This window comes from Acidovorax sp. PRC11, from assembly GCF_031844105.1.
In the GTDB taxonomy this organism is placed as follows: Bacteria; Pseudomonadota; Gammaproteobacteria; order Burkholderiales; family Burkholderiaceae_C; genus Paracidovorax.
Window position 1 is genome coordinate 1 of record NZ_JAUZUQ010000024.1, and the last position, 54,391, is coordinate 54,391.

Here is a 54,391-nt window from a genome sequence, read left to right on the forward strand (position 1 = left end):
CTCCGCTCGCGCCGGCCCCTACCCCGGCACCGGCCCAGGCACCCGCGGCCGGCCGCAGCGCCGGCAACGACGAGTGGGAAAGTTTCTGAGCACCAGCGCTGCACAGCAGGGCGGCGGGCCGTTACCATCGCGAGACATCCGCCACCCCACCGCACCCTGCACCATGGACGCCCTGCTGTTCGCTCCCGTGGCCGTCGCGATTTCGCTCACGCCCGGCCCCAACAATTTCTGCGGCCTGAACAACGGCATCCGCGCCGGCGTGGGGGCGGCGATGGTGGCCACCATCGGCCGCGCCGCGGCGTTCGCGATCTTCCTCACGGTGTCCGCCGTGGGCCTGGGGGCGATGCTGCTGGCATCCGAGGCGGCGTTCACCGCCGTGAAATGGGTGGGCGCGGCCTACCTGTTCTGGCTGGGCTGGCGTGCATGGAACAGCCGGGAGTTCGGCGGGCTGGACCTGGTGGAAGGCGGCGAGGGCGCCGCGACGCCGGCCGTCCGCACGGCACCGCCGGCCCTGCGGTCGCTCGTCGCGCAGGAATTCCTGCTCGGCATCACCAATCCGAAGGCCATCATCCTGTTCGCGGCCGTCTTTCCGCAGTTCATCGATCCGGCGCAGCCGGCCGCGCGGCAGTTCCTGGTGCTGGGCTCCGTCTACCTGCTGGCCGAGTTCGTCTCCACCGCCGTGTACGCGAGCTGCGGCCGGCAGATCCGCCGGGTGATCCGCTCGCAGCGCGGCGTGGTCCGGCTCAACAAGGCCACGGGCGGCTTCTTCATGGGCGCGGGCGGGCTGCTGCTGGCCGCCAACCGCTGAAACCGGGGGGCCTGCGCCGGGCGCTGCGCGCGGCGAGGCGGCGCGCGCGCGCCGTCACATGGGCTTGAAGCGGTGCGCGTGCAGCCGGCTCACCGGCAGGCGCTCGGAGCGCTCGCGCAGGTGCAGGTGCAGCCGTCCGGCCTCGTCCCGCTCCACTGAGGCGATGGCCGTCGCGCGCACCAGGGTGCCGCGGTGGACCTGCCAGAAATCATGGGGCTCCAGCTGCGCCGCGAGTTCCTTGAGCGGCGTGCGGATGAGGTATTCCTGCTGCGCCGTGAGCACGCGCACGTACTTGTCGGCGGCCTCGAACACCAGCACGTCGGCCACGGGCACGAAGTGGATGCGCGAACCGCTGCCGGCCTGGATGACGGCGAGAGGCCCGGCCTCCGCCGGCCGGCGGGGCTGCGGCCGGTCCGCCACGCCGGACGGCGAGGCCCCGCCCGGCACCAGGCCGCGCAGCTGTTCCAGCAGCGCCTGCAGGCCCGCCTCGGCCCGGAGAGTTGCCTGCGGCCCTTCCCCGGCGGCGTCCGTGGGCCGGGCGGCGCGGCCGGCCAGCGCCGCCTGGATCTTCTGCACCGTCTTGAGCAGCCGCGGGCCCTGCACGGGCTTGAGCAGGTAGTCCAACGCCTGCGCCTCAAAGGCCTGCACGGCGTACTGGTCGTAGGCGGTCACGAAGACCAGCGCGGGAAAGGGCGCGATGTCGAGCGGCCAGGCATCGGCCAGTTCCAGCGCGGCTTCCAGGCCGCCCAGGCCGGGCATGCGGATGTCGAACCAGAGCACGTCCGGGCGCAGCGCCAGCGCCTGGCGCACGGCGCTGTGGCCGTCGCCCACGGTGGCCACGATCTCGAGCGCGGGCCAGGCCCGGGCGAGTTCCAGCCGCAGGGCCTCCGCCAGCAGGGGTTCGTCTTCGGCGATCAGGGCGCGGGCGGATGGCATGGCGGCGGGGTGTGCGGGGAGAGAGAGGACGTCGGGGCGGCCGGGGCCGGGGCCGGCACCGTCAGCGGAAGGACGATGCGCACCCGCATGCCGCGGCCCGCATCGCCCGGGCCCAGTTCCAGCACGGCGGCAGGCCCCTGCAGCGTGGCGAGGCGTTCCCGCACCTGGGCGAGGCCGAAGCGGCTGCCGGCCTGCGCGGGGTGCCGGCCCAGGCCGGCACCGGTGTCGAGCACGGTCAATTCCAGCTGGCCCGGCGTGCCGGCCAACGTGCGCGCGGCCACCGCGATGCGCCCGCCCTCCACCTGGGGCTCCAGCCCGTGGCGGATCGCGTTCTCCACCAGCGGCTGCAGCAGCAGGGGCGGCACGGGCACGGCGCGCAACGGCTCGGGCAGATCGAGGGTGTAGGCGAGCCGCGCTCCCATGCGCACGGCCATGAGCTCCAGGTAGTCGCGCAGCAGCTCGAATTCATCGGCCAGCGGGTGCGCCGTCGTGCGCGAGGCCCCCAGGGTGGCGCGCAGGTAGGCGATGAAGTGGTCCAGCATGGCCTGGGCGCGCGCCGGGTCGACCGCGATGAGCATGCGCAGGTTGGCCAGCGTGTTGAACATCATGTGCGGCTCCAGCTGCGTCTGCAGCAGCCGCAGGCGCGCTTCGGCCGCGTCCCGCTGCGCCTCGGCGATCCGGCCCTCCAGGTAGCGCGCCTTGCCCTGCATGTAGAAGAACAGCGAGATCGCCACGCAGGCGAGCACCGTGGTGAGAACCGCGGAGCCCGGAACGCCCGGCGGCGGGGCGGTCTGCTGCGCCAGGCCGATTGCGCGGCCGTAGGCGTCGCCGATGGCCGAACCGATCTGGAAGCCGATCGTGCCGCCCACGGCCACCAGCGCCCAGCCGCGCCAGCCCGCCGGCCAGGGGATGGGGCTGCGGCGCGTGAGCCAGAAACGGCCCGCCTCGATGAGCAGCCAGCTGCAGAGGCCGATCGAGAGCGAATACACCGCCTGCGCGTGCCAGGGGCCCCGGCCGTAGCCGACCTGGATGGCGGCGATGGCGCAGCAGAAGGCGACCACGAGCAGGCCGTGGCGCACGATGTGGCGCGACCCGGCGGCGGGCACCGGAAAGGGCGGGGAGGGCGCGGAGGACGGATGCGGCATGGGCACTGCGCCGCGATTGTGCGCTCCGGCCGCGGGGCCGGTCACGCCTGGCGGCCGCGCAGCGCGGTGCGTTCGCGTTCCAGCAGGCGGCGGTAGAGGCCTTCGCCCGGGTGGGACAGGGCCACGGCGGCGCCGTGCGCGAGCAGGCCCACGCCCCAGCCGAGGGCGGGGAAGACCGCCCAATGCCGTCCCTGCCACGCGGAAAGCGCGGCCAGGCCGAGGTTCACGCACAGGTAGACGCCGGCATGGATGAGCCAGCCCAGCTTGGCGCCCGCGCGGCGCCGGGCGAGGCGCTCGGCATCGCCGGGCAGTCGGCCGCCGGTGGGCGGAGCGGTGTCGTGGGCGGAGCGGGAAGAGCGGGAGGAGGGCGTAGGGGTGGATGGCATGGAGACTCCTGGAGCGTGGCGGGCGGTGGGGGCCGGGCCTCGCCGCCCCGAGGCAGGGGCCGCGGATCTGCCCGGGACATGGCTGCACTGTGGCCCCCTGCGCTCCCCGGGGCCAGCGCGGTGCGACGAAGCGCCCGCCGGGCGGCGCGGAATGCGCCGGCGCGGCGCGGGCTGCAGGCCGCGGCGCCGCCGGGGCCCGCCGCGGCGGCCGGCCGGTGTAGGGGATTTACGTTTCTTCGCATGCCGGCGGAAAAAACGCCACGTTGAGCTTCTACGATCGGGGGCGCCGGGCACCGCGTCCGCCGGACCGGCCGGCCGTTCCGCGGCCGCCTGCCTTCCGTTCGTCTTGCCACCGCTTCCCACGCCATGAGTCCCAACGATCCCCACGCCGCTCCTCCCGCTGATCCCGTGCCCGGCCCCGGCAGAGGGGCTCCGCGGCCTCCGGGGCGGCGCGCGCGCTGGCTCGGCACCGGCGTGGCCCTGCTGGCGGTGGCGCTGCTCTGCGGCGGTGCATGGTGGCTGGTGCAGCGCTCCAAGGCGCCCGAGGGCGGGGCGGGGTTCCCCGCGGCGGGCGGCCCCGGCGGGCCGGCACGGCCCGCAGGCCCCGGCGCGGGCGCCGGAGGCGGGCGCGCGATGGTGACGGTGGGCGACGCCACGGTCCGCACCCTGCGCCTGCCGGTGGCCATCGAGGCGCTCGGCACGGTGACGCCGGTGACCACGGTCACCCTGCGACCGCAGGTCTCGGGGATGCTCACCCAGGTGCTGTTCACCGAAGGGCAGATGGTGCGCAAGGGCCAGGTGCTGGCGCAGATCGATCCCCGGCCCTTCGAGCAGGCGCTGATGCAGGCCGAAGGCACGCGGCGGCGCGACGAAGCGCAGCTGGAGAACGCGCGCATCACGCTCGAGCGCTACCGCACGCTGCTGTCGCAGGACTCCATCGCCCGGCAGGACGTCGACACCCAGGCCGCGCTCGTCAAACAGCTGGAGGGCACCGTGATGACCGACCGTGCGCAGGAGCGCACCGCCCGGCTCAACCTCGGCTACACCCAGGTGACGGCACCGGCCGCGGGCCGCATCGGCCTGCGCGCGGTGGACGCGGGCAACTACGTCACCACGGGCGACACCGCCGGCATCGCCACCATCACCCAGACCGCACCGATCGACGTGGAATTCACCGTCACCCAGGACCGCGTGGCCGACGTGCAGACCGCGGCCGCCGAGGCCGGCGCGGCCGGCCTGGCGGTGGTGGCGAAGGACCGCACCCGCGCCCAGGAGCTGGGCCGCGGCCGCTTCTCCACGCTGGACAACCTGGTGGACACCGCCACCGGCACGGTGAAGGCCAAGGCGCGCTTCAGCAATGCCGACGGCCGCATGTTCCCCAACCAATTCGTGAACGTGCGGCTGGAGCTGCGCGAGCTGGAATCGCTGGTGGTGCCGGTGACGGCGGTGCGCACGGGGGCCAACGGCGACTTCGTGTACGTGATCAACCAGGACCGCACCGTGACGCTGCGCAAGGTGCGACGCGGCCAGTCCACGGTGGAGTGGGCGGCGATCGCCGAAGGCCTGCAGGCCGGCGAGCGCGTGGTGACCGAAGGCGGCGACCGCCTGCGCGACGGCGCGCGCGTGCAGCTGCAGGGCGACGGCGCTCCGGGCGCGCAGCAGGGCGCTTCCGGGCGGCGCGCGCGGGCCTCCGGTGCGTCCGGGCCCACGGGCGGGGCGGGTGCCCGCGGGGTCGAGGGCGGCGGACACCGTCCCCACGGGCCGCGTGCTAGCGCCGAAGGCGCTTCCGCGCCGGCGGCCCCGGCGTCCGCGGCTTCGTCCGCCCGGCCCTGATCCGACGCGCCGCCGCAGCCCATGAGCCCGTCGCGTCCCTTCATCGAGCGGCCCGTCGCCACCGCGCTCCTCATGCTGGCCATCGTGCTGGCGGGGCTGGTGGGTTTCCGCTTCCTGCCCCTGTCGGCACTGCCGCAGGTGGACTACCCGACCATCCAGGTGCAGACGCTCTACCCCGGCGCCAGCCCGGAGGTCATGAGCCGCAACGTCACCGCGCCGCTGGAGCGGCAGTTCGGGCAGATGCCCGGGCTGGCCCGCATGGCCTCGACCAGCGCGGCGGGCGTCTCCATCGTCACGCTGCAGTTCGACCTGGGCCTGGCGATCGACGTGGCCGAGCAGGAGGTGCAGGCGGCCATCAACGCCGGCTCCTCGCTGCTGCCCACCGACCTGCCGGCCCCCCCGGTCTACGCCAAGGTGAACCCGGCCGACGCGCCGGTGCTCACGCTGGCGATCAGCTCCGATACCTTGCCGCTCACCGAGGTGCAGAACCTGGTCAACACGCGCCTCGCGCAGAAGATCAGCCAAGTGCCGGGCGTGGGGCTGGTGACGCTCGCGGGCGGCCAGCGGCCCGCCGTGCGCATCCAGGCCGACACCAAGGCCCTGGCCTCCCACGGGATCGGCCTGGACACGCTGCGCAGCGCGATTTCCGCGGCCAACGCCAACAGCGCCAAGGGCAGCTTCGACGGGCCCCAGCGCGCCTACACCATCAACGCCAACGACCAGCTGCTCACGGCGGAGGACTACAAGCGCCTCATCGTGTCGTGGAAGAACGGCGCGCCGGTGCGGATGGTGGACGTGGCCCGGGTGGTCGACGGCGCCGAGAACGACCGGCTGCGGGCGTGGGCTGGTGAGCGGCCGGCGATCATCCTCAACGTGCAGCGCCAGCCCGGCGCGAACGTGATCTCCACGGTGGACAGCATCCAGCGCCAGCTGCCCGATCTCCAGGCCGGGCTGCCTGCCAGCCTCGACGTGCAGGTGCTCGCCGACCGCACCACCGGCATCCGCGCCTCGGTGCACCACGTCGAGATGGAGCTGGTGCTCGCCGTGCTGATGGTGGTGCTGGTGATCTTCTTCTTCCTGCACAGCCTGCGCGCCACGGTGATCGCCAGCCTCGCGGTGCCGATCTCGCTCATCGGCACCTGCGGCGTGATGTACCTGCTGGGCTACAGCCTGAACAACCTGAGCCTGATGGCGCTCACCATCGCCACCGGCTTCGTGGTGGACGACGCGATCGTGATGATCGAGAACATCGCGCGCTACATCGAGGAGGGCGAACCGCCGTTCCAGGCCGCGCTCAAGGGCGCCACGCAGATCGGCTTCACCATCATCTCGCTCACCGTGTCGCTGATCGCGGTGCTGATCCCGCTGCTGTTCATGAGCGACGTGGTGGGGCGGCTGTTCCGCGAGTTCGCGGTGACGCTGGCGCTCACCATCCTGATCTCGGCGGTGGTCTCGCTCACGCTGGTGCCGATGATGTCCGCGCGCTGGCTGCGGGCCCTGCCCGACACCCCGCCGCGCGGCGTGGGCGGCGCGATCCAGCGCGGCTTCGACCGGGTGATCGTGCGCTACGACGGCTGGCTGCAGTGGGTGCTGCGCCACCAGGGCGCCACGCTGCTGGTGGCGCTGCTCACGCTCGCGCTCACCGTGGTGCTGTACGTGTTCATCCCCAAGGGGCTCTTCCCCACGCAGGACACGGGCCAGCTGCAGGGGCGGCTGGTGGCCTCGCAGGACGTGTCGTTCGAGCGCATGAGCACCCTGCAGCAGGCCGCCGCGCGCGAGATCCTGCAGGACCCGGATGTGGCCTCGCTCAGCTCCTTCGTCGGCGTGGACGGCGCCAACAACACCATGCTGAATACCGGCCGCATGCTCATCAACCTGAAGCCCGGCCGCGATGCCCAGGGCACGGTGATGCAGCGGCTGCGCGACCGGGCGGCGTCGGTAGCGGGCGTCACGCTCTACCTGCAGCCCACGCAGGACCTGTCGATCGACGCCGAGACGGGCCCCACCGAATACCGCGCCACCCTCGGCGGCGTGGATTCCGCCGAGGTGAATGCCTGGGCGAACAAACTGGTGGAGCGCCTGCGCACGGTGCCCCAGGTGCGCAACGCCACCACCGACGCGGGCGCGCAGGGCCTGTCGGCCTTCGTGGACATCGACCGCGCGACGGCCGCGCGCCTCTCGGTCACGGCCAGCGCGGTGGACGACACGCTCTACAGCGCCTTCGGCCAGCGCATCGTCTCCACCATCTTCACCGAGACCAACCAGTACCGCGTGATCCTGGAGGCCCAGCAGGAGGGCCTCTCCAGCCCCGAGGGCCTGGGCACCCTGCAACTGCGCACGGGCGGCGGCGCGCCGACGCCGCTGTCGGCCGTGGCGACGATCCGCGAGCAGCCCGCGCCGCTGCAGATCACGCGCGTGGCGCAGTACCCGGCGGCCACGCTCGGTTTCGACAAGGCCGAGGGCGTGTCGCTGGGCGAATCGGTGGACGCGATCCGCGCCGCGGCGCGGGAGATCGGCATGCCCGCGGGCCTGTCGCTGCAGTTCCAGGGCGCGGCCGGCGCCTACGAGAAATCGCTCACCAGCCAGCTCTGGCTGATCCTGGCCGCCATGGTCTGCGTCTACATCGTGCTGGGCGTGCTCTATGAGAGCTACGTGCACCCGCTGACCATCCTCTCGACGCTGCCCTCGGCCGGCGTGGGCGCGCTGCTCGCGCTCATGGTCACGGGCAACGACCTCGGGGTGATCGGCATCATCGGCATCATCCTGCTGATCGGCATCGTCAAGAAGAACGCGATCATGATGATCGACTTCGCCATCGACGCCGAGCGCGGCCAGGGCCTGCCGCCGCAGGAGGCGATCCACCAGGCGGCGCTGCTGCGCTTCCGCCCCATCCTGATGACCACGCTGGCCGCGCTGTTCGCCGCACTGCCGCTGATGCTGGGCTGGGGCGAGGGCGCCGAGCTGCGCCGGCCGCTGGGCCTGGCGATCTTCGGCGGGCTGGTGCTGAGCCAGCTGCTCACGCTGTTCACCACGCCGGTGATCTACCTCGCCTTCGACCGGCTGGGCCGCCGCTGGACGGGCCGGGGCACGGCCGCGGCGCCCGAGGTGCCCGCTGCACCACCCGCAGCGGAGGGCCGGCCGTGAACCTCTCGCGCCCCTTCGTGGAGCGGCCCGTCGCCACCGTGCTGCTCACCATCGGCATGGCGCTCGCGGGCATCGCGGCCTTCTTCCTGCTGCCGGTGGCGCCGCTGCCGCAGGTGGACTATCCGGCGATCTCCGTCTCGGCCAGCCTGCCCGGCGCCAGCCCCGAGACCATGGCCACCAGCGTGGCGACCCCGCTGGAGCGGCGCCTGGGCGTGATCGCGGGCGTGAACGAGATGACGTCCTCCAGCTCCAGCGGCTCGGCACGCGTCAGCCTGCAGTTCGACCTGAACCGCAAGATCGACAGCGCCGCGCGCGAGGTGCAGGCGGCCATCAACGCCTCCCGCGCCGACCTGCCGGCCACGCTGCGCAGCAACCCCACCTACCGCAAGATCAACCCGGCCGATTCGCCGGTCATCATCCTCGCGCTCACCTCGAAGTCGCGCACGCCGGGCGAGATCTACGACGCCGTCTCCAACGTGGTCAGCCAGCGCATCTCGCAGGTGGACGGCGTGGGCGACGTGGAAATCGGCGGCGGCTCGCTGCCCGCCGTGCGCGTGGAGCTGCTGCCGTTCCCGCTCAACCGCTACGGCATCGGCACGGAGGACGTGCGCGCCGCGATCCAGGCGGCGAACGCCAACCGCCCCAAGGGCGCGATCGAGAGCGACGGGCGGCGCCTGCAGATCTACACGCCGTCGCCCTCGCGGCGCGCGGCCGACTATGCCGATCTCGTCATCGCCTGGCGCGACGGCGCGCCGGTGCGCCTGGGCGACGTCGCGCGGGTCGTGGACGGCGTGGAGAACACCCGCACCCTGGGCCTCTTCAACGGCGAGCCGGCCATCATCGTGCTCATCACGCGGCAGCCCGGCGCCAACATCATCGAGACGGTGGACGGCGTGCGGGCGCTGCTGCCGGCGCTGCAGGCGCAGCTGCCGCAGGACATCCGCATCGCGGTGGCATCCGACAGCACCAATTCCATCCGCGCGTCGCTGCGCGAGATCGAGGTCACGCTGATGGTCTCGATCGCGCTGGTGGTGCTGGTGGTGGGCCTTTTCCTGCGCAAGGCGCGCGCCACCGTGATTCCGGCCGTGGCCACGGTGGTGTCGCTGCTGGGCACCTTCGGCGTCATGTACCTGCTGGGTTTCAGCCTGAACAACCTGAGCCTGATGGCGCTCACGGTGGCCACCGGGTTCGTGGTGGACGACGCCATCGTCGTGCTGGAGAACACCGCCCGCCACATCGAGGCCGGCATGGACCGCATGGCCGCGGCGCTGCAGGGCGCGCGCGAGGTCGGCTTCACGGTGCTGTCGATCAGCCTCTCGCTGGTGGCGGTGTTCATCCCGCTGCTCTTCATGGATGGCCAGGTCGGGCGGCTGTTCCGCGAGTTCGCCGTGACGCTCTCGGTGGCGGTGGCGATCTCGCTGGTGATCTCGCTCACCACCACGCCCATGATGTGCGCCTGGCTGCTGCGCTCGGAGGCCGAAGAGGCGCGCCGCCGCGGCGGGCCGGCGAAGCCCCCGGGCCGGTTCTCGCGCGCTGCGGCACGGGCGCAGGACGCGGTGCTGCGCGGCTACGGCCATGCGCTGGACTGGGCGCTGGCGAGCAAGGCGCTCGTCATCGCCATCCTGCTGGCCGTGATCGGACTCAACGTCTACCTGTTCAGCCACATCCCCAAGGGATTTTTCCCGCAGCAGGACAACGGCCAGCTGGTGGCGGGCCTGCGCGCGGACCAGAGCATTTCGTCCGGGGCGCTGGCGGACAAGCTGCGGCAGGCCGTGGACATCATCCGCAAGGACCCGGCCGTGGACACCGTGGTGGGGTTCTCCGGGGGCGGGCGGGCGGGCGGCGGCTTCATGTTCGTCAACCTCAAGCCCGTGTCCGAGCGCAGCGAGCCCAGCATGGCCGTGATCGACCGGCTGCGGCCGCAGCTCGCGGTGCTCACCGGCCTGCGGGTGTTCCTCTCGCCCGTGCAGGACCTGCGCATGGGGGGGCGCTCCAGCAATTCGACCTACCAGTACACGCTCAAGAGCGACAACCTCGCCGACATGCGCGTCTGGGCGACCCGGTTGGCCGAGCGCCTGAAGCAGGAGACGCTGCTCACCGACGTGGACACCGACCAGGCCGACAACGGCTCGGAAACCTTCGTCGAGGTGGACCGCGACAGCGCCGCGCGCCTGGGCGTGAGCGCCTCGGCCGTCGACGCGGCGCTCTACAACGCCTTCGGCCAGCGGTCGGTCGCCACCATCTACGGCGAGCTGAACCAGTATTCCGTCATCATGGAATGGGCACCGGAATACACGCGCGGCCCGCCCGCGCTGAAGGACATCTTCGTGCCCGCCAACCTCTCGGGCACCACCGGCTCCCCGGCCAACCCGGGGCAGCGCGGCGCCTCCACGGGGCAGGTGCTGGCCACCGCCACGCAGACCATGGTGCCGCTCTCGGCCATCGCGAAGGTGGTGGAGCGCTCCGCGCCCACTTCCATCAGCCACCAGGACGGCGAGCTGGCCACCACCATCTCCTTCAACCTGGACGGCAACACCTCGCTCAGCCAGGCGCGGCAGATCGTCGAGCAGGCCGAGGCCGACATCGCCATGCCCACCAACGTGCGCGGCAGCTTCGAGGGCACGGCGCGCAGCTTCCAGGAGACCCAGGGCCAGCAGCTCTTCCTGATCCTGGCGGCCATCGTGGTGATCTACATCGTGCTGGGCGTGCTCTACGAGAGCCTGATCCATCCCGTGACGGTGCTCACCACGCTGCCCTCGGCGGGCGTGGGCGCGGTGCTGGCGCTGCTGCTCTTCAACATGCAGTTCACCATCATCGCGCTGATCGGCGTGTTCCTGCTGATCGGCATCGTAAAGAAGAACGCCATCCTGATCATCGATTTCGCGCTGGAGGCCGAGCGCGCGCGCGGCCTCTCCTCCACCGAAGCGGTGCGCGAGGCCTGCATGCTGCGCCTGCGCCCGATCCTGATGACCACGCTGGCCGCCGCCCTGGGCGCGCTGCCCCTGGCGATCGGCTTCGGCCAGGGATCGGAGCTGCGCCAGCCCCTGGGCGTCGCCATCATCGGCGGCCTCGTCGCCAGCCAGCTGCTCACGCTGCTGACCACGCCCGTGGTCTATGTGCTGCTGGACCGGCTCCGCCGCCCCTCCGGCAACGAACGCCACCTCTCCCGCGCCGCCGACGCCGCGCCGGCCGCGCCCGCGCAACCATCATGACCCTCTCCGCTTCTTCCGCCGCCGTGTCCGCTGCTGTGCCTGCTGCTTTGCCCCTGCGATCCCCGGGCCGTGCGTTCCACCCACCGCGACCGCGCACATCGCTGCTGGCGCGCGCCTGCGCCGCCGTGCTGCTGCCCGCCTGGCTGGCCGGCTGCTCCGTCGCGCCGCCCTACGAGCCCCCCGCGCTCGCCACGCCCATGCCCACCGCCTTCAAGGAGGCCGGCGCCCTCTGGCAGCCCGCCGCCCCGGCCGACGCGATCGACCGCGGGGCGTGGTGGACGCTGTTCGGCGATCCGGACCTGGACCGCCTCGCCGCCCAGGTGCAGGTGTCGAACCAGAACATCGCCGCGGCCGTGGCCGCCTACGCCCAGGCGCAGGCGCTGGTGCGCGAGCAGCGCGCCGGGCTGCTGCCGGGCGTGAGCCTGTCGGCCAGCGAAACGCGCTCGGGCGGCGTGGGCTCCGCGCGCCGCGGCACCACCGCGCAGGCGGCGCTGGGGGCGAGCTGGGCGCCGGACGTCTGGGGCCGCCTGGGCAGCACGGTGGACAGTGCCCGCGCCAGCGCCCAGGCCAGCGAGGCGGACCTGGCCGCGGCGCGGCTCTCGGCCGTGGGCTCGCTGGTCACTGCCTACTTCCAGCTGCGCGAGGCCGATGCCGAAACCGACCTGCTGCGCGCCACCGTGGACGCTTACGAGCGCAGCCTGCGCATCGCCCAGAACCGCTACGACGCCGGCGTGGCGGCCCAGTCCGACGTGCTGCAGGCCCGCACCCAGCTCGCGAACGCGCGCGCAGATCTGGCCACCGTGCAGCGCAACCGCGCCGGCTACGAACACGCCATCGCGGTGCTGGCGGGCCAGCCGCCAGCCGCCTTCGCGCTGCCGCCCGGCACCTGGGTGGCCCGCGTGCCCGAGGTGCCGGCGGCGCTGCCGTCCACGCTGCTGGAGCGGCGGCCCGACATCGCCGCCGCCGAGCGCGCCGTGGCCGCCGCCAACGCGCAGATCGGCGTGCAGCGCTCCGCCTACTTCCCGAGCTTCAGCCTGACGGCCTCCCTGGGGCGCAGCGGCGCCGGCCTGGGTGATCTGTTCAGCGCCTCGGGCGCGCTCTGGTCGCTGGGCCTGTCGGCCGCGCAGACGGTATTCGACGGCGGCGCCATCGCCGCGCGCGTGGAACAGGCGCGTGCCGCCCGCGAGGCGCGCATCGCCAACTACCGCCAGACGGTGCTGGGCGCGTTCCAGACCGTGGAGGACCAGCTCACCGCCGTGCGCACGCTGCAGGCGCAGGAGCCGCTGCGGCAGGAGGCCGTCTCGGCCGCGCAGCGCACCGAGGAGCAGCTCCTCAACCGCTACCGCGCGGGCCAGGTGGGCTACACCGAGGTCGTCACCGCCCAGGTGGCGGCCCTCTCGGCGCGGCGCGCGCTGCTGCAACTGCAGGTGAACCGGCAGCTCGCCGCGGCCTCGCTGGTGCAGGCGCTCGGCGGCGGCTGGCAGGCGCCCTGGAGCGGCACGGGCGCCGCCGCGGCCATGGCCGGGCAGGGGGCCTCCGTGCCCCGATAATCCGCGGCTGCCGTCCGTTTGCCGTCGTGCGTTCGTCCGTTTGATTGATTGATTGAAGGATTTCCGTGGATTCCATCCTGCTGGCCAAGGCCGCCATCATGGGCGTGGTCGAGGGCCTGACCGAGTTCCTCCCCATCTCCTCCACCGGCCACCTGATCCTGGCCGGCGCGCTCCTCGGCTTCGACGACGAGAAGGCCAAGGTCTTCGACATCGCGATCCAGACCGGCGCCATCTTCGCGGTGATCCTGGTGTACTGGCAGAAGATCCGCGAGACGCTGGTGGCGCTGCCCACGCAGCCGCAGGCGCAGCGCTTCGCGCTCAACGTCCTCATCGGCTTCCTGCCGGCCGTGGTGCTGGCGCTGATTTTCGGCAAGGCGATCAAGGCGCACCTGTTCACGCCCACGGTGGTCGCCACCACGTTCATCCTCGGCGGATTCGTCATCCTCTGGGCCGAACGGCGCGCGCCCGGCGCGGTGCGCGTGCACTCCGTGGACGACATGACCCCGCTCGACGCGCTCAAGGTCGGCCTGGTGCAGTGCCTCGCCATGGTGCCCGGCACCAGCCGCAGCGGCTCCACCATCATCGGCGGCATGCTGCTGGGCCTCTCGCGCAAGGCCGCCACCGATTTCTCGTTCTTCCTCGCGATCCCGACGCTGATCGGCGCGGGCGTGTACAGCCTCTACAAGGAGCGGCACCTGCTCTCGATGGCCGACCTGCCGCTCTTCGGGGTGGGGCTGCTGTTCTCGTTCGTGAGCGCCTGGCTCTGCGTGCGCTGGCTGCTGCGCTACATCAGCACCCACAGTTTCGTTCCGTTCGCCTACTACCGCATCGCCTTCGGCATCGTGGTGCTGATTACCGCCTGGGGGGGCTTCGTGACCTGGGCGGACTGAGCGGCCTGCGTCAACCGGCAAGGTACGCGATCCCGCCAGGTGGGACGGCTCATATCATTCCATAGCACGCACTGCTATGAAAAAGATGAAAGTGATAAGCTGCCGCCACATTTGAGTTGAAGACCCCGGACCGTGCGTCACCGCCGCGAGGGGGATGGAGCAGGCTGTTGCCGGGCCTGCCGGTGCCCCCGCATGCGGGAGCCGGCCGGCCACGCGTACGAGGAAACCCGTGGCCATGACGCCGATCGAATTGCCGTTGGAGGGCACGCTTTCCGCCGCCGGGCCGTTCCCCGGCCTGCCGGATTCCGAGGTGCTGCAGGTGCTCACGCGCAATGTGGGCGCGACGGTGGCCGTGGTCAGCCGCGCCCTGCGCGTCGTCTACGTGAACGACGAGTACGCGCGCTGGTTCCGCGCCGCGCCCGAGGACATCGTCGGCAAGACCCTGATCGAACTCTATGGCGAATACAACTATTCGCGCTTCATGCCCTATGTGCGGCGGGTGCTGGCCGGCGAGCGGGTGAGCTACCAGCGGCTGGTGCTCGACCCGGAGGGGCGCGAATCCTGGCGCACCATCTGCGTTTCGCCCTGGCGCGATGCGCGCGGCGGCATCGCCGGCTTCGTCACCGCGGCGCTCGATGTGGACGAGCTCCAGGTCGCCATGAACGCCCTGAGCGCGGCCAACCAGCGCCTCGCTTCCCACATGGACAACAGCCCGCTGGCCGTGCTGGAGATGGACGACCAGCTGCGCGTGCTGCGCTGCTCGCGCCGCGCGATCGAACTCATGGGCTGGCAGGATCTGGTGCAGGTCGAGTGCCGCCGCCTGCACGAGCTGCCGGGCACGGCCGCGATGGAGCAGCATCTCTCGCAGGCGTTCTCGGACCTGCGTTCGGGCCGCACCACGCGCAACCGGGTGGAGTCCTGCGTGCGCCGGGCCGACGGCTCGGAGGTGCACTGCGAGTGGTTCAATTCCGCGCTGACCGACGCCGGCGGCCGCGTGACGTCGATCATGTCGCTCGTGCAGGACATCTCCTCCAAGATCGAGATCGCGCGCCAGCAGCACTACCTGGCCAACCACGATTCGCTCACCGGCCTGCAGAACCGCTCGGCCTTCCACAGCCGCTTCGAGCACTCCCTCTCGCGGGTGCGCTCGCGCGGGGGCGCCGTGGCGCTGCTGTTCATCGACCTGGACGGCTTCAAGAAGGTCAACGATGGGCATGGCCACAAGGTGGGCGACGAAGTGCTGCGCTGCGTCGCGCACCGGCTGGCCCATACGGTGCGCGGCAGCGATACAGTGGCGCGCCTGGGTGGCGACGAATTCCTCGTGATGCTCGACACCGACGTGGAAGCGGACCTGGTGGGCCAGATCGGCGCGCGCATCGTCTCGGCGCTGGCCGAACCCATGGAGGTCGACGGCCTGGCGCTGCAGGTGGGCGCGAGCATCGGCGTGGCCATGCACCCGCCGCTGGAGGGCGACATCGAACTCCTCATGACCCAGGCCGACCAGGCCATGTACGCCGCCAAGCGCACCGGCCGCGGCTGCGTGCGTTACGCCGGACAGGCCTGAGGCGCCGCCGGGCGCCAGTGTGCGGTGCGTTGGGCTGCAGTGCGCCGCGCCCGTGCAAGGCGCACGGCGCGGGCCCACCGGGTCAGGGCAGCTTCACGCTCTGCGCGAAACGGAAGAAGTTGCCCGGGTCGTACGCCTGCTTGACCTGCTGCAGGCGCGCGTAGGTGCCGGTGCCCCAGTAGGCCTGCGGATAGTCCACGAGCGAGCCGTCCGGATAGTTCTGGTACACCGCGCCGGTCAGGAAGGGACGCATCAGGTCCATGAAGCCCGCGAGCCATGCCTCCATGCGTTCGCGTTCGGCGGCATCCGTCCAGAACACGTCCGCGACGAGGTCCGCGTCCACGTTCCGGTGGACGAATGCGCTGTCCGTGGCCGGGTAGCGCTGGATCGCGCCGCCGTACGGCTCCAGGTAGAACATCGAATAGGTGTTGGGCGAGGTCACGAAGTAGTCGATCGCCGCCTGCCACTGCGCTTTGGTGAGCGTGCGGCCGATGTAGCCGCTGGACTTGCTCTCGCACACGTGATCGGGCAGATCCTGGGGAAGCTCGTAGGGGTGGTCCTCCAGCCAGTGGTTCATCTCCGGGTACGTGCCCGACTTGTCCACCAGCAGCCGCGCGCTCGGCACCGCGAGCAGGGGGGCGATGGCGGCCCGGCCGGCGTCGGCCGTGCCGCAGTACATGCCCTGGATCATGAACACCGGTTTCCCGTCGCGGAAGCCCAGGTTCATCATGTAGCCCAGCGCATCGGGCGCGCCGGTGCGCATGAAGTCCTTCTGCAGCAGCACCAGCACGTCGGCCGCGTCGGCCGCGTCCCAGCCGATCGACCAGGCCCACACGCTCGGCAGCGGCTCCATGCGGTAGGTCACCTGCAGCAGCACGCCGAAGTTGCCGCCCGTGCCGCCGCGCAGGGCCCAGTAGAGGTCCGCATGCTCGGCGGCACTGGCCGTCACGATGGTCTCGCCGTCGGCCAGGAGCACGCGCATCGATTCGACCATGTCGCTCTGGATGCCGAACCGGCGCGAGGTGTAGCCGTAGCCGCCGCCCTGCACGAAGCCGCCCACGCAGACGTTGCCGCAGGCACCCGTCGGCACATGCCAGCCGGTGGCGCCCATGGCGCTGTTGAAGTGGTCGAAGTCCGTGCCCGGCAGCACATGCACGCGCTGCGCCCGGGTGTCGAGGGTCACGCCGCTCAGGCCCTTGAGGTCGATCACCATGCCGCCGGTGTTGACCGAATAGCCCGCCGTGCTGTGGCCGCCGCAGCGCACGGCCACCCAGAGCTTCCAGGTCTGCGCGAACTGCACGCACAGCTTCGCGTCGTTCTCGCTCTCGCAATAGGCGATCAGCAGCGGGAAGGCCTGGAAGGCCGGATTGGATTCCTGGCGGTCTTTCGCATAGTCGGCATCGGTGGGCAGCACGACATGGCCGGCCATGGCCTTCTCGAGCGCGGCCAGCGCCTCCCAGGGCCAGGGGGAATCGGTCGGCGTGTTCGCGGCGGCCCGTTGCAGCAGGCAGGCGATGCGCCCGTCCTTGGCGCGGCGGGCAGGACTCTTGCGTTGGGCCATGGTGTTTTTTCCCCTCGGTGGTTGGGCTTGATGGACAGCTCTCGGTCTTGGCGGGCGGGCAGGAGCCCGGCTGCAGAGGGCCCGCGCCGCCATGTATGTGTCTACATGTAACTCGCCGACGGGGCAGTGTAGGGGATGGCTGTGAAAAGCGCGCAGCGAAGGGTCCTGCGGGCGTTCCATGCCGCGGAAGCTGGGGTAGACCCTGGCGCCACCCCCGGGCGTGCAGCGCAGGAAGCCGGGCAGCGGATCGGACCGACAGCGGCGCACCATCCTCCGGGGAGGACGGACGCGTGCGCTTCAGGCCGTGGCGCCGGCCAGGTTCAGCACCGCGGCTTCGATCGCCGCCGCCGTCGCGCGCGGCTGCTCCATGGGGAAGAGGTGGCTGCCGTCCAGCATGGTGATGCGGCCCTGCGTGACGCGGCGCGTGAGGTCCATGCCGACCTGGCGCAGTTCCTGGGACGCCAGGCCCCCGATGAACGCGGCCGGGCAGCGCAGCGGATGGGTGGCGAGCAGCCGGCCCAGGTTGTGCGGGAGGGTGTTGTAGATGGCGGTCTCCACCTCGCGCTCGAAATGCAGCGCCAGCCCGCCCTCCGCATGCGGACGCAGCCCTTCGGCCACGTAGTCGCGCAGCACCGCCTCGTCCCATTGCGCGAACGCCTTCTTGCGCCGGAAGTGCTCCAGCGCTTCTTCGGCACTCTCCCAGCGGTGCCGGCGCGCGCGGCTGATCTTGCCCGGCGACACCGCGCCCACGACCTGCGTGCGCTTGGCCATGCCGAGCGCGCCCGCGCGCCAGCCGCCGATGAGCGGCGAATCCACCATCACCACGCCGCGGGCCAGCTCCGGATGCCGCGCCGCGGCCATCACGCTCAGGAACCCGCCCAGCGAATGCCCCACCAGGAACACCGGCCCGCCCGCGCGCTCGGCCTGCTCGCGCGCATAGTCGGCGAGCTGCTGCACCAGGGACGGCCAGTTGCTCGTGACCGGGTAGCGCTCGTCGTGGCCGAAGCGGTCCACCGCGTTCACCTCGAAGCCGCGCTCGCGCAGATGGCCGAAGAGCACGCGGTAGGTGCCGGCCGGAAAACTGTTGGCGTGGGAGAAGACCAGCGGCAGGGGACGCATCGAGGAGTGTCCGGCAGGACGGTGGGGAAGGTCGGGTGAAGGACCGGGCCGTGGCGCCCGGGGGTCAGATGAGCCGGTCGTCCGGGGTGACGATCTTGCGCAGCGGACGGCTGCGCGCCGGCTCCGCCAGGATCGGCACCTCGGTCGCGCCGCCGTCCCAGGCCGGGTCTTCGATGCTGTCGAACACCTGGCGCAGCCGCTCGCCCCAGCTGCTGCGCAGTGCCCGGAAATACGGGTTCTCCTCGTCGATGCAGACGATCTTGTCGGTGGCGAGGCGCCCGGCCTCGTACACCACCAGGTCCAGCGGCAGGCCGACCGAGAGGTTCGACTTCAGCGTGCTGTCCATCGACACCAGCGCGCACTTGGCGGCCTCGTCCAGCGGCGTGTCGGGCGTGAGCACGCGGTCCAGCACCGGCTTGCCGTACTTGGACTCGCCCACCTGGAAGTAGGGCGTCTCGGTCGTCGCTTCGATGAAATTGCCGGCCGAGTACACCTGGAAGAGACGCATCCCCTCGCCCTGGATCTGGCCGCCGAACACCAGCGACACGTTGAAATCCACGCCCGAGCGCTTGAGCGCCGCGCCGTCGCGCTCGTGCACGTGCCGCACGGCCGAGCCCAGCACCCGCGCCGCGTCGAACATGCTCTTGGCGTTCCAGATCGTGATCGGCTCGGTGGCGTCGCGGTCGAAGAGCTGCTCGGTCTGCAGGATCTCGCGCACCGACTGCGAAATGCTCAGGTTGCCGGCCGACAGCAGCACCATGAACCGGTCGCCCGGCCGCTCGTAGATCATCATCTTGCGGAAGGAGCTGATCTGGTCGAGGCCGGCGTTCGTGCGGGAATCGGACAGGAAGACCAGTCCGGCATTGAGCTTGATGGCGACGCAATACGTCATTGGGGATGATCGGGGAAAGGAAGGCGAAGGGGGGAGTGTAGTGGGGTGGGGGCGGGGCTGCAGGCGCTTTGCGGACACGGCCCATGGCGCGGTCGGGAACCCGGCGCCGGATGCGGAGGGCCGGCGACGTCAGAGAGCGGAGGTGTCGGACATGCCAGGGCTGGCTGAAAACCGCGTGCCGCCGGTTGCCTCGCGTGCCGCCCCGCGCAGCGCCTCCACATCCGTCCCGCACAGGTCCGCCTTTTCCGCCCGCTCCAGCGCATATGCAGACAGCCTCTCGCTCGGCTCGCGCAGCGCAGGGTGCAGCGTGCCCACCGACCGCAGTGCGCGCTGCAGCGCGATGCCGACTTCTACGGCACCGGCCGCATAGCGGGCCAGGGGCTCGAACACGTCTTCCACCATGCCGGCCTCCCGCAGGGCTGGAGCCGTCACCCGGTCGCAGGGCGGCGGCGGGGACGAGGGGGCGGAAGCTGCGGAGGCGGAGGCGGACGCGGACGGTGAGGCCGCCTCCTGCTGCCGTGCCGCCCAGTGCGCCAGCGTGCGCACGCCCGCGCCGATCACCTCCAGCGCGGTGCCCGGGTCGTTGATGGACGCCGACATGGCGCGCGCGGCGATTTCTCCCATGACGACGAAGCCGTAGCGCGGGTCGTGGTCGAAGGTGCGGCCGTTGCCGATGAGCACGGCCTGGCGGATGGCGTCGCGGGCCGCGTCGTCCAGGGGGCGGTCGCTGCTGGCCAGCACCGCGCCGGGGGCGACGAAGGCGCCGGGCAGCACGTGCAGGTGGATCTGGCCGTCCAGTGCCTGGGCACGGGCCTGCAATTGGTCCATGGCGACGTGCTGTACGAAGCCGGTGGCGTCGCTGCGCACCTCATGGCTTCCGCGTTCGCCGGATTGCTGGCGGCGTCCGCCCAGGTAGGGTTTGTCGATGCGCTGGTCGATGGCCTTGCAGGTGGCCTCCTCCAGCCGGCGGATGGTCTCGCCGAGCCGGCCCAGCACCGAGAGGTAGTCGATCCAGCGCAGCAGCACCACGACCACGCCGAGCAGGATGAGCAGCGTGAAGCCGAAGAGCACCAGCCGGCCGCCGTCGCCGTACACGTGGGCATGCAGGCCGACCAGGGAGATCACGCCGTAGATGAAGGCGCCGATGAAGACCGCGAGCGTGTTCTGCACGGTGGAGTCTTCGATGAGCAATTGCGAGGCGCGCGGCGTGGCGCTGTTGGCCACGGCCGAGAACGCGGACACCATGGTGCTGGCCGAGAAGATCGACACCGTGAGCATGCTGGAGGCCAGGATGTTGAGCAGGCTGTCCAGCGCTTCGGAGCCGAGGTTGATCGCGGTGCCGTCCGGGATATAGGGGCCTGCCCAGGTGGCGAGCATGACGGCCGCGCAGGCCAGCAGGGCGAAGAGGGCGCAGCGCAGCCAGGTCTTGCGCACCAGCCGCTGCAGGAAGAAAACCAGCTTTTCCGACATGGGGCCACTATCGCCACGCGCTGGCCGGCGCGCGCTGCCCATGGTCGCGTTCCGCTGTAGGCGGGCGCCTTCAAGTGTCTTCCGGACCATCCATAACCGGCCCCGGCCCGCGCCCTGGTCCCCGCGCGGGAGCGGGTGGGCCGCCTGCCCACGCTCCGGCCCGTCGCCCTGCGCTCAGCGCATCACCAGCCCGCCGTCCACGTACAGCACCTGCCCGGTCATGAAGCCGCTCCATTCCGAGGCGAGGAACAGCACCGGGCCGGCCACGTCCTCGGGCCGGGCGATGCGCCGCAGCGGCGTGGCGGCGGTGATCGATTCGCGCAGCGCCTCGGGGGTGGCCTGGCTGGCCTGCGTGGGGTAGACGAGCCCGGGCGCCACGCAGTTCACGCGGATGCCCTGCGGCCCGACTTCGGCCGCGAGGTTGCGGCTGAAGGCGATGAGCGCCGCCTTGGCGGTGGTGTAGTCGTGGTAGGGCACGACGGGGTGCTCCACCAGATTGGTGGCGATGTTCACGATGCTGCCGCGCGCGCGCTGGCGCAGGTGCGGCAGCACCGCGCGGCAGACGTGGAAAGCGCTGCCGGCCGCGCCGTCGAACTGCGCCTGGTAGTCGCTCCACTGCAGGTGGTCGAACAGCGCGCGGCGGCGCGGGTCGAACGCGTAGGGGCGAAAGGCGTTGTTCACGACCACGTCGATGCGGCCGGCCTCGCGCAGCACGCCATCCACCATCGCCTGCGCGGCCGCGGCATCGCCCACGTCGGCGCGCGCGGCCCAGGCGTCGCCGCCCGCGGCCCGGCAGGCCGCGACCGTCTCGGCCGCCGCCGCGTCGTTCGACAGGTGGTTGACGGCCACGGTGGCGCCCTGCTGCGCGAACGCCCGCGCGATCGCGGCGCCGATGCCCCGGCCCGCGCCCGTCACCAGCACGACCTGGCCCTTGAACTGCATGGTCATCCTTCGTTCTTCGCTTCGTTGCGTGCCGTTCCGCTCAGGCGGACGGCAGCAGGCGGGTGTCGACCACGTCGGCCACGCGGATGGGGCGCTGCACCAGGCCGAGTGCGCGGTAGGCATCGGCGGCCTGCTGCAGCGATTCGAGGTTGAACGCGCCCAGCGGCTGGCCCGGCAGCGAGGGCTGCGCGGCGGCGTTGCGCAGGCGGATCACCTCCAGGTTCACGTCCGGCTGCGTGCCGTCGATCGCGTGCTTTACGGCGAGGGCCGCGGCCTCGTCGGGTTGGGCGATCATCCAGGCCGCGCTGTCGCGGTAGGCTTTCAGGAAGGCCTGCAGCAGCGCCTTCTTCTGCGGCAGCACCTCCTGGCGGACCACGTACAGGTCGCTGGAGACGTTGAGGTAATCGCGCACCTGCATGACGTTCACCGCACCGATGCCGCGGCGCCGGCCGACGGCGAGACCCGTGTCGGTGGCGGCCGTGGCATCCACCTGCCCCTGCAGCAGCGGCGCGAAATTGAGCAGGCCGGTGACCACGATGGTCACGTCCGATTCCTTCAGCCCGGCCTGGTGCAGCAGCACCAGCAGGTTCTGCCGCGTGCCGCTGGAGAGGCTGTAGACGCCGATGCGCTTGCCCTTCAGGTCGGCCGGCGTGCGGATGCCGGAGGACTGCAGCGACACCACGTTGAACACGTTCTGCGGGTAGATGTCGTAGATGGCGGTGAGGCGCTCGCCCTTGTCCAGCGCCATGAAGAATGAGCCCGGATCGGTGAAGGCCACGTCGGCCTGGCCGCTGAGCGTGTTGCGCAGCGCGTCGCCGCCGCCGGCACCGGGCAGGTAGGCGAGCTCCAGCCCCTGGGCGCGGAAGAAGCCCTTGTCGGGCTCGGCCAGCAGGTTGGTGATCTCGCTGATCGGCTTGCTCCAGCCGGCCACGGTGACCTTGCCGCGCACCGGCGGCTGCGTGGAGGGCTGGGCCAGCGCCATGCCGGCCCACGGCGCGGCGGCGAGGCCGGCGGAAGCGGCGAGCAGGGCGCGGCGGGAGAGGTGGCGGGAGGTGGACATGTGCGTTGTTCCTGGGGTCGGAGAAGGAAGGTCAGTCGGTGCCCGCATGGGCGCGCAGCAGCCACCGCTCGAACAGCAAAGTGGCCTGGTAGAGCAGCAGCCCGATCGCGGCGATGAGCGCCAGCGCGGCGAACATCAGGGTGGTGTCCATCATTCCCTGCGAGGCGATGATCACCGCGCCCAGGCCGCGGCTCGCGCCGATGAACTCGCCCACCACGGCGCCGACCAGCGCCAGCACCACGGCCATGCGCAGCCCCGCGAGGATGGCCGGCAGCGCGATCGGCAGCTTCAGCCGCAGCAGGGTCTGCCAGCGCGTGGCGCCCAGCATCCGGAAGAGCTGCAGCCGCTGCGGATCGGCCTGCCGCAGCCCGGTGAGCGTGTTCTCCATCAGTGGGAAGAAGCAGATCAGCCCGGTGATGAGCGCCGTGGAGGCGATGCCGAAGCCGAACCACAGCACGAAGAGCGGCGCGAGCGCCAGCTTGGGCACCACCTGGCTTACCACCACGTAGGGCCGCAGCACGCGCTCCAGCAGCGGCGATTCGGCCAGCGCGGCGCCAGTCAGCAGGCCCGCCGCGCCGCCGCCGGCCAGGCCCAGGCCGAGCGCCTGCAGGGTGGCGCCCAGGTGGGGCAGGAAGTAGCCGGAGCGCAGCCCCGTCCACAGCGCTGCCGCCACGGCCGAGGGCGCGGGCAGCACCAGGGCGGAGAGGCCCGCGTGCCGCGCCGTCCATTCCCAGGCGGCCAGCAGCGCCAGCAGAAGTGCGGCGCCCAGGGCGCGGTGCCGCCAGGGGGCGGCGGCCGTAGGGGAGGAGGCGGCCTTCATGCGGCGGCTCCCGTGCCGTCCACGCCGTCCATGGCGGCCCGCACGCGTGCGCACAGGTGGTTGAACGGCGCCTCGTGGCGCATCGCCTGGGTGCGCGGCGCGGGCAGATCGACCCCGATGTCGGCCACCACGCGCCCGGCGTGCAGCACGGCGATGCGGTCGCCCAGGTAAACGGCCTCGGTGATGTCGTGCGTGACGAAGAGCACGGTGGTGCCGTGCCGGCGGCAGGTGCGCAGCAGGTCGTCCTGCAGGTCCGCGCGGGTGATCGCGTCCAGCGCGGCGAAGGGTTCGTCGAGCAGCAGCAGTGCGGGCTCCAGCACCAGCGCGCGCGCCAGCGCGACCCGGCTCTGCTGCCCGCCCGAGAGCTGGCGCGGATGGCGCTGCGCGTGCCCGGCCAGCCCCAGTTGCTCCAGCAGGGCGCCCGCGCGTTCCACGTCGCGCGGCTGCGGACTGCGCTGCAGCGACACCGGCAGCAGCACGTTGTCGATCACGCTGCGCCAGTCGAGCAGCGTGGGCGCCTGGAACATGTAGCCGAGCCACGGCCCCGGTGCCGGGACCGGCCCGCCCTGCAGGCGCACCGCGCCCGACTGCGGCCGCAGCAGCCCGGCGGCGAGCTGCAGCAGCGTGGTCTTGCCGCAGCCGCTGCGGCCGACGAGGCAGTGCAATTCCCCCGCGCCCACGCGCCAGCGCACGCCGTCCACGGCCGGCGGACGGCCCGGGTAGGCGAACGAGGCCGCCTCGATCTCCAGGAAGGGGAGGGAGGAGGGCGCGGCATCCGCCCGTGCGTGCACCGGCGAGTGCATCGGCACCTGCATCTGCGCCTGCGGTTCAGTCGGCATAGGGTGCGAAGGGCTCTGCGGCGGCTTCGGCGGAGGGTTCGATCTCCACCATGCGCACGAGGTCGAGCAGGTTGAAGCGCCCGTCGTGGTGCCAGCCGGCCTCGGGCGTGCTCATCGCGCCGATGGCGCAGACGCGGCTCACGCCCGCGTCGCCCAACAGCGCAGCCAGGCGGTAGAGCGCTTCGGGCGGGGCGGCCACACCGGCGGTCTGCAGGTAATCCTTCTGCGCGGCGACGGCGGCGACCGCGTCCTCCAGCGCATCGACGGCCACCACCTGCACCGTGCGCTGCAGCGCCGTGGGCGCGAGGGCCCGCGGCCCGTCGGCGAAGGCCACGCTCCAGGCATCGTCCGGCGTACCGATGAGCTGTTCGGCGGCCTCGCCGGAAGCGCCGGGGAGCGAGCGCCATTCCACGCCCTGGCGCCAGTGGGCGAGGGCGGCGGCGTCCTCCACCACGAGTGCCCGGCGCGGGAAGCGCCGCTGCAGCTGGGCGAGCTCGCCCGCCAGCCGTCCGGCGAAGTCGCGCGGCGCGACGGCACCGCCGCGCTGCACGTAGAACACATGTGGCGAATAGCAGCCCTGCTGGTCATAGCGCATCACGTCCCAGGCAGCCCGGCGCGCGAGCGCGGGGCCTTCGAGCGCATCGAGCGCCGCGGCGGCCACCAGGCCGAAACCCAGTTTGTGCCCGTGCGGCAGGAAGCGAGTGGTCACGGGCAGGCGCCGCCGGATCGCATCCAGGGATTCGTTGCCGCCGTAGGCGAGCACCGTGTCGGCCCGGGCATAGAGGGCGGATGCGTCTTCCGCGCCCGCGCCGCGCCACCACACCACGGCCAGGCAGTCGGCGAGCGGCGGATGCACTTCGGCGAGCAACTGCGCGAACCAGCCCGCGAACAGTGGCTCGGCGCTCGGCACCTTGCCGATGTTGCCGGCCTTGACCAGCAGGCCGCACACCAGGCTCCAGAGCGGCAGCGCCGGCACGTTGCCGGCCCAGCTGTGCACCAGCAGGCCGGGCCCGAGGGCCCGCACCGCGCCGCCCTTCGGGGCGGGCTGGAAGCCGTCGAGCACCAGCGGGTTCGCGAAATCCTCCGCCACGAAGCGCCGCAGCTGCGGCGCGCGGAAAGTCTTGAAGAAGCCCGTCAGCCCCAGGCGCACCATCTCGGCGTCGTAGCCGCTCACCACGGGCAGGAGCGCCTCGGCCTGCCGGCGGAACGGATCGGAGCGGTCGAGCAGGCGGGCGATGGCGCGGTCGATCACTTCGATGATCTGCGCCACGGTCATCGTCTTCAGGTGCCGGGCGGCCGCCCGCTGCACGCGGTCGGCCAGCGCTTCCATCTGCGCCGCGGTAAGCACCGGCACGGCCACCTCCACGCGGGCGCCGCCCTGCACGAACGGCAGCACCTCCCAGGCGACCTCGTCCGGGCCGATGCCCGGCAGGTAGCCGGCCCGGATCGGCGGAAGCCCTGGCGGCCGCGGAACCGTCATGCCGCGGTGGCCCGCATGAATTCATCCACCGCCAGCGAGCAGCCCTTGGCCTGCGCGCCCTCGGCGCGGCCGAGCAGCAGGAAGCCGCCGTCGGCCCACAGCCCCACGTCTTCCGTGAGGATCGTGGTCACGGAGTTGACGTTGGCGAGATCGCAGTGCACGAGGATGCCGCGCTCGCCGGCCGGCACGTCGCGGCCCGTGACCGGGTCCACCAGCCGCGAGCGGATCCAGTGCGGCCCCGATTTGACCGAGGGCACCGAGGCATTGCCGTCGTCGTAGAACTGCGTGCTGAGTTCGGTCATGCCGTACATGTTGACGCAGTGCTCGCGCGGCACGCCCAGGGCCTGCGACAGCTCGGCGTAGAACGCCTCCAGCGGCAGTTCGCGCGATTGGCCCTTGTAGCCGCCGGTATCGAGCAGGCGGCTGCCCGGCGGCAGGCGGAAGGCGCGGCCCTGCGGGCGCAGCGCATCCATCAGGTGCACGAAGCTGTAGCTCGCGCCCAGCAGCGCATACGGCGTGCCGGTGCGCTCGGCGGCCTCCAGCACCTGCCACAGCCCGCTCCAGTCGGTGCCCTGCGGGCCCACGAAATGCCGGCTGCCGGGCGCACCGAAGGTGGATTTCGCGAGGGCCAGGTAGTGGGCGAGCGACGAATTCGGCATCGCGTCCTCGTCCGGGAACAGGATGCCCATCGGCATGCGCTGCTGCCCGCGCATGAAGCGTTCTGCGAAATTCCGCTCCATCGACCGGTCGTACACCGCGAGCCGCGGGTGGAAATGCCGGCCGCGCGTGTCGCCGCGCGTGGTGCCGCTGGTCATGAAGACGCGCTCGCCGGTCGCGGCGGGTTCGCAGCGCAGTGCCTGGGCCTTGAAGGCGTCGATGGGCACGGCCGGGATGTCGCTCCAGGCCTTCACGCTGCGCGGCGTGGCGCCCCGGCCCTGGCAGAAGGCGCGGTAGGGGGCGTTGGCGGCGTACTGGTGGGCGAACAGCCGCAGCGCGAGTTCGTCGAACCGGGCATCGGTGCAGCCGTCCTGCGCGATGAATGAGAGCACTTCCGCGTCCAGCGGAGCGAACGATGGCATGGGATTCCTTCAGGACCTGTGGCAGGGGGCTCCGAAGGTGTCCCGCGCCCGCGCCGGGCCGCTGGCGGCCGCATCGGGACGGTGGCTCTTCTTCCGCCGGAATGACCCGGTTCAAGTTCGCGGGTGTGGATCTCAGCACAGGTGTGCACCCCGGAGCGCGGGCGGATCTTAACCCGGGGGAGATTTCCCCGCAGGGGGCGGGGCGCGATGCCCGCCAGGCCGCACGCCGGTGGCGGACGGACCGCGGGACCGCCGCGGCGACGCTCAGCCCGGCTGCGCCAGCCGCTTGAGCTGGTAGAGCGCGTCCAGCGCCTCGCGCGGGCTCAGGGCGTCGGGGTGGATGTCCTGCAGGGCGGCCTCCACCGGGCTCGTGCCCGGCGCCTCGGATTCCGGCGGCGGGGCGAACAGGTCCACCTGCGTCTCGCCTTCGTTGGCCCGCTCCTCCAGCGCCGAGAGCGCATGCCGCGCGTGGTTCAGCACCGGCGCGGGCACGCCCGCGAGCCGCGCGACGTGGATGCCGTAGCTGCGGCTGGCCGGGCCGGGCTGGATCTCGTGCAGGAACACGATGTCCGAACCGGATTCGGTGGCGCCCACGTGCACGTTCACGGCGTGCGCATGGCGCGCGGCCAGTTCCGTCAGCTCGAAATAGTGCGTGGCGAACAGCGTGAAGGCGCGCGTGCGGTCGTGCAGGTGCGTGGCGATGCCGCTCGCCAGCGCCAGGCCGTCGAAGGTGCTGGTGCCGCGGCCGATCTCGTCCATCAGCACCAGCGAATGCGGCGTGGCGGCATGCAGGATCTGCGCGGCCTCGGTCATCTCCATCATGAAGGTGGACTGGGCGTTGGCGAGGTCGTCCGCCGCGCCGATGCGGGTGTGGATCGCATCGATCGGGCCCAGCCGGCAGCGCGCGGCGGGCACGTGGCTGCCCATGCTCGCCAGCAGCACGATCAGCGCCACCTGCCGCATGTAGGTGGATTTGCCGCCCATGTTCGGGCCGGTGATGATCTGCATGCGCGTGTTGGCGTTCAGGCGCGTGTGGTTGGGGATGAAGGCGCCGGCCGAGGTTTCCGCCAGGCGCGCTTCCACCACCGGGTGGCGGCCGCCCTCGATCTCGATGCAGGGCTCGGCCGCGAACTGCGGCGCGCACCAGTCCAGCGTGAGCGAGCGCTCGGCGAGCGCGCAGAGCGCATCGAGCGTGGCGATGGCCTGCGCGGCGCGGATGAGCGCCGGCACGTGCGGCTGCAACTGGTCGAGCACCTGTTCGTACAGCCACTTCTCGCGCGCCAGCGCGCGCTCCTGCGCCGACAGGGCCTTGTCCTCGAAGGCTTTCAGTTCGGGCGTGATGAAGCGCTCGGCGTTCTTCAGCGTCTGGCGGCGGCGGTAGTCGTCGGGAATGCGGTCGAGGTAGCTGCTCGTTACCTCGATGTAGAAGCCGTGCACCTTGTTGAACTGCACGCGCAGGTTGGGGATCAGCGTGCGGGCCTTCTCGCGCGTCTCCAGCGCCAGCAGGAAATCGTCGCAGTGGTTCTGGATGCCGCGCAGTTCGTCGAGCTCGGCGTCGAAGCCGTCGGCGATCACGCCGCCGTCGCGCACCAGGGCCGAAGGCTCCTCCAGGATCGCGCCGGCCAGCAGCGCACCGCAGGCCGGCGGCGCATGCAGGTCGCCGGCGATGCCGGCCAGCAGCGGATCGTGCCAGCGGTGCTCCGCGGCGATCTGTTCGGCCTTGTGGAGCGTCTTGCAGAGGGCCACCAGTTCGCGCGGGCGCACCTGCCGCAGTGCGATGCGCGCGGTGATGCGCTCCACGTCGCTCACGCCGCGCAGCGCGCCGCGCAGGGCCTGCCAGCTGCCGGTGCCGCCGTGCCCGCCATCGCCGCCGTCCCCACGCAGTTCCGCGGTGGCCGCCAGCCGCGCGCGGGCTTCGGCGCGGTCGCGGCGCGGCTCCAGCAGCCAGGTCCTGAGCAGGCGGCTGCCCATGCCGGTCATGCAGGTGTCCAGCAGCGAGAAGAGGGTGGGCGCATCCTCGCCGCGCAGCGTGCGCGTGAGTTCCAGGTTGCGGCGCGTGGCGGGGGGCAGGGCGATCAGCGCGTCGTTCTTCTGCACGCGCACCGCGTGGATGTGCGTGAGCGCGCGGCCCTGCGTGTGTTCGGCATACGAGAGCAGGGCGGCGCCGGCGGCGTGCGCGTGGGCGAGGTCCTGCGCGTCCCAGGCGTTGAGGCTGGCCGCGCCGAGATGCTCCAGCAGCTTGCGCGCGCCCAGGGCGCCGTCGAACTGCCAGTCCGGCCGCAGGCTCAGGGGGCAGGAGAGCACGCCGCCCTGGCGCAGCGCCTGCAATTGCTGCTCGAAACGCTCGGTCACGCCGGCGCTGTAGAGCACCTCGCTCGGGCCGATGCGCGCGATCCAGGTTCCGACCTCGTCGTGCGTGCATTCGGCCAGATGCACCACGCCCTGCGTGACGCTCAGCCAGGCCAGGCCGCAGCGCGCGCGGGGCGCCTGGTGCACGGCCAGCAGCATCGCCTCGGCCTTGTCAGGCAGCAGCTCGCTGTCGGTGAGCGTGCCGGGCGTGACCACGCGCACCACCTTGCGCTCCACCGGCCCCTTGGAGGCCCCCACTTCGCCCACCTGCTCGCAGATCGCCACCGATTCGCCCATGCGGATCAGGCGGCCCAGGTAATTCTCCAGCGCATGGAACGGCACGCCGGCCATCACCACCGGCTGCCCCGCGGATTGGCCGCGCTGCGTGAGCGTGATGTCCAGCAGGCGCGCCGCCTTCTCGGCATCGGCCCAGAACAGCTCGTAGAAATCGCCCATGCGGTAGAAGACCAGCGTGTCGGGGTAGCCCGCCTTGAGGGCGAGGTACTGCTGCATCATGGGGGTGTGGGCGGAGAAATCGGCGCTCGCAAGCTGTTGATTTGCTTCGTTCTTTTCCTGCATGTCGTTGAATTTATTCGGGAAAGTGCCGCGATGCTGCTCTTGGGTTGTATCAACCACGCTCGAACCCGAGCATTTACAATCGGGGCTGCAGCGTAGGTTTTTGCGGGGGTCTGGTGGGAAGTTACGCCGGGTGGCGTGGCCCAGGCCGTCTGCCCTGCGTGCGCGAGGTGGGCATGCATTTCGACGCCAGAGCAGCGAAGCTGCTGAAACCAGGCGAGCACATTATCGTGGAGGCGTCGCCGGGCCTGCGCCTGGTGGCCACCGCCTCCAGGCGCACCTGGACCTACCGCTACAAGTCCCCCGTGGACGGGCGCATGCGCCAGGTCAGCATCGGCCAATGGCCGGTGATGTCTTTGGCCGCAGCCACTGCCGCGTGGGAGAAGCTGCGCGCGCGACGCGACGCAGGGGAGGACGCCGCAGCGACGAAGCGAGCGACGCGCAAGGAGGCAGAAAAGGCAGCGCCTGCGCGCTACACCGTGTGCGCGCTGTGCGACGACTACATGGCAGGCCACATCCGGCAGCACCGCAAGACGAAAGGGCAGGGGGAGGTAGCGCGGCTGTTCGACAAGCACCTGGGGGCGCTTGCGGCCATGTCACCGCACGAGGTTACCCGGGCCGATGCCTTCGGCCTGCTCGAGCGGCTGGCCGGCACGCCCGTGGCGGCCGCCAATCTGCGACGCGAGCTGGGAGGGGCTTGGGACTACGCCCTGGACGCCGGGCGCATCGGGCAGGACGTGCCGAACTGGTGGCGCCAGGTGATGCGCGGCCGGCTGCGCAGCAAGGGGAAGAAGCGCGAAGGCAAGAATGTGGGCACGGCCAAGCGGGTGTTGAGCCCGGCAGAGCTTTCGGTGCTCATCCCCTGGCTGCCGAATTTCAGCGAGATGACCGCCGATGTGCTGGTGCTGTACCTGTGGACGTGCGCGCGCGGCGCGGAGATTGTGGCGATGCACTCGACGGAGGTGGCCGAGGAGCCGGATGGGCTGTGGTGGACGTGTCCCAAAGCCAAGACCAAAAACTCGCGGCACGAGGGTGCCACGGACTTCCGCGTGCCGCTGGTGGGCCGTGCCGAGCAGGTGGTGCGCCGCCGGCTGGCCGATCTCAACGGTGGGAAAGGCTTCCTGTTCGCCGCACGTAGCAAGACGGGGCATGCGACGCAGAACGGGGTGCAGTCCATGGTCCACTATCGGCAGCCATACAGCACCACGGAGCCCGACGTGGTGCGCGAGCGTCTTCCCGTAACGCACTGGTCGCCTCACGATCTGCGGCGGACCGGTCGGACGCTGCTCGCCTCGCTGGGTTGCCCGGACGAGGTGGGGGAGGCCATCATCGGGCACATGACCCCTGGCGTGCGCGGCGTCTACAACCTCCACCGGTACGACGCCGAGCGCCGCCTGTGGTTGGGTCGCTTGGCTCAGCGCCTTGAGGAAATCGCTACCGGCTAGTCGCTTCTCACGGGCTGGCGCTGTCGCGTTGTCCCGCGTTCGGCGGCGGTGGAAGGTCCGAAACCGGCCGATCCTCCGCCCACTCCTCCAGCTCACGCACCAGCCACCCGGTGCGTTGCTTCGAAAGCTGGCGCGGCTTGGGGAAATTCCCTGTGCGCACGAGGGAGAGCATGGTCGATTCCGACAGGGCGACGAAAGCCGCAGCCTGCTCACGCTCGAGGTACACGGGCTTGATGGACACGATCATTGTCCGCTCCTGAAACGAAAAAGCCCGCCGGGCGGCGGGCTGGGTTGTAGGGTGTGCCGGGGCTACCCCGGCGGGGCTGAGGCGCTGGCCCGGGTCGCGGCGCGCTGTGCGACCAGGCGCACGCAGTCCGCGCAGACGTGGTGGGCCCGAAAGGGGCGGGCGCCCTCGGCGGGCTTGTCCTTGTCGCACACCATGCAGTGCACGGTGGTGAGGTCGGCGAAGGTGAGGCGCGCTGGGCGGCCTTTGGTGGGGCTCTTCACAATGCATCCTTCGCTGCCATGCGGACGGCTGTTTGTCGGTCGAGGTACGGCGATTCTCGGTCGGCGATGACCCGGTCCGCCGCGACGTTGACGCGGGCGTAAAACTGGTCAAGATCGTCGCGACTCAGCCGGGCCGTAGGCCCCGAATGGCACGCCTGCCTGATCGGGCAGCGACCACATCCGGCGTCCGTGGTATCCCAGTGCTCGGCGCAGATCCAGTGCTTGCTCGCGTTGTACGGCGAGGGGCGGTGGTGTGGCGCCAGAGTGGCTTCTGTGCTCATGGCTCTTCCTTCTGCGGCTTGCGCGCCACCGTCTCCCCGCTGGCGGCAGGAGCGCCCCAGCGGGCCAGCAGTTCCGTCCCGGCAGCGTGCGCCAGTCGAGTGTGCTCGGGCGAGGCGCCGGGGTTATCGGTCGCGCCCGACCATGCCCACATCTCGCGCTGCAGCGCATCGACCAACTGTTGGAGAACTACCCGCGCATCCGTCGGCCCCTGTGCAGGAGCCGGGGCGCGGCGGGCGGCTTGCCACACCTCCCATGCGTCGTTGAGCGCGGCCCACGCATACGTGGTGCAGCGGCCCCGATCCAGTTTCGAGGGCGTCCAGCCTTCGGACAGCGCCCATGCCTCAAACGCCGCGCGCTCTGCCTCCAGGCCCGGGGTGGTGTCAGCGCTCATGCTGGGCTCCTTCCTGCCGCGCGGGTGGTGGTGGTGGCAGCGGGCGCCACAGTGTCGGCGTCCAGCTTGCGCCCCAAACAATCCATGCGTCTGTCCTGCTGTCCAGGTAGCCCGCCTTCATACGCCAGTCGCCGGGACGGTCGAACTCCACTGCGCAGAGGACCGCCTCGCCCTCCGGTGCCGTCTCGATCGGCATCCACCCGTCTGCCTCCTGAGTGGGGGCGGCGGCCCGCGCGATGCGTTCTGCCAGCACCTCTTCTCCGCTCAGCGGCGGCTCGGACAGGAAGCGCGCAATGTCTCCCTGAATTTTTTCGGTCGCGAAGGCCGGCCCACCTTTCAACGTGTGGTCGATCAGTTTCAGGAGCCCGATGGCCCGCATCCGATGACCATCGAACTGCAGAGCAAGCCGCCGCCATACTTCTTCGTCGTCATCCTCGGCCGGCGCCACTGCTTCGGCGGGTGCCTGGGGCGCGGCGGCGAGCATCCGCGCTAGATCGGCAGGATAGAGCAGCAGTGGGTTGTCCTTGTTGCCGTATGCCGGGACTTCGCGCGCGCCGAAACTCTTGGCGTACCGGACTGCATCAGCAGCCGTGGCACCAGCAGGAAGCCGACCGAAAGCTGCTCCCCCATCCGCCTGGAGGAGCGGCCGGCCGGCCTTGGCCGCGGCGTGCGTGACAAGGCCGGCGAGGTCGCAGAGCTTGGCCTGTTCCGCGGCTCCGCTGCCGTACAGGGCGATGTCGATCTCGCGCACGAGCCGGTCCACGTCGTCGGCGTTGACCCAGCGCCCCGTGGCGGGCTCGGCCTCCTGGGCGGCCGGTGGTGCTTGCACCCCGGCCAGCGCCCTTGCGGCCTGATTCGCTCGAGCCATGCGTGCTGGGCATTGATCAAGTCGCTGGTCTGGGTCGCTCAGCATCTCGCGCAGGACGTCGAGGGCCAGGCGCAGTGCCTCGGGCTGGGTTGCCGCCGGGGCGGCCGTGGTGCTAGTGTCCATGCTCAGTCTCCCCAGTAGCTCATGTCTTCGTCGGCGACGTCTTCCGGCTTCTCCCATTCGGCTGGGTTCGGTCCGTTGATGTCGGCCTCTTGCTCGGCGCAGGCTTCCGCGAAATCCTTCGCCCCGGCGGCATCGAGGCCGCCTCGGAAAATGAATCGGGCTGCGCATTGCTCCACCCAGGTGGTGCGAGCGGCGGTGTGGTCGGGGGTGGTGGTGTTCTCGGTCATGTTCAGTCCTTGAAGAAGACGATCCAGTGCGTGAGGCCTCGCCGGCCGGAGCGGTGTCCGAACAGGGGCCGCGCGGGGAAAAGGGGTTGGAGATCCGAAATCGGGACCTGCGTCTCGTTCCACTTGAAAATGAGCGTGCCGCCGCGAGCGAGGACCCGCCAGCATTCGGCGAAGCCCTGCCGGATGTCCTCGCGCCAGTCGGGCCCGAGCTTTCCGTACTTGGCTGCGAGCCAGGACCGCGGGCCGGCACGCACGAGGTGCGGCGGGTCGAACGACACCAGGCGGAACGCGGCATCAGGGAAGGGCAGCGCGCGGAAGTCCATGAGGAAGTCCGGCTCGATGTGCAGCGTGCGCGTGCCGTCGTCGCGGTGCGAGCGGTCCGTCACGGTCAGCGTCTCGCGGCGGCAGTCGCCGAAGACCACCCGCGGGTCGTGCCGGTCGAAATACATCATCCGGCCGCCGCAGCACGGATCGAGCACGGGCCGCGTGGCCACGTCGTTGGTCATGGTGATCCTTCAGGCAGCGGAGGAAACGTCGATGGCGAACACCTGCACCGGCTCGGCGCCGAAGTGAGGGTGCGTGATGGTCTTGACATTGAATCCGCGCCACTCGCGGTGAAGGTGGCGGGCATGGTCATCGCGGGCTGGGTAGCCCTTCGTGAGGTGGATTGCGTCGTACTGGCGGCCCTGCAGGCGCTTCTGCCAATACGGCGTCATGAGCCGATATTCCTCGGGCTTCGTGCCGTCGCGGATGGCGTCGAAATACTCGGCCTTGAGCGATAGGTGGAGCGTGGCCATTGCGGCATCCTGTGTTGTTGTCGCCCCCGTGGGGGCTGGGTCATTGCTGGTGGCAGTCGCAGGGCATATCGAGGCGGCGCTGCATGTCGTCTATAGGCACGATCTTTCGTGCCTGGGACCAGAACCGCTGCTGCGGTATGTGCTCGGTGGCGGGAATGCCGGCGGCATGCATTGCTGCAAAGCGGGGCTCCATGTCTTCCAGGTACACCGGTTTGTCGCCGTCGTAATGGATGGCGTAGCCGATCTCCTCCTCGGCCCACTTGGCCTTGAGCCAGATGTCCGGACGGGTGACGTACACGATGTACCAGTGCTGCCATCCAGCCTTCAGACATCCGATGCAGTTGCCGTGGATGAAGGTCTCATAGGTACTGGGCCGCGCGATGCCTATTTCCTCAGTCGCCTGGATGCTTCGGTCCTGCCATGTCACCAGCGGGTAGTCGGTCCGGTAGCCCATAGCCCCCAGGATGCCGGTGCGCCTCTGCATGCGGTCACGCTCGCGCAGCGTGTCGTCGAATCCGTAGTAGATGACCGTGCGCGCTGGATCTGCATTTGCGGCCAGCCACTCGTAGAAGGGCTCCGTCTTGAGCCGTGCCGTGCACAGCTCCGATCCATTGCCCACCTTGAAAGCTCCCGCCTCGACGCAAACGTCGAATTGGTCCTGCTGGGCATTGCGCCGGCTGGCGATGGTCAGCGGAACGCCGACGTGGTCGGCCACCTCAGCTTTAAAGCGCTTGATGTCGGCATGCTCCACGCTGAAATGCATGTCGTGGTTGAGCAGCACCAGGTGCTCGGCGCCGAAGCGGCGTGCTACTTCCAGCGCGACCACGGCGGATGAATGTCCGCCGCTGTGGCAGACGACGTGCAGTGTGTCCCCTTGAGCCATCAGGTCTCCTGTGGTGTGGATCAGTGCCCGCAGGGCAGGCCTTGGCCCTCTGCGGGCCGGTGTTGGATAGGGGCGCCGCAGCTGGCGCACCGCAGTTGGGTCTGGCGCTGCTGCCACCAGAGATCCCGGGCACGGGCGGTGGCGCGCTGCGCGTCGGGCAGCGAAGCCCGGGCGCGGCTCTCGGACAGGTGGTCGGCCGGCGCGCTCATGGCTGGGGCTCCGGGAAGGGCTCCACCCGGCCATCCGGGTAGTGCAGGCGGTCGCCCATGCGGCTGGGCAGGTCGAGCGCGCGGTAGCGTCCGGCGGGGAGACCGCGGGAGCGCTGCAGCTCGGCGCCCTGGTAGTCGCCGTCCGGCGGCGTGTAGGGCTGGGCGGTGGGGGAATGGGACATGGGGATTCCAAAAAAAAAAGCCCGCTGGTGCGGGCGGGTGGTTTCAGGCTGCGGCGCGCGGGGCTGACCGAGCGATCGACAGCAGCAGGTCGCGGAATTCGGGGGGTGTGGCCTCGCGGATGCGCGTCTTGTCTTTGCCGCCGACCAGAGCCATGCGGCCGACGCGCCGCGCCTTGGCGTAGCCATACCGCTCGACCATGGCGGGCGTCGGGCCGCTGTTGTCGCTCGGGCCCCAAATGAGCAGCGGCAGATCTGCGGGGTCGCGCGGGACCGCGTAGAGCCATGTCCCCTTCCCGGCGAAGTGCCCGTAGTGGCCTTGCCAGACGCAGCATGTCCAGCCGCCTCGGGCGTCGGCCCTCACCCACCCCCCAGTCGCAGGAGGCGTCGTCAGGCCGAAGAACTCCCAGGCTAGGGAGTCCTTCGGGTGCTCCAGCACGCCGCCGTAGTTGCGCACTGCCGTCAGCGCCGCTGCGAAGCAGCCGCCGTCCTCCCCGAGCCGGTACTGGTGAGGCTTGCGCGGGGAGCCGTGCCAGTATTTGCCCCACCGTTGGCATGGGGAGTGGCAGACCACAGGATGCGGCCCGGCGTACCTTCGGGCGTCTCGTGCCTCGTCCCAGGCTTCCACGCCAGGCAGGCCAAAGTAAGCGCCGCCCGTCTCAACGTACAGGGCGGCAACGGGTTGGGGGTCCATGCGGGCTCCAGAAAAGAAAAAGCCCGCTCGTGGCGGGCTGTGGGTGGTGGTCAGGCGGCTGGCGGGTGGGAGGGGCAGAGCCAGCGCAGCGATCCGTCGCCGGTGGGGCAGGTGCACCGGGGCGGAGCCGGGCCGGCGGCCGCGCTGCGGTACACGTCCAGCGCGGCGCGCAGCTGGATGTTCTCTGCGGTCAGGTCGGCGGCCAGCCGTTCAAGGTTCTCCCGGCTCCAGAGAGCGAAGTTCGCCATCAACTGGCCCTCCGCGTCTTCATGGCCTCGAGCAGCAGGTCCTGCACCTCACGCTTCGTCTCGATGCGCGCCATCACCAGCTCGTCGACCGTGTCGCGGGCCACGATGTTGTGAATGAACACTGGGCGGTCGTGGCCGGCCTGCATCTGGCGGGTCGGGCCGATCCGCTCAACCATCTGCAGCCGCTCCTCCAAGTTCCACCAGTGCCCGAAGAACGCGAGGATGTTGCAGTGCTGCTGCAGCCCGTCCACCCCGTGGCCCATGCTCGCCGGGTGGCCGAACCACACCCGGCCCTTGCCGGCCTGGGCCGCGCGCAGCCCGGCGTGCGATGACAGGTGGATGCCGTCCGGGTACGCACGCTGCAGCCGGGCCAGGTCGCTCTTGAAGTGGTAGGCCACCAGCACGGGCGCGCCGCCGGCCTCTTCCACGATGCTGTCCAGCGCCTGCAGCTTGGCGTCGTGCAGCTCCTTCCATTCCTCGCTGCTCTCGCCGACGTAGGCGGCGCCGTTCGCGATCTGCAGGCACTTGATCGTGCGCGCCGCCGCGTTGAACGCCTCCACCTGGTGGCTCTCGATCTCAGTGAACATGGCCTTCTCCATTTCCCGGTAGTGCTTGCGGGCCTGCATCGGCAGGTCCACGTGGATGGTGTTCACGATCGGCTCGCGCAGGTCGAACCAGTCCTTCGCGTCCACGGTGAGGCACACGTCGCGCATGAGGTCTTGGATCTCGCGCTGGGCGTGCGCCAGGGGCGTGCTGCCGTAGCCGTCGTGCGACGTCTGGAACCAGCGCTGCGAGAACGCGGTGTAGGTGCGGCCCAGGCGCTGGCCCCGGTCGATGAACCAAGCCTGCCCCCAGAGGTCCTGCAGGCCGTTCGGGCTGGGCGTGCCGGTGAGCTGCACCAGCCGGCGCACGTGGGAGTGCGCCACCTGGGCGAGCGCCTTGGCGCGCTGGGTGCCCTGCCTCAGTCGGAAGCCCTTCACCTTCGTGGCCTCGTCCAGCACCACGGTGCGGTAGGGCCAACGGTCGCCCCAGTGCTCTACGAGCCACGGCAGGTTCTCGTAGTTGATCGTGTAGAGCTGGGCCGGCGTGCGCAGCGCCAGCAGCCGTTCGGCCTGGCCGCCCACGATTGGCACGACGTTGATCCCGCGCAGGTGCTGCCACTTCCGGGCCTCGTCCGGCCAGGTGGTGCGTGCCACGCGCAGAGGCGCCACCACCAGCACCGGGTCGTCCTCGGCGAGCAGCAGCGCGTCGATGGCGTTGAGCGTGCCGGAGGTCTTGCCCATGCCCATGCCGGCCCAGATCGCGCAGCGCTCGTGCGTGAGGATGTGGTCGGTGATCAGCTTCTGGTACGGCCGGGGGGTGAAGTGTTTGCGGGGCGTCAAGCTGCCACCTCCGCATCGGGCCGGGGGCAGTGCTCGGGCACGGCCACCACACACCAGACCTGCGCGAAACCGCCGGCGCTGTTGCGCACCCAGCGATCCGCGTACGCATCGGCCATGTGCTCCAGCGCGCGGTGCACAACGGTGCGAGGGCGGCCGGTCACGTCGACCAGTTCGGCCACCGTGGCGCCGTCGTTCTGGTTCCGCAGCCATTCGCGGATCTCGGCTTGGACTGTGCTGGTCATGGTCTTTCCTTCAGGAGCCGGTCGATACCGGCGTCGTCGTCGATGACGTGCACCACGGCGCCGGCGGCGCGCAGGCGTTCGTGCTGGCGCAGCTGGTCGGGGCGCGGGCGCTGGCCCTTGCGTTTCAGTTCCACGAACTCGGGCGCGCGGCCGGGGAGCATCACCACGCGGTCGGGTACGCCGCGCCGGCCTGGGCTGGTGAACTTCCAGGCCAGGCCGCCGGCGGCTTCCACCCGCTTGACGAGGGCGGCTTCCACTTCGCGCTCGCGCGGGGTCGTGAAGAGGTGGGCGGGGTCGGGCATACTGATTCTTTTTGAGAGGAGAGCACGATGTCTGATTTCGAGGATCTGGAGCTGACTTACACGGCAAAACGCCGCGTTGCGAGCGCGACGAAGATCGCTGAATTGCAGCTTCAAGAAGCTGACCGGATTGCTGCTGACGCTGCCAACGTCCTCGGAATCGAGCGCGGCAAGCTGACTCTGGCGCTGCTTGCCGCCATTTCGCAAAACTACGCCGGCCACGTCCCCGGCTAGCGTCTGTCCCTTGCGCGCATTGCGGAGCTGATCAGTCCTTCTTGTACCGATCCGTCTCGAACCCCGCGGCCGCCAACGGCATGTCGGGGGCCCACGGTGGGTTGGCAGCTAGCAGGCTGGCCAGGTGCTCGGCGCTGTAGTCCGACGTGTCGGGCGCCTCGGTGATCACCTCGTCGTGGACGGTGAGCACGATCGAGTAGCCGGCCGCCTCGATGGCGGGCATGTTGTGAGCCATCACGTCGCGCGCGACGCTTTGGCACACGTTCTCGAAGAGCTTGCCGCCGTAGGTGCTGAGCCGCGACCACTTCCGGCTGTACTGGTTGTTGCCCATGTAGCTGAGCTTCTCGCCCACCACCTGCGGTGACGGGTAGCACATCACGCTGCCCGAGGGCAAGCCGATGCGCAGCCAGTTCCCGTCGCGGCGCGCCTTCAGCATGCCGATGCGCACGGTCTGCTCGGGCCACTCGATGGCCTGAATGACGCCGCCCTGCAGCGTCGCCCAGAAGCCCGCAATGGCCTTGTGAGCGCTACGCCACCCGAGCTTGAACGACTCGCACACCAGCCAGGCCAGATCGCTCAGGCCCAGGTCGTGCGGCGGGTTGCGCCCCTGGTCGCGATGCCACTGCAGCATGATGTGGGCCTGTCCCATCGTCTCCGCCGGGATGGCGCGCGATGCCTGCTTCGCCAGTGCCTCCAGGTCAATCCCATAGGCCGCGGCGAAGGTCACGAACGCGCCCACGCCACCCTCGTAACCCAGGGCCAGCTCCTGCACCTTGCCGATCTGCCGCTGATCTTTGGTCACGTCCTGCGGCGCCACGCCGAAGGATTTGCCGTAGGCCAGCTTGTAGAGGTCGGGCCCGGCGCCCGCGTCGAAGTCGCGGAACGCCCTCAGCTTCCACTGCTCGCCCGCGAGCCATGCCTGGTCGCGCCCCTCGATGTTCGAGAGGTCGGCCACCACCAGCTTGCGCCCGCGCGGCGCCACGATCGTGCCGCGGATCGCGGAGCTGGCCAGCTCCATGACGTTGGCGTAGGTGAGGTCCGCGCACCGGGCCTTCATGGCCTCGATGCCCAGGTCGATGTCGTCCTGGTCCAACACGGGCCGCGGCAGGTTCTGCGGCTGGAAGAGCCGCCCGGCCCATCGCCGTGTGCGGCTCGCGCCCGAGAACTGCAGGGTGCCGCGCAGGCGGCCGTCGGCGCTGGTGCCCTTGGCGAGCGTCTTGTACTTCGCCGTGCTGGAGCTGCTGGCCTGCAGCCGGATGCCCAGCAGCTCGCGCAGCGCCGGCGGCAGGTCGGGATCTGCCATGCGCCGCTCCAGGGTGGCCTGCTGCGTGTCCGGCAGGTCGACGCCGTGCTCTTGCAGTACGAACGCGAGCAGCTTGTCCCGCTTCGTGGTGCTCTCCACCTGGCCCTCGGTGATGGCCTGGGTGCGCGCGGCGAGCGTCTTCTGCGCGGCCTCGACTGAGGCAATCGCCGCCTGCACCAGCTCGGTGTCGATGGCCACGCCGCGGTCGTTGATCTGCTGGTCCAGATGCCAGAGCGCCAGCTCGGCGCCTCGGTAGTTCCACACGGGCAGTCGGGCGTGCACCACGCGCATGGCCTCGATGTCGAGGGCCGCGTACTCGACGAAGCGCGCCCACTCGGCCGGGTGCGTCTCGCGCGTTGCGCGGCGCAACTTGCTCGTCTTCGGCCGGGGCTTGCAGAAGAGCTGGATCAGCTGCTTGCCGGCCTTGTCCTTGGCCTGGTCCACGGGCACCTGCAGCACCTCGCACAGCGCGCCCAGCGCGCCGGGCAGCCCGTGCACCAGCGCCTGCACCATGGTGTCGCGCCAGCGCTCGCGCGCCGGGCACAGCGGGGCGAGGGCGTGGCGCAGCACGGTGCGGTCGAAGTGGCTGTTGTGGGCCCACACTTCGTCGGCCTGCTCGATCGCCGCCACCAGGTCGTCCGGCGGCAACGGGTCGGCCGTGCAGTCCCACACGCGCACCGGGCCGTCGTCCACCGCCCAGGCGAAGAGCATCACCTCGGCGGCCGCGGCGTAGACGTGCGTGCCGTGGGTGATCGGCACTTCGCAATAGGTCTCGAGGTCGAGCCAGAGTTTCATGTCACGCCCTTTCGGTCTTGCGGGCCCGCTTGATCTGGTTCGCCCAGAAATCGCGCTCGCCACGCAACAGTTGGCCCACACTGGTGCTGGCGGGGAAGCCCTTGATCGTGCTGTTCAGGTTGGCCAGCTCGTCGCTGGCGGCAGCCATACCGTGCCGTTCCAGGGAGGCGCGGCCTTCCTTGATGCCCTCGACGTAGAACGTCGAAACGGTATCGATCACGCCGCAACCTCCAACACGCAGGCGGCGACGACCTCCTCAGGCAGGTGCAGCGCCTGCGCCGCAGCCTGCAGGGCGGCTTCTGGGTCGTTGTGAAGGGCCAGGGCGCGGTCGTAGGCGTCGCGCACCGCTTGGCGGGAAATAATGGTCATACTGGTGTGCTCCTGTGCTTTGACCGGCCCGCGCCCGGCGGGCCCGTCGAAACACCCTCGGGCCGCGGCCCGAGGTGCGGATCAGGCGAGGTCGTCGGCCGTGGCGCCGCTGCTCAGGTCTTCGAACTCGTCCTCGCTCGCGGCACCGCCACCGGTGAAGCTGTCACCGTCGCGGCTGAACTGCACGCCGCTCAGCGTGGCGTTGATGCGCTTGCCGAAGTTGTTGTCCTGGGCCCAGAGGTCCAGCACCACGTTCACGTAGCAGCCCGCGTAGGGCTTGCCGTCGGCGGCCGCCAGCGGCGTCTTGTCGGAGTCCAGCACCGTGGGCCGAACGGGGTTACGCGCGCTCACGAACAGGTTGCCCGGGAAGCCCTCGTAGCTCGCCTTCAGGTCGCCGTCGTGCAGGCACACCTTGTCGGCTGCGCGCAACTGCTTGAGCATCACCTCCGCCTTGGCGCCCCACTTCTCCTTGGCGCACGCCTCGATGGCGGTGTTGATGGTCTTCACCTGCGGATCGGCGGGGTCGATCAGCAGCGACGCGGAGAAGGCGGGCTTGCCTTCGCCGTTCACGGTCTTGGCCTCGAAGAGGGCGGGGAAGGCAAGGCGCACGTTGGTCAGCTTCAATTTCATGATGGTCTTTCAGTGGGTGAGGGGTCAAACGAGGTCGCTCACGGCCTCTTCCTGCGAGGGCTCGGTGGCGACGGTGTCGAAGTCATCGGCGACGGCGCTCAGCACCAGCGCCGGGCGCTTGTCGGTCTCGGGCGCCACGCTGGGCTTGCCCTCGGCCTGGGTGATCAGGGCGGCCACCTTCGGCCACTGGCGCGGCCCGATGAAGTTGCCCTTCGCCAGCTTCTCGGCTGTGGTGGGGCTGATCAGGCTGTAGTCGTACATCTGGTCGTGCTTCACGCGCATGGCCTTCAGCACGGCCTCGGCCTCCTCTTCGGAGGTCCAGCGGCGGTTGCCGCGCTTGCCTTGCACCAGCTTCCAGCCGGGCACCGGCACGCCGGCGAGCAGCCGCGTCTCGACCTCCCCGCGCACGGCCTTGCACCACATCTCGATCAGGTCCACGGCCGCCAGCGCGGCGCCCAACTGGTCGGCGGGCATGGTTTCGCGCTTCTGGGTCCAGGCTTCGGTGTGCGCGCGGTCGAAGGCCGTCAGGTCTTCGAAGTCCGCGCCGACCTCCTGCTGCACGCGCGCGGCGAGGGAGGGGCAGTTGGCTTTTGCCCGGCAGAACTTGCACTGCTTCTCGCCGGGCACGCGCGGGGCATCGGCGGCCCTGGTGTCCACCGCGGCGTTCCAGGCGGCCTGACCGAACTGCTCCAGCTCCGCCACCGGCTGCGCCCACTCGCTGACCGAGCCCAGCCGAGGCTGGTGGATCACCAGGCGCACGGCCCGAAAGTCACCCAGGGCGCAGAACTCGCGCAGCGCGGCGAGCGCGTAGATCTGCAGCTGCGGGTTGTCGTCGGCGTCCACCGGCACGCCGCGGCCGTACTTCAGATCCGCCACGATCAGCTCGCCGTCGGCGAGGATCACGGCGTCTGCCGTGCCGCGCGCGCCGGGCTCGCCGGTGATGTGCTCGATCGAGAGGCGCTGCTCCACCAGCAGCTCGCCGCCCGTGCTCTGCACCAGGGCGCGCACGTAGTCCACGTAGGCCTGAACGTGGGTGGCCATGTCCACGTCCACCGTGAAGACCCGCCCGTCGCGGCCCGCGTGGATCTTGAGCCCGATGCGGTCGGCGGCGGTGCCGCCCTCCACCAGGCACAGCGCCGCCAGCTCGTGGGCGGCCGTGCCCTCGTCGGCGAACTCGCTGCTCTTGTCCGGCAGGCCCTCGCACGCGGCGACGCTGCCGGGGCAGGCCATCCAGCGCGCGGCGCTGGAGGGCGAGAGGAGGGCGTGCGCGCTCATGCCAGGGCGCTTTCCGCCAGCACCGCCTTGGCGCCCTCGACGAACTCGCCGAACTGCTCGGGCTTCAGTCCCGGCCCGGAGGTGGCGCCGAACTTGCCCAGCAGCGCCAGCGTGGCGTCGCGGCCGCGCTCCTTGCCCAGCTGGATGATCAGCGGCTTGATGTCCTTGTCGTAGGTGAGCGGTGCGTCAGTCGCAGCAGTCGAGGCTGGCGCAGGGGCCGCCGCAGGTTCGGCAGCGGGGCTGGGTGCGCTGGCCGTCTTCTCGGGCGCAGCGGCCTCCGCCGCCGGCGCAGTACTCGGGCCAGCCGCAGCCGCGGGGGCTGCTGCAGACTTTGGGGCCTGCGCGGGCTCCTTGGCCGCGCTGCGGGTGGGCGCCGGCGCAGGCGTGGGTGCGGTGCCGCCGGCCAGGAAAGCGGTGAGGGCAGTGAGGGCGGCCGCGTCGGGGACGGTGATGGATACGGTTGCGGGAAACATGAGTGCTCCTATGCAGTTGCGTTTTCGGTGAGGGAGGAAAGGCGGGACAACACGTCGCGGACGTCGGTGGCGAGCGCGGCGAATTTCTTCGCCGTGTCGAGGCCCGCTTTCAGCGCCTCGGGGATTTCGTAGCCGGCGTCGGCCAGCACGCGCAGCAGCGCGGCGGAGTTCTCGGCGCCGTCGATCAGCGCCGCGCCCAATTGGGCGATGCCCAGGGCGCTGAGGTCGTGACCGATGGCGGCGTCGTAGAAGGCGTCCGGCTCGGCGCTGTCATCGAGCAGCGCCTCGATGCGCTTGAGCAGTTCCACCTCCAGCGGCGTGCTGGTCAGGTCGTGGATCTCGGTCCGCGCGATGCGCAGCACCTCGTCGTTGGAGAGCATGGCGAGGTGCATGGCTCACCCCGCGACGAGGACGACCGCCGAGGCGACGGCCAGCACTGCAGCGCCGGCGTACGCCGCGGCCGATTCGATGAATCCGGGCTGCGCGGCTTGCGTGAGGCGGTAAGCCGTGCACGGGCTGTTGCCCGCGCGCCGGAAGAGGCGGTAGAGACGGAAGGCGGTCATTCGTCGTTCTCCGCTTCGTACTCAACGAACGCGCCCGACGCATCGAGCGCGTACCACACGTCAGGCCGGATGCCATCCACTCCCACGATGGCTGCGCCCGCCTTGGTTATCGCGCCGTCGTCGTCGCGGTACACCAGGAAGAGGGCGTTGCCGTTGGCGCCCTTGGCGCGGCCTCCTGAGCCGCTCGCCATCGCGGCGCCCGCCACCCCGGTGCTGCTGGCCGCGCCCTGGTAGCCGGTGCTGCTGGCCGCGCCCTGGTAGCCGGTGCTGCTGGCCGCGCCGTAGTCGCCGGTGCTGCTGGCCGCGCCCTGGTAGCCGGTGCTGCTGGCCGCGCCCTGGTCGCCGGTGCTGCTGGCCGCGCCGTAGTCGCCGGTGCTGCTGGCCGCGCCGTAGTCGCCGGTGCTGCTGGCCGCGCCGCGGTAGCCGGTGCTGCTGGCCGCGCCCTGGTTGCCGGTGCTGCTGGCCGCGCCGTAGTCGCCGGTGCTGCTGGCCGCGCCCTGGTAGCCGGTGCTGCTGGCCGCGCCGCGGTAGCCGGTGCTGCTGGCCGCGCCCTGGTAGCCGGTGCTGCTGGCCGCGCCCTGGTAGCCGGTGCTGCTGGCCGCGCCCTGGTCGCCGGTGCTGCTGGCCGCGCCGTAGTCGCCGGTGCTGCTGGCCGCGCCGCGGTAGCCGGTGCTGCTGGCCGCGCCCTGGTAGCCGGTGCTGCTGGCCGCGCCCTGGTAGCCGGTGCTGCTGGCCGCGCCGCGGTTGCCGGTGCTGCTGGCCGCGCCGCGGTTGCCGGTGCTGCTGGCCGCGCCCTGGTAGCCGGTGCTGCTGGCCGCGCCCTGGTAGCCGGTGCTGCTGGCCGCGCCGTAGTCGCCGGTCGCCAGCTGAGGGGATGCCGGATCAACGGGATGGCACCGCTTGGTCACGTACTCCACTGCCGCCTTCACCAGCCCTGGGATTCCGATCTCGGCTTTGATCGTGATCTTCGAGCTGGCCACCTTGGTGTCCTCGTCATGCCGGCTGAGGGTGCCGAACTGCTCCACGACGGCGAAGCGATTGCCAGCCGGGGCGTAGTAGCCGAAGACGTTCAGAGGGTGCTCGCAGGCATGGAAGCCGCGGTGGCAGGCCCGGGTTTCGCCCTCGTGCTCGAAGGTCTCGCCTACCGCGTACTGAAAGCCGCGGCACTTCAGATCCTGGTCGAATCCCTTGTAACTGGTGATGGTCTCGTCGGCCATTGCGGCTCCTGATGTGAAAAAGCCCGCACGTGGCGGGCCGGGTGGGGTGTAGAAAGACCGCTGCCTTGGAGGGCGTGCCGGCGATGGCCGGCGCGGCGAGGAGGCGGCCCTGAGCAGGACGCCAGAAGAGAAGGCCGCGTGGTGCGCCCCAAGAAGAGAGGGAGGGGGAGGAGACGAGGCGCGCGGCTGGAAAACAGAAACGCCCTCGTCGGAGGGCGCTTGTGTTTTGCCCCTCGCGAGAGGGGCTTCACGGTTTCTGCTCTTGGCCCGTGCGCCTCATCTGGCATCGTGTGCCAGCCCTGAATTGCTCCCTTGCGGGCATCGCCTCAGTTCCGACCGTATTGCGGGCCGTTCGCCAACGCAACACATCGCTGTTCGCTCCGGCTCGCCGGGGGCGCATCGCTTTGTGTGCTGCGTTGGGATGAAGTATGCCGAAAAGAATATTCCAAAGCAAGCGAAAAAGAATATTCTTTGTGACCGATCGGTCAGTAAGGGCGGCGGTGTCGCTCGAGGGGCGCCCGTGCAGGTGTGGAGAAGGCTGCGCGGGCACGCCGGTGCCCGGCCTGTTCCGGCTTCAGTTGCAGGCGGGCCCACCCGCTTGCGCGAGGGCCTCGCGCAAGCGGTCGTACGCGCGGAGCGTATCGCGCACGTCGTCTAAGAACTCTTTCTGCCGCTTTTTCTCCACGGTGATGTATTTGGCATCGCCGGTGAATCGAGTAATGGTGGAATTAGCTAGCAGCAGATTTCTAAGAGCTTGTATGTCCGCTTCGCTTGCTAGCCACGTAGCCATCTCGTGGATATCACCTCCGTCGGCGTTTCTACGAACATCGTTGTGATCGAATTCGTGCTCCAATATGACATTACCATCGGCCATGTACGAGGCCTTGCGCAAAAAGAGCCAGTTCCCTTTTTGGTTAACCGTAGGTGCAATCAGTATTGAAGGTGCATGGCATTCCCTGGCTGCGAGATATATCTGCGTATAGGTATAGATATCGCCAATGTCGTTTAATCTTGACCAAGTGGGGGTCAAGTACTCCACTTTCTTGAATCCGTCGGTTTTTCCGAAGAAAAACAACCCGCACTTTTTGTCCTCGGTAGAGTCAAAACAAGCGCGGTATTCGGCAACCCCGTCTTCGTTTGTCTTTGGCTCTTTCATTTGAAAAGCAGACTTATACGCAGCCTTCCAATCTACGCTTGTAAAAGGGGGCTTTGCAGGAGCTGGGGTGCTCACTGCAGCTGAGCTGACTGCGGGTCCTTTTGCGGGCGTCGCTTCAGCCTCTGGTGTTTGCTTGCTACAGGCTCCCAACAGTAAGCATGCAACTGCTGCTATCCAAGTTTTCACTTTTCCCTCCTTTGTGCTGGTCTAAAAATCCCATCCGGCAAATTTTAATTTCCCAACAATTTTGTCGCCAGGTTCCAGTTTAATGTACGGTTTGGGCCAGTTTGGATTGATTGCGTGCAGATACAGTTCGCCGTCTACCTTGACGAGTTTTTTAAACGTGGCCTCGTCGTCCGCTACTCTCTTGGCTACCACAAAATCGCCCGGGTGCACGTCTTCTTCTGGCCGTATGTGCAAGCTAATGCCATCTGGAAAGTTTTCTCTCCCGCCCTCGGGGTTGGTCATGGAGGGGCCTTTAACTTTTAATATAAAACCGACCTGACCTAAATCTTTAGGGCTCGGCAACCAATCCTCTGCCTCTCCTGGCTGGAATGTGTCGCAAATGGCGGTCCAATCGCCCGCTTGCACTGCTGAAATCACCGGGTACAGCCTCCGTCCTCTCATTTCCGGGCCCACCACGATGTTGGGCAGATCGGACGGCGGATTGTGCCGCACCTCTTCAGTTTCAGCACCTTCGGGTTCGCCCCACGGGGGCGGTCCATCGCCGGTGTCGAGCCAGTCAGGGTCGCACTGATAGGCCCTGGCGAGTGCGAGCAGCCCTTGTGGGCGTTCGGTCTCGCCTCGCTCGATCTTAGAGATGTCGGATTGATTCACCCCGGAAGCTTTCGCGACCTGTGTCTGGGTGAGGTGTCTGTGCTTGCGAGCGGCTTTGGCGCGTCGGGCAAGGGTGTCCATAGGGCCGTAGTCCATGGTTCTATTTAAGCCCACTTGAATATTCTCTCGGAACTTGTCAGAATAGTCCCAAAGGAATACTCCCCATGGAAGCACGCGACTACCTCCACGCCATCCGGGCCTACGGTTTGACCCAAGCCCAGGTGTCCGAAAAAACGGGCATCCCCCAGCCCACCATCAGCAAGATCGAGCGCGGGGACGTGAGCGACGTGCTCTCTCGGAACTACCGCGCGCTGCAGACGCTGCACGCCGAGCTGACCGTGCCCGACCCCAAATGCACCCCCTCCGCCCAGGAGGTGAGCCATGGCTGACTGGACTACTACCACCGTCACGACCTGGGAGCCTGAGTGGATGCGCAGCACCACGCGGCAGCGGCTGGCTGCGTGCCGGGCCGCGCGCAGCAGCGGTGCTGATGCGGCCGGCGCGGTGCACCCGGGCGAGCGGATCGTGCCGCCGCCGATGCCGGATTTCCGGTATCCGGCCCGTACTGCCGCGAAGCGCGCCCCCTGGTGGTGGCCTTTCCCCCGAAGGCTTGCTTGAGCACCCCGGCCTGACCCCACCCCGCTCACCGCAACCCCCAGGCCGCGCACCGGATGTGCAGCTCGCCCGCCACCCAGAGCATGACGATGGCCGTCTCGACCTCCTGCAGCGACCGCTGCCGGCCCGCCATGGCGGGAACGAGGCTCGTGCGGCGGCTGGCGTGCTCGATGGTGACACCGGGGGCGTGTGGGGTGGGTTGTTCGTTTTCCATGCTGCGCATCGTCTCGCGCGGCACCTGTTCCCGCCACATCCAAATCTCGGCCTGGCGGATATCCAAACCTGAGGAATCCCGGATATGAACTCCCTCGATGCTCTCCGCCTGATGGTGGATTCCTACCCCGGCGGCCGCGAGGCCGTGGCCCTGCGCCGGGGCAAGTCGCCCGATGTGCTGCGCAAGGAACTGGCCGGCGCGCCCGGCTTCAAGCTGGGCGTGGTGGACGCCTGCGCCATCGCCACCATGTGCGCGGAGGTGGGCAGCGACCACGCCGACGCCTACGCCCAGGCCGTCGCCGCGCACTGCGGCACCAAGGTCGTGGCGCTGCCGCAGCCCGCCGACACCGGTGCGGACCTCGTGCAGCGCGCCTCGGCCATGGTCAAGGAGTCGGCCGACGTGATGAGCGCGGTGGCCGCCGCCATGGCCGACGGCAGCGTATCAGCCAACGACCTGCGCGAGGTGGAGCGCGAAGCGGCGGAGCTATCCGCGGCGATGCTCTCCGTGCTGCGCGCGGTGCGCGCAGCCCACCAGCAGGCACTGCGGGCGGCGCCATGATGGCAGACGCACCCCAAGAGCTGCGGCCGGCCTTCAACGGCGCCGCCATCCCTGACGAGCTGAAGGCCCAGCCGCGCTGGGCACCCTGGCGGGCGACCTTCAACGCCAAGCGCGGCAAGTTCGACAAGATCCCCCACCGGGCCGACGTGCCCGAATACCGCCTCTCGACGGCCAACCCGGATCGGTGGTTCACGTTCCGAGCGGCCGTCTCCACCTACGAGCGCGAGGCGCCTTCCTTCGCGGGTGTCGGGTACGTCATGACCCGGCCCCATGGCATCGTCGGCGTGGACCTGGACGACTGCGTGCACGACGGCCACGTGGCGGACTGGGCCCAGGAGATCGTCGACGCGCTCGCGAGCTACACGGAGGTGAGCCCGAGCGGCAAGGGCCTGCGCATCTTCGCGCGCGGCGAGGCCAGCGACTGGACGAACCACACCGTGGGCGTGGAGGTGTACGGGGGCGCGGAGCCGCGCTTCCTCACCCTCACCGGTCAGCACCTGCCGGGCGCACCTGCCGCCCTGGCGGCGGTCCCCGCCGGCGTGCTGGATGGCCTGCGCGCGCAGTACGGCCGCGACGCCGAGCGCACCGAAGCGCCGGCCGTGGAGATGCCCGAGCTGCTGGACGACTTCCTGTTGCCGGTCCTGGCCGACCTGGAGCTGCCCTATGCGGCCCGCGACTTCCTGCTGGAGGGCGACACCCGCGGCGACCGCTCGCGCGAGCTGCACGCGGCGGCCGTGGCGCTCTACCAGTGCGGCCTGCCGGACGACGAGGTGCTGAGCCTGCTGGCGACCAGCCCGCACGCCATGGAGGTGGCCCTCGACCACCGGCGCCAGGACCCGGACCGCGCGCTGCTGTACCTGTGGCGCGAGCACTGCATCAAGGCCAAGCCCAAAGGCGAGCTGCGCAGGACCGCCACGGCCGACGACTTCGACGACGTGTCGGGCGCCGAGGCCGCGGCCCCCGGCGCGGGCACGGCGCACGAGGCCATGGCGAAGCTGGGCCGGCAGAAGGGCCCGCGCTTCCAGGTGATCTCGGTGCCCCAGCTGCTCGAGCGCCCGCGCGCCTCCTGGTTGATCCGGAACGTCCTGCCGCGCGACGGCGTGGCGATGATCTACGGGGAATCGGGCTCGGGCAAATCCTTCTTCGTGCTCGACATGGTGGCGGCGGTCGCGCGCGGCATCGAGTGGCGCGGGCACAAGGTAGAGGCATCGCGCCCGGTGGTCTACGTCTGTGCGGAAGGCGAGGCGGACTTCCGGGACCGGGTGCAGGCCTACTGCGAGTTCAACGGGCTCGGTGACTTCCCCATTGGCGTGGTGCCGGATGCACCGAACCTGCTGCTGCGAGAGGACGTCAAGGACCTGATCGCGGCGATCCGAGCGTTCGGGCCGACCGCCGTCATTGTGGTGGACACGCTGGCCCAGACCACGCCCGGCGCCAACGAGAACAGCGGCGAGGACATGGGCCGGGCGCTGGCCCACTGCAAGGCGTTGCACCGCGCCACGGGCGCGCTGGTGCTGCTGGTGCACCACAGCGGCAAGGACACGAGCCGGGGCGCGCGCGGCTGGTCGGGGCTGCGGGCCGCTGTGGACGCCGAGATCGAGGTGGAGCGCTTCGGCTCCGGCAACTTCGACGACCCGCGGTGTGCCCGTGTCAGCAAGCTCAAGGGCGGGCGCGACGGAGCCGAGTTCGGCTTCCGCCTGAACCTGGTGGCCATCGGCGAGCACGACGACGGCGAGGTGATCAATTCCTGTGTGGTGGCGTACGAGACGCCGCAACCGCGGGCGCAACGGAAGGCAGCGCCCAAGGGCGCGAAAGAGCAGATCGTGATGGCGGCTGTGCAGTCTCTTCTGGACCTCGACGACTGCGTCACGCAAAGCGAAGTCATCGACGCCGCGGTCAACCAGATGGTCCCGCCCGAACGAGGCAAGCAGGACAACCGCAACCGCGACGCTCGGCGCGCATGGGACTCGCTCGTCGCGAAGAACGTTGTCGCCACGGATGGCGCTGGCAGGGTAGTTCTTCCATGAACGCGCAAGAAATTGCAGCTTTCCATCGTTCCATTCACTCCATTCAACGCTTGTGGAACGACGGCCAAGTTTCCATTCCATTCCACCACCCTAGAGGGGTGGATTGGAATGGAAAGGCCCTGGGCAGAAAGCCGTGAGTTAGCAAAAAGTTTCAGCAAAAGTTTTCAGTAATTTTCAACACGTTCAGGACGACAACATGACCAACCCCCGAACCATCGAAGAGGCCTACGCATCGGCCGCCAACACCGCCGACCTGCGGGTGCAGGCCGACCAAGTGGGCGACGCTGACCTGCTGATCGCGGCCGGCTGGTGCCAGTCCCGGCTGGGTGGTGCGCTGCTCCGGCTGCACAGCGAATGGGACGCGACTTCCCGGCCGCGCACGGCCACGGCTGCGGAGTTCCTGCGCCCGGGTGCTCAGGCATCGCCGGCCGAGCGCACCGCGGCACGTGCCGAGGCGACGGCCCAGGCGCACGCCCACAACCTGCACGAGACCGCGCTGCAGCTGGCCAGGTGCAAGAGCCTGCCGGCGGTGCGGGAGCAAGTGGTCCTGCTGGTGCGCGGATGGGGCGCGGAGGCCCCGGATCGGGCCGTGGCTGCGATTTTGCGGTGGTGGCTGGGGCCTACCTGCCCCGGGTGCTCCGGCCGCCGCTACGAGCCGATTGCGGGAACCGACCGGCTGTCGGCCAAGGCATGCCGGCAATGCAAGGGCACGGGCCATGCGCCCATCCCGCAGGGCGAGCTGGGCCGGCGCCTCGCCAACTACCTCGACGAGTGCGTGCACTCGGCGCGTGGCTCGATGGGCAAGCGCTTGCACCGCGGGCGCGGTTCGGTTTAAACTGCTGCCGTCGATAGCACAGGCTGCTCAGCCTGTCGCGCGGCGCCTCTTCGCTGGATGCCTGTCTCGCTTCGTGCTTTGCCGGGAACCCCATCGGAGAAGTGCGCCCAGAACATCCCAAGCCCGCACGGTTCGCCCTGCGGGCTTTTTCGTTTGCCACCACCGGGGCGCATCCACCACGCCTCTATCGCCGCCAGGGACGCCAAGCCCCAGGTGGTGGCACCTTCCACCTACCCTCCCGGCAGCCAGCGCCGGCCGCGCACGGGCGCGGGGGTTTCCACCGCAAGCTGTGGTGCTGGACAGCGGACGGCAGGCACCAGCGGGGCCAGACCAAGCCCCGTAGACCGATGAATGCCAAGACATGAGCCAGCGACCCAGAATCCCAGCCGCCGCCCAGCGCGTCCAGATGGCCCAGGCCACGAGGCTGCAGCAGGCGCCACGCATTGGGGCAACCCATCGGGATCGGGGGCGCGCACGGCAGGAGGCGCGGCTGCGCATCTGGTTGCGCGACGGGCCGCACTGCAAGGGCTGCGGGAAGCTGATCGACATCACGCCCGGCACGCCGGACCCGTTCGAGCTGGATCACACGGTGCCGCTCTGGCAGGGCGGCAAGGACGCCGACCACAACCGGCAGTGCCTGTGCCCTGACTGCCACGCGGCCAAGACGGCGCGCGAGGCGCAGGAGCGGGTGAGAGGCGGCCCGGGATGAGATCGCCCCGCCTGCGGGCCGCCAGGGGCCTCGCCGGGCCGCGCGCACGTGCCCCAAGAGCCGAAAGGGAGGGGGTGCCAAGAAGTCTGGAACCCTTTTTCCTGGATACCGCACGGTTCCACACGCGCAGAAAAAATCCCCTGCGTATGAATTCCGGAGGGGCGGAAATCAAAGAATTCAAAGGAGGCTGCCATGCCCAGAGGTGGTGCGCGGCCTGGTGCGGGCCGCCCGAAGAAATCCGCACCCGCTGACGCGCCGAAGCCGGCGGCACCGAGCAAGAAGCGGCCGCCCGCCAAGAAGGCCGAGGCGCCGCCGCTCGATGCGGACGGGTACAAGACCGATCCGAACTGGCCTTTCGGGCAGGAGCGACCGCCCGAGCCGCCGGCCGAGGAAGACCTGAGCGCGCTCACGCCGCTGGACTTCCTCCTGCAGGTCATGCGCGACAAGCGTCAGGATGACCGCACGCGCATGCAGGCGGCCCAGCTCGCCGCGCCCTACGTGCACGCCAAGAAGGGCGAGGCGGGCAAGAAGGAAGAGAAGCAGGACGCCGCCAAGAAGGTGGCCAGCCGCTTCACCGCGGGCGCGCCGCCGCCGAAGCTGGCCGCCGCTGGCGGGAAGAGGGTGTAGCGAATGGAATGGACGACCGCCTGCGAGGACTGGGAGGCGCGGCTGGTGGAGCGGCGGTCGATCATTCCGCCGCCCATCTACCGCGAAGAGGCGGACCGCGCGCTCGCCATCTTCAAGGAGCTGCGGGTGGTCGACCTGCCGGGCAAGCCCACCTTCGGGGAATGCTCGGAGGAGTGGGTGTTCGACTTCGTGGCCGCCATTTTCGGCGCCTACGACGCCGAGACCGGGCAGCAGAAGATCCGCGAGTTCGGGCTGCTGATCAGCAAGAAGAACACGAAATCGACCATCGCCGCGGGCATCATGCTCACGGCGCTGATCCTGTGTTGGCGGGAGGACGAGGAGCACCTGATCCTGGCCCCCACGAAGGAGGTGGCAGACAACAGCTTCAAGCCAGCGGCCGGCATGATCCGGGCCGACGAGGAGTTGTCCGCACTGTTCCATGTCCAGGGCCACGTCCGCACGATCACGCACCGCGTGAACGGCAACAGCCTGAAGGTGGTGGCCGCCGACACCGACACGGTCTCGGGGAAGAAGTCGGGCAAGGTGCTGGTGGACGAGCTGTGGTTGTTCGGCAAGCGCGCGAACGCCGAAGCGATGTTCCTGGAAGCCCTGGGCGGCCAGGTGTCGCGCGACGAGGGGTGGGTGATCTACCTCACGACGCAGAGCGACGAGCCGCCAGCCGGCGTGTTCAAGGAGAAGCTGAACTACTGGCGCAGCGTGCGCGACGGCATCGTCACGGACCGGAAGACGTTGGGCGTGCTGTTCGAATTCCCGCAGCACATGATCGACTCGCAGGCATACCTGCAGCGCGAAAACTTCTACATCACGAACCCGAACATCGGGCACTCGGTCTCGGCGGAGTGGCTGGAAGACCAGCTGCGGCTGTTCCGGGCCCGCACCGACGGAGCATTCCAGCAGTTCCTCGCGAAGCACCTGAACATCGAGATCGGGCTGAATCTGCGCAGCGACCGCTGGCTGGGCGCCGACTTCTGGCTGGCAGCGGCCGTGCCGGTGTTCTCGCTCGAAGAGCTGCTGCAGCGCTCGGAGGTAGTAACGGTAGGCATCGACGGCGGCGGCCTGGACGACATGCTCGGGCTGGCTGTGGTCGGCCGCGAGATCGACACGGGCCGGTGGCTGGTCTGGGCTCGGGCGTGGCTGCACCCGATCGCGCTGGAGCGCCGGAAGTCCGAGGAGGCCAGATACCGCGACTTCGCCGCGGCTGGCGACCTGGTGCTGGTGCAGCGAGTGGGCGAGGACATCGCCGACGTGGTGCGCATCGTCAGCCAGGTCGCGGACGCCGGCCTGCTGGACAAGGTGGGCGTGGACCGCGCCGGCCTGGGCGGCATCTACGACGCGTTGGTGGGCACGAAGGAAGAGCCCGGCCCAGTGAAAGCCGATGACGTGGTTGGCATCCCGCAAGGCTGGCAGCTGCAAGGGGCAATCAAGACGGCGGAAAGGCACCTGGCCGCGCAACGGATGGTGCACGCCGGCAGCGCGCTCATGGCGTGGTGCGTAGGCAATGC

The 54,391-nt window shown here is 70.2% G+C and carries 59 protein-coding genes and 1 riboswitch (1 of these 60 cut by a window edge); of the genes, 17 read left to right on the forward strand and 42 right to left on the reverse strand.

The genetic code is table 11. The features are described 5' to 3' along the window. Positions 1-163: 163 nt before the first annotated feature. The gene (locus tag Q9R47_RS20655) at positions 164-808 is read left to right on the forward strand and encodes a LysE family transporter (protein WP_311234993.1); all 645 of its coding nucleotides are present in this window, start codon (positions 164-166) and stop codon (positions 806-808) included. A 54-nt stretch (positions 809-862) separates the two neighbouring features. Here the strand turns inward: Q9R47_RS20655 and Q9R47_RS20660 are convergent, their stop codons facing one another. From Q9R47_RS20660 to Q9R47_RS20670, 3 genes are read right to left on the reverse strand one after another with little or no spacing between them, the layout of a single operon-like run. Beyond that, positions 863-1,744 (reverse strand): LytTR family DNA-binding domain-containing protein, encoded by an 882-nt coding sequence (locus tag Q9R47_RS20660; RefSeq protein WP_311234994.1) that lies wholly within the window; start codon positions 1,742-1,744, stop codon positions 863-865. Continuing rightward, positions 1,723-2,889 carry a histidine kinase gene (locus tag Q9R47_RS20665; protein WP_311234995.1) on the reverse strand — a complete coding sequence of 389 codons (1,167 nt, stop codon included), beginning with the start codon at positions 2,887-2,889 and terminating at the stop codon, positions 1,723-1,725. The genes Q9R47_RS20660 and Q9R47_RS20665 overlap by 22 nt, the downstream gene beginning before the upstream one ends. Positions 2,890-2,930: 41 nt before the next feature. Next, on the reverse strand, positions 2,931-3,275 hold the full coding sequence (locus Q9R47_RS20670) for a 2TM domain-containing protein (protein ID WP_311234996.1): 345 nt from the start codon (positions 3,273-3,275) through the stop codon (positions 2,931-2,933). Positions 3,276-3,641: 366 nt separating this feature from the next. Between Q9R47_RS20670 and Q9R47_RS20675 the strand changes: the two genes are divergently transcribed. From Q9R47_RS20675 to Q9R47_RS20700, 6 genes are all read left to right on the forward strand, one after another. Next, complete coding sequence (locus Q9R47_RS20675) at positions 3,642-5,108, forward strand: efflux RND transporter periplasmic adaptor subunit (protein ID WP_311234997.1); 1,467 nt, start codon at positions 3,642-3,644, stop codon at positions 5,106-5,108. 21 nt (positions 5,109-5,129) lie between these two features. Further along, positions 5,130-8,252, forward strand: a complete 3,123-nt coding sequence (locus tag Q9R47_RS20680; protein ID WP_311234998.1) for an efflux RND transporter permease subunit — start codon at positions 5,130-5,132, stop codon at positions 8,250-8,252. Then, positions 8,249-11,464 (forward strand): efflux RND transporter permease subunit, encoded by a 3,216-nt coding sequence (locus Q9R47_RS20685; RefSeq protein ID WP_311234999.1) that lies wholly within the window; start codon positions 8,249-8,251, stop codon positions 11,462-11,464. The genes Q9R47_RS20680 and Q9R47_RS20685 overlap by 4 nt, the downstream gene beginning before the upstream one ends. After that, positions 11,461-13,014: an efflux transporter outer membrane subunit gene (locus tag Q9R47_RS20690; protein WP_311235000.1), complete on the forward strand. Its 1,554-nt coding sequence runs from the start codon at positions 11,461-11,463 to the stop codon at positions 13,012-13,014. Before Q9R47_RS20685 ends, Q9R47_RS20690 begins: the two co-directional genes overlap by 4 nt. A gap of 65 nt (positions 13,015-13,079) precedes the next feature. Then, positions 13,080-13,904 (forward strand): undecaprenyl-diphosphate phosphatase, encoded by an 825-nt coding sequence (locus tag Q9R47_RS20695; protein WP_311235001.1) that lies wholly within the window; start codon positions 13,080-13,082, stop codon positions 13,902-13,904. Between the two features lie 235 nt (positions 13,905-14,139). Further along, positions 14,140-15,468 (forward strand): diguanylate cyclase domain-containing protein, encoded by a 1,329-nt coding sequence (locus tag Q9R47_RS20700; protein WP_311235002.1) that lies wholly within the window; start codon positions 14,140-14,142, stop codon positions 15,466-15,468. Between the two features lie 82 nt (positions 15,469-15,550). Here Q9R47_RS20700 and Q9R47_RS20705 read toward each other — a convergent pair whose 3' ends face one another. The 11 genes from Q9R47_RS20705 to mutS form a co-directional block, all read right to left on the reverse strand. Then, positions 15,551-17,029: an FAD-binding oxidoreductase gene (locus Q9R47_RS20705; RefSeq protein ID WP_311235003.1), complete on the reverse strand. Its 1,479-nt coding sequence runs from the start codon at positions 17,027-17,029 to the stop codon at positions 15,551-15,553. Between the two features lie 297 nt (positions 17,030-17,326). Beyond that, positions 17,327-18,148: an alpha/beta hydrolase gene (locus Q9R47_RS20710; protein WP_311235004.1), complete on the reverse strand. Its 822-nt coding sequence runs from the start codon at positions 18,146-18,148 to the stop codon at positions 17,327-17,329. A gap of 64 nt (positions 18,149-18,212) precedes the next feature. Further along, entirely contained in the window at positions 18,213-19,040 is an 828-nt protein-coding gene (locus Q9R47_RS20715) for a proteasome-type protease (RefSeq protein WP_311235005.1), read from the reverse strand. A 129-nt stretch (positions 19,041-19,169) separates the two neighbouring features. Continuing rightward, complete coding sequence (locus Q9R47_RS20720) at positions 19,170-20,510, reverse strand: DUF2254 domain-containing protein (RefSeq protein ID WP_311235006.1); 1,341 nt, start codon at positions 20,508-20,510, stop codon at positions 19,170-19,172. A 174-nt stretch (positions 20,511-20,684) separates the two neighbouring features. Continuing rightward, complete coding sequence (locus Q9R47_RS20725) at positions 20,685-21,452, reverse strand: SDR family oxidoreductase (RefSeq protein ID WP_311235061.1); 768 nt, start codon at positions 21,450-21,452, stop codon at positions 20,685-20,687. A 40-nt stretch (positions 21,453-21,492) separates the two neighbouring features. Then, entirely contained in the window at positions 21,493-22,512 is a 1,020-nt protein-coding gene (locus Q9R47_RS20730; protein ID WP_311235007.1) for an ABC transporter substrate-binding protein, read from the reverse strand. Positions 22,513-22,543: 31 nt separating this feature from the next. Beyond that, a complete protein-coding gene (locus Q9R47_RS20735; protein WP_311235008.1) occupies positions 22,544-23,332 on the reverse strand; it encodes an ABC transporter permease in 789 nt (262 codons plus the stop codon). After that, positions 23,329-24,135 carry an ATP-binding cassette domain-containing protein gene (locus Q9R47_RS20740; RefSeq protein WP_311235062.1) on the reverse strand — a complete coding sequence of 269 codons (807 nt, stop codon included), beginning with the start codon at positions 24,133-24,135 and terminating at the stop codon, positions 23,329-23,331. The genes Q9R47_RS20735 and Q9R47_RS20740 overlap by 4 nt, the downstream gene beginning before the upstream one ends. Before the next feature lie 25 nt (positions 24,136-24,160). After that, positions 24,161-25,651 (reverse strand): acyl-CoA reductase, encoded by a 1,491-nt coding sequence (locus Q9R47_RS20745; protein ID WP_311235009.1) that lies wholly within the window; start codon positions 25,649-25,651, stop codon positions 24,161-24,163. Beyond that, a complete protein-coding gene (locus Q9R47_RS20750) occupies positions 25,648-26,730 on the reverse strand; it encodes a long-chain fatty acid--CoA ligase (protein ID WP_311235010.1) in 1,083 nt (360 codons plus the stop codon). The genes Q9R47_RS20745 and Q9R47_RS20750 overlap by 4 nt, the downstream gene beginning before the upstream one ends. A gap of 71 nt (positions 26,731-26,801) precedes the next feature. Continuing rightward, positions 26,802-26,893, reverse strand: a riboswitch (TPP riboswitch). Positions 26,894-26,994: 101 nt separating this feature from the next. After that, positions 26,995-29,658: a DNA mismatch repair protein MutS gene (mutS, locus tag Q9R47_RS20755; RefSeq protein WP_311235011.1), complete on the reverse strand. Its 2,664-nt coding sequence runs from the start codon at positions 29,656-29,658 to the stop codon at positions 26,995-26,997. 173 nt (positions 29,659-29,831) lie between these two features. Between mutS and Q9R47_RS20760 the strand changes: the two genes are divergently transcribed. Continuing rightward, entirely contained in the window at positions 29,832-31,100 is a 1,269-nt protein-coding gene (locus Q9R47_RS20760) for an integrase family protein (protein ID WP_311235012.1), read from the forward strand. Positions 31,101-31,107: 7 nt separating this feature from the next. Here the strand turns inward: Q9R47_RS20760 and Q9R47_RS20765 are convergent, their stop codons facing one another. From Q9R47_RS20765 to Q9R47_RS20840, 16 genes are all read right to left on the reverse strand, one after another. Continuing rightward, complete coding sequence (locus tag Q9R47_RS20765) at positions 31,108-31,347, reverse strand: AlpA family phage regulatory protein (protein WP_311235013.1); 240 nt, start codon at positions 31,345-31,347, stop codon at positions 31,108-31,110. 62 nt (positions 31,348-31,409) lie between these two features. Beyond that, on the reverse strand, positions 31,410-31,607 hold the full coding sequence (locus Q9R47_RS20770) for a hypothetical protein (protein WP_311235014.1): 198 nt from the start codon (positions 31,605-31,607) through the stop codon (positions 31,410-31,412). Then, positions 31,604-31,888 carry a hypothetical protein gene (locus Q9R47_RS20775; RefSeq protein ID WP_311235015.1) on the reverse strand — a complete coding sequence of 95 codons (285 nt, stop codon included), beginning with the start codon at positions 31,886-31,888 and terminating at the stop codon, positions 31,604-31,606. The genes Q9R47_RS20770 and Q9R47_RS20775 overlap by 4 nt, the downstream gene beginning before the upstream one ends. After that, a complete protein-coding gene (locus tag Q9R47_RS20780) occupies positions 31,885-32,280 on the reverse strand; it encodes a hypothetical protein (protein WP_311235016.1) in 396 nt (131 codons plus the stop codon). The genes Q9R47_RS20775 and Q9R47_RS20780 overlap by 4 nt, the downstream gene beginning before the upstream one ends. Next, positions 32,270-33,271 (reverse strand): hypothetical protein, encoded by a 1,002-nt coding sequence (locus Q9R47_RS20785; RefSeq protein ID WP_311235017.1) that lies wholly within the window; start codon positions 33,269-33,271, stop codon positions 32,270-32,272. The genes Q9R47_RS20780 and Q9R47_RS20785 overlap by 11 nt, the downstream gene beginning before the upstream one ends. Positions 33,272-33,273: 2 nt before the next feature. Then, positions 33,274-33,498, reverse strand: a complete 225-nt coding sequence (locus Q9R47_RS20790; RefSeq protein WP_311235018.1) for a hypothetical protein — start codon at positions 33,496-33,498, stop codon at positions 33,274-33,276. 2 nt (positions 33,499-33,500) lie between these two features. Next, positions 33,501-34,004 carry a class I SAM-dependent methyltransferase gene (locus tag Q9R47_RS20795; RefSeq protein ID WP_311235019.1) on the reverse strand — a complete coding sequence of 168 codons (504 nt, stop codon included), beginning with the start codon at positions 34,002-34,004 and terminating at the stop codon, positions 33,501-33,503. A 9-nt stretch (positions 34,005-34,013) separates the two neighbouring features. After that, on the reverse strand, positions 34,014-34,295 hold the full coding sequence (locus Q9R47_RS20800; protein WP_311235020.1) for an ASCH domain-containing protein: 282 nt from the start codon (positions 34,293-34,295) through the stop codon (positions 34,014-34,016). 40 nt (positions 34,296-34,335) lie between these two features. Next, positions 34,336-35,178 (reverse strand): hypothetical protein, encoded by an 843-nt coding sequence (locus tag Q9R47_RS20805; RefSeq protein WP_311235021.1) that lies wholly within the window; start codon positions 35,176-35,178, stop codon positions 34,336-34,338. A gap of 20 nt (positions 35,179-35,198) precedes the next feature. Next, the gene (locus tag Q9R47_RS20810; RefSeq protein ID WP_311235022.1) at positions 35,199-35,387 is read right to left on the reverse strand and encodes a hypothetical protein; all 189 of its coding nucleotides are present in this window, start codon (positions 35,385-35,387) and stop codon (positions 35,199-35,201) included. Then, positions 35,384-35,569 (reverse strand): hypothetical protein, encoded by a 186-nt coding sequence (locus Q9R47_RS20815; RefSeq protein ID WP_311235023.1) that lies wholly within the window; start codon positions 35,567-35,569, stop codon positions 35,384-35,386. Before Q9R47_RS20815 ends, Q9R47_RS20810 begins: the two co-directional genes overlap by 4 nt. A 43-nt stretch (positions 35,570-35,612) precedes the next feature. After that, a complete protein-coding gene (locus Q9R47_RS20820; protein ID WP_311235024.1) occupies positions 35,613-36,260 on the reverse strand; it encodes a hypothetical protein in 648 nt (215 codons plus the stop codon). A gap of 50 nt (positions 36,261-36,310) precedes the next feature. After that, a complete protein-coding gene (locus Q9R47_RS20825) occupies positions 36,311-36,508 on the reverse strand; it encodes a hypothetical protein (protein ID WP_311235025.1) in 198 nt (65 codons plus the stop codon). Then, complete coding sequence (locus Q9R47_RS20830) at positions 36,508-37,890, reverse strand: DEAD/DEAH box helicase (protein ID WP_311235026.1); 1,383 nt, start codon at positions 37,888-37,890, stop codon at positions 36,508-36,510. The genes Q9R47_RS20825 and Q9R47_RS20830 overlap by 1 nt, the downstream gene beginning before the upstream one ends. Further along, the gene (locus Q9R47_RS20835; RefSeq protein WP_311235027.1) at positions 37,887-38,132 is read right to left on the reverse strand and encodes a hypothetical protein; all 246 of its coding nucleotides are present in this window, start codon (positions 38,130-38,132) and stop codon (positions 37,887-37,889) included. Before Q9R47_RS20835 ends, Q9R47_RS20830 begins: the two co-directional genes overlap by 4 nt. Then, a complete protein-coding gene (locus Q9R47_RS20840; RefSeq protein WP_311235028.1) occupies positions 38,129-38,434 on the reverse strand; it encodes a VRR-NUC domain-containing protein in 306 nt (101 codons plus the stop codon). Before Q9R47_RS20840 ends, Q9R47_RS20835 begins: the two co-directional genes overlap by 4 nt. Before the next feature lie 27 nt (positions 38,435-38,461). Here Q9R47_RS20840 and Q9R47_RS20845 point away from each other — a divergent pair, with 27 nt between their 5' ends. Next, positions 38,462-38,665 (forward strand): hypothetical protein, encoded by a 204-nt coding sequence (locus tag Q9R47_RS20845; RefSeq protein WP_311235029.1) that lies wholly within the window; start codon positions 38,462-38,464, stop codon positions 38,663-38,665. Positions 38,666-38,696: 31 nt separating this feature from the next. Here Q9R47_RS20845 and Q9R47_RS20850 read toward each other — a convergent pair whose 3' ends face one another. The 11 genes from Q9R47_RS20850 to Q9R47_RS20900 all read right to left on the reverse strand — a co-directional run bounded on the left by Q9R47_RS20850 (position 38,697) and on the right by Q9R47_RS20900 (position 47,364). Beyond that, positions 38,697-40,763, reverse strand: coding sequence for a DNA polymerase I (locus Q9R47_RS20850; protein ID WP_311235030.1), 2,067 nt, complete (start codon positions 40,761-40,763; stop codon positions 38,697-38,699). Between the two features lies 1 nt (position 40,764). After that, positions 40,765-40,983, reverse strand: a complete 219-nt coding sequence (locus Q9R47_RS20855; protein WP_311235031.1) for a hypothetical protein — start codon at positions 40,981-40,983, stop codon at positions 40,765-40,767. Beyond that, entirely contained in the window at positions 40,980-41,132 is a 153-nt protein-coding gene (locus Q9R47_RS20860) for a hypothetical protein (protein ID WP_311235032.1), read from the reverse strand. The genes Q9R47_RS20855 and Q9R47_RS20860 overlap by 4 nt, the downstream gene beginning before the upstream one ends. Positions 41,133-41,213: 81 nt before the next feature. Then, complete coding sequence (locus tag Q9R47_RS20865; protein ID WP_311235033.1) at positions 41,214-41,762, reverse strand: DUF2815 family protein; 549 nt, start codon at positions 41,760-41,762, stop codon at positions 41,214-41,216. Positions 41,763-41,786: 24 nt separating this feature from the next. After that, positions 41,787-43,037, reverse strand: a complete 1,251-nt coding sequence (locus tag Q9R47_RS20870) for a DUF2800 domain-containing protein (RefSeq protein WP_311235034.1) — start codon at positions 43,035-43,037, stop codon at positions 41,787-41,789. Continuing rightward, positions 43,034-43,510: a hypothetical protein gene (locus tag Q9R47_RS20875; RefSeq protein WP_311235035.1), complete on the reverse strand. Its 477-nt coding sequence runs from the start codon at positions 43,508-43,510 to the stop codon at positions 43,034-43,036. Before Q9R47_RS20875 ends, Q9R47_RS20870 begins: the two co-directional genes overlap by 4 nt. 8 nt (positions 43,511-43,518) lie before the next feature. Then, positions 43,519-43,902: a hypothetical protein gene (locus Q9R47_RS20880; protein WP_311235036.1), complete on the reverse strand. Its 384-nt coding sequence runs from the start codon at positions 43,900-43,902 to the stop codon at positions 43,519-43,521. Between the two features lie 3 nt (positions 43,903-43,905). Continuing rightward, positions 43,906-44,073: a hypothetical protein gene (locus Q9R47_RS20885; protein WP_311235037.1), complete on the reverse strand. Its 168-nt coding sequence runs from the start codon at positions 44,071-44,073 to the stop codon at positions 43,906-43,908. Next, positions 44,070-45,290 carry a hypothetical protein gene (locus tag Q9R47_RS20890; protein WP_311235038.1) on the reverse strand — a complete coding sequence of 407 codons (1,221 nt, stop codon included), beginning with the start codon at positions 45,288-45,290 and terminating at the stop codon, positions 44,070-44,072. The genes Q9R47_RS20885 and Q9R47_RS20890 overlap by 4 nt, the downstream gene beginning before the upstream one ends. A 574-nt stretch (positions 45,291-45,864) precedes the next feature. Further along, positions 45,865-46,632 carry a hypothetical protein gene (locus tag Q9R47_RS20895; RefSeq protein WP_311235039.1) on the reverse strand — a complete coding sequence of 256 codons (768 nt, stop codon included), beginning with the start codon at positions 46,630-46,632 and terminating at the stop codon, positions 45,865-45,867. Positions 46,633-46,653: 21 nt separating this feature from the next. Then, positions 46,654-47,364, reverse strand: coding sequence for a S24 family peptidase (locus Q9R47_RS20900; protein WP_311235040.1), 711 nt, complete (start codon positions 47,362-47,364; stop codon positions 46,654-46,656). A gap of 83 nt (positions 47,365-47,447) precedes the next feature. Between Q9R47_RS20900 and Q9R47_RS20905 the strand changes: the two genes are divergently transcribed. Further along, positions 47,448-47,672 (forward strand): helix-turn-helix transcriptional regulator, encoded by a 225-nt coding sequence (locus Q9R47_RS20905; protein ID WP_311235041.1) that lies wholly within the window; start codon positions 47,448-47,450, stop codon positions 47,670-47,672. Then, entirely contained in the window at positions 47,665-47,901 is a 237-nt protein-coding gene (locus Q9R47_RS20910) for a hypothetical protein (RefSeq protein WP_311235042.1), read from the forward strand. The genes Q9R47_RS20905 and Q9R47_RS20910 overlap by 8 nt, the downstream gene beginning before the upstream one ends. Positions 47,902-47,926: 25 nt before the next feature. Here the strand turns inward: Q9R47_RS20910 and Q9R47_RS20915 are convergent, their stop codons facing one another. Next, positions 47,927-48,112, reverse strand: a complete 186-nt coding sequence (locus tag Q9R47_RS20915; RefSeq protein WP_311235043.1) for a hypothetical protein — start codon at positions 48,110-48,112, stop codon at positions 47,927-47,929. Positions 48,113-48,196: 84 nt separating this feature from the next. Here Q9R47_RS20915 and Q9R47_RS20920 point away from each other — a divergent pair, with 84 nt between their 5' ends. The 6 genes from Q9R47_RS20920 to Q9R47_RS20945 form a co-directional block, all read left to right on the forward strand. Then, the gene (locus Q9R47_RS20920) at positions 48,197-48,670 is read left to right on the forward strand and encodes a phage regulatory CII family protein (protein WP_311235044.1); all 474 of its coding nucleotides are present in this window, start codon (positions 48,197-48,199) and stop codon (positions 48,668-48,670) included. Continuing rightward, on the forward strand, positions 48,667-50,697 hold the full coding sequence (locus Q9R47_RS20925; protein WP_311235045.1) for an AAA family ATPase: 2,031 nt from the start codon (positions 48,667-48,669) through the stop codon (positions 50,695-50,697). The genes Q9R47_RS20920 and Q9R47_RS20925 overlap by 4 nt, the downstream gene beginning before the upstream one ends. A 196-nt stretch (positions 50,698-50,893) precedes the next feature. Next, a complete protein-coding gene (locus Q9R47_RS20930; RefSeq protein ID WP_311235046.1) occupies positions 50,894-51,532 on the forward strand; it encodes a hypothetical protein in 639 nt (212 codons plus the stop codon). A gap of 361 nt (positions 51,533-51,893) precedes the next feature. Then, positions 51,894-52,241 (forward strand): HNH endonuclease signature motif containing protein, encoded by a 348-nt coding sequence (locus Q9R47_RS20935; protein WP_311235047.1) that lies wholly within the window; start codon positions 51,894-51,896, stop codon positions 52,239-52,241. A gap of 192 nt (positions 52,242-52,433) precedes the next feature. Further along, entirely contained in the window at positions 52,434-52,868 is a 435-nt protein-coding gene (locus Q9R47_RS20940) for a hypothetical protein (protein ID WP_311235048.1), read from the forward strand. Between the two features lie 3 nt (positions 52,869-52,871). After that, a protein-coding gene (locus Q9R47_RS20945; RefSeq protein WP_311235049.1) for a terminase large subunit crosses the window boundary here: on the forward strand, positions 52,872-54,391 show its 5' portion. It continues 166 nt past the right edge of the window; only the first 1,520 of its 1,686 coding nucleotides appear in the window; its start codon is at positions 52,872-52,874; its stop codon lies off the right edge, out of view.

Coding starts and splice junctions, on each gene's coding strand:
- Q9R47_RS20655 (WP_311234993.1), top strand. CDS start 164: ATGGACGCCCTGCTGTTCGCTCCCGTGGCCGTCGCGATTTCGCTCACG.
- Q9R47_RS20660 (WP_311234994.1), bottom strand. CDS start 1,744: ATGCCATCCGCCCGCGCCCTGATCGCCGAAGACGAACCCCTGCTGGCG.
- Q9R47_RS20665 (WP_311234995.1), bottom strand. CDS start 2,889: ATGCCGCATCCGTCCTCCGCGCCCTCCCCGCCCTTTCCGGTGCCCGCC.
- Q9R47_RS20670 (WP_311234996.1), bottom strand. CDS start 3,275: ATGCCATCCACCCCTACGCCCTCCTCCCGCTCTTCCCGCTCCGCCCAC.
- Q9R47_RS20675 (WP_311234997.1), top strand. CDS start 3,642: ATGAGTCCCAACGATCCCCACGCCGCTCCTCCCGCTGATCCCGTGCCC.
- Q9R47_RS20680 (WP_311234998.1), top strand. CDS start 5,130: ATGAGCCCGTCGCGTCCCTTCATCGAGCGGCCCGTCGCCACCGCGCTC.
- Q9R47_RS20690 (WP_311235000.1), top strand. CDS start 11,461: ATGACCCTCTCCGCTTCTTCCGCCGCCGTGTCCGCTGCTGTGCCTGCT.
- Q9R47_RS20700 (WP_311235002.1), top strand. CDS start 14,140: ATGACGCCGATCGAATTGCCGTTGGAGGGCACGCTTTCCGCCGCCGGG.
- Q9R47_RS20705 (WP_311235003.1), bottom strand. CDS start 17,029: ATGGCCCAACGCAAGAGTCCTGCCCGCCGCGCCAAGGACGGGCGCATC.
- Q9R47_RS20710 (WP_311235004.1), bottom strand. CDS start 18,148: ATGCGTCCCCTGCCGCTGGTCTTCTCCCACGCCAACAGTTTTCCGGCC.
- Q9R47_RS20715 (WP_311235005.1), bottom strand. CDS start 19,040: ATGACGTATTGCGTCGCCATCAAGCTCAATGCCGGACTGGTCTTCCTG.
- Q9R47_RS20720 (WP_311235006.1), bottom strand. CDS start 20,510: ATGTCGGAAAAGCTGGTTTTCTTCCTGCAGCGGCTGGTGCGCAAGACC.
- Q9R47_RS20725 (WP_311235061.1), bottom strand. CDS start 21,452: ATGCAGTTCAAGGGCCAGGTCGTGCTGGTGACGGGCGCGGGCCGGGGC.
- Q9R47_RS20730 (WP_311235007.1), bottom strand. CDS start 22,512: ATGTCCACCTCCCGCCACCTCTCCCGCCGCGCCCTGCTCGCCGCTTCC.
- Q9R47_RS20735 (WP_311235008.1), bottom strand. CDS start 23,332: ATGAAGGCCGCCTCCTCCCCTACGGCCGCCGCCCCCTGGCGGCACCGC.
- Q9R47_RS20740 (WP_311235062.1), bottom strand. CDS start 24,135: ATGCACTCGCCGGTGCACGCACGGGCGGATGCCGCGCCCTCCTCCCTC.
- Q9R47_RS20745 (WP_311235009.1), bottom strand. CDS start 25,651: ATGACGGTTCCGCGGCCGCCAGGGCTTCCGCCGATCCGGGCCGGCTAC.
- Q9R47_RS20750 (WP_311235010.1), bottom strand. CDS start 26,730: ATGCCATCGTTCGCTCCGCTGGACGCGGAAGTGCTCTCATTCATCGCG.
- mutS (WP_311235011.1), bottom strand. CDS start 29,658: ATGCAGGAAAAGAACGAAGCAAATCAACAGCTTGCGAGCGCCGATTTC.
- Q9R47_RS20760 (WP_311235012.1), top strand. CDS start 29,832: ATGCATTTCGACGCCAGAGCAGCGAAGCTGCTGAAACCAGGCGAGCAC.
- Q9R47_RS20765 (WP_311235013.1), bottom strand. CDS start 31,347: ATGATCGTGTCCATCAAGCCCGTGTACCTCGAGCGTGAGCAGGCTGCG.
- Q9R47_RS20775 (WP_311235015.1), bottom strand. CDS start 31,888: ATGAGCACAGAAGCCACTCTGGCGCCACACCACCGCCCCTCGCCGTAC.
- Q9R47_RS20780 (WP_311235016.1), bottom strand. CDS start 32,280: ATGAGCGCTGACACCACCCCGGGCCTGGAGGCAGAGCGCGCGGCGTTT.
- Q9R47_RS20785 (WP_311235017.1), bottom strand. CDS start 33,271: ATGGACACTAGCACCACGGCCGCCCCGGCGGCAACCCAGCCCGAGGCA.
- Q9R47_RS20790 (WP_311235018.1), bottom strand. CDS start 33,498: ATGACCGAGAACACCACCACCCCCGACCACACCGCCGCTCGCACCACC.
- Q9R47_RS20795 (WP_311235019.1), bottom strand. CDS start 34,004: ATGACCAACGACGTGGCCACGCGGCCCGTGCTCGATCCGTGCTGCGGC.
- Q9R47_RS20800 (WP_311235020.1), bottom strand. CDS start 34,295: ATGGCCACGCTCCACCTATCGCTCAAGGCCGAGTATTTCGACGCCATC.
- Q9R47_RS20805 (WP_311235021.1), bottom strand. CDS start 35,178: ATGGCTCAAGGGGACACACTGCACGTCGTCTGCCACAGCGGCGGACAT.
- Q9R47_RS20810 (WP_311235022.1), bottom strand. CDS start 35,387: ATGAGCGCGCCGGCCGACCACCTGTCCGAGAGCCGCGCCCGGGCTTCG.
- Q9R47_RS20815 (WP_311235023.1), bottom strand. CDS start 35,569: ATGTCCCATTCCCCCACCGCCCAGCCCTACACGCCGCCGGACGGCGAC.
- Q9R47_RS20820 (WP_311235024.1), bottom strand. CDS start 36,260: ATGGACCCCCAACCCGTTGCCGCCCTGTACGTTGAGACGGGCGGCGCT.
- Q9R47_RS20825 (WP_311235025.1), bottom strand. CDS start 36,508: ATGGCGAACTTCGCTCTCTGGAGCCGGGAGAACCTTGAACGGCTGGCC.
- Q9R47_RS20835 (WP_311235027.1), bottom strand. CDS start 38,132: ATGACCAGCACAGTCCAAGCCGAGATCCGCGAATGGCTGCGGAACCAG.
- Q9R47_RS20840 (WP_311235028.1), bottom strand. CDS start 38,434: ATGCCCGACCCCGCCCACCTCTTCACGACCCCGCGCGAGCGCGAAGTG.
- Q9R47_RS20845 (WP_311235029.1), top strand. CDS start 38,462: ATGTCTGATTTCGAGGATCTGGAGCTGACTTACACGGCAAAACGCCGC.
- Q9R47_RS20850 (WP_311235030.1), bottom strand. CDS start 40,763: ATGAAACTCTGGCTCGACCTCGAGACCTATTGCGAAGTGCCGATCACC.
- Q9R47_RS20860 (WP_311235032.1), bottom strand. CDS start 41,132: ATGACCATTATTTCCCGCCAAGCGGTGCGCGACGCCTACGACCGCGCC.
- Q9R47_RS20865 (WP_311235033.1), bottom strand. CDS start 41,762: ATGAAATTGAAGCTGACCAACGTGCGCCTTGCCTTCCCCGCCCTCTTC.
- Q9R47_RS20870 (WP_311235034.1), bottom strand. CDS start 43,037: ATGAGCGCGCACGCCCTCCTCTCGCCCTCCAGCGCCGCGCGCTGGATG.
- Q9R47_RS20875 (WP_311235035.1), bottom strand. CDS start 43,510: ATGTTTCCCGCAACCGTATCCATCACCGTCCCCGACGCGGCCGCCCTC.
- Q9R47_RS20880 (WP_311235036.1), bottom strand. CDS start 43,902: ATGCACCTCGCCATGCTCTCCAACGACGAGGTGCTGCGCATCGCGCGG.
- Q9R47_RS20885 (WP_311235037.1), bottom strand. CDS start 44,073: ATGACCGCCTTCCGTCTCTACCGCCTCTTCCGGCGCGCGGGCAACAGC.
- Q9R47_RS20890 (WP_311235038.1), bottom strand. CDS start 45,290: ATGGCCGACGAGACCATCACCAGTTACAAGGGATTCGACCAGGATCTG.
- Q9R47_RS20900 (WP_311235040.1), bottom strand. CDS start 47,364: ATGGACACCCTTGCCCGACGCGCCAAAGCCGCTCGCAAGCACAGACAC.
- Q9R47_RS20905 (WP_311235041.1), top strand. CDS start 47,448: ATGGAAGCACGCGACTACCTCCACGCCATCCGGGCCTACGGTTTGACC.
- Q9R47_RS20910 (WP_311235042.1), top strand. CDS start 47,665: ATGGCTGACTGGACTACTACCACCGTCACGACCTGGGAGCCTGAGTGG.
- Q9R47_RS20915 (WP_311235043.1), bottom strand. CDS start 48,112: ATGGAAAACGAACAACCCACCCCACACGCCCCCGGTGTCACCATCGAG.
- Q9R47_RS20920 (WP_311235044.1), top strand. CDS start 48,197: ATGAACTCCCTCGATGCTCTCCGCCTGATGGTGGATTCCTACCCCGGC.
- Q9R47_RS20925 (WP_311235045.1), top strand. CDS start 48,667: ATGATGGCAGACGCACCCCAAGAGCTGCGGCCGGCCTTCAACGGCGCC.
- Q9R47_RS20930 (WP_311235046.1), top strand. CDS start 50,894: ATGACCAACCCCCGAACCATCGAAGAGGCCTACGCATCGGCCGCCAAC.
- Q9R47_RS20935 (WP_311235047.1), top strand. CDS start 51,894: ATGAGCCAGCGACCCAGAATCCCAGCCGCCGCCCAGCGCGTCCAGATG.
- Q9R47_RS20940 (WP_311235048.1), top strand. CDS start 52,434: ATGCCCAGAGGTGGTGCGCGGCCTGGTGCGGGCCGCCCGAAGAAATCC.